The sequence below is a fragment of the Glycomyces arizonensis DSM 44726 genome, from assembly GCF_000482705.1.
GTDB lineage: Bacteria > Actinomycetota > Actinomycetes > Mycobacteriales > Micromonosporaceae > Glycomyces > Glycomyces arizonensis.
The window spans coordinates 1-57,671 of the sequence record NZ_AXWO01000030.1 but is presented as its reverse complement, the minus strand read 5'-3'; the positions used below and the strand labels follow the sequence as shown (position 1 = coordinate 57,671).

The window sequence follows — 57,671 nt, the reverse complement described above, 5'->3', positions numbered from 1 at the left end:
GAGTCCGGCGTGGCCTCCGCCAACAAGACGGTCGCTCTGCCGAACGCCGGGCACGCGGGCGCCTGGGAGCCGCTCCAGCGGCGGCTGTGGGAGGCCAGGCCGCGCGGCAACACCCCGCCCGCCCTGTTCGACGGCGACCACGTCCCAGCGCTCACCGAACTCGTGCCCGAGACCGAGACGGTCCTGCTCGGCCAGACCATCGACGTCGAGGCCCGGCCCGCCGCACTCGCCCTCCACCGCGCGCCCGGCCGCAACCTCGCCGTCCTCGGCACCCGCACCGCCGAGGCCGCCGACGTCCTCGCCGCCGCCGCGCTCACCGCCGCCAGAGCCCAGACCGTCGGCGTCGACCTGTGCTGCCTCGAACCCGACGCCGCCCCCGGCGCCCTCGCCCTCGCCGCCGCCTTGGAGACCGCGGGCGCCGAAGTGGCCTGGCACGACAGCCTCGCCGAGGCCTGCAAGGACTGGGAGAGGCGCGCCGACGGCGCCTTCCGGCTGACGCTGCTGTACGCCGTCGACGCCGGCTCGCCCCGCCTCGACGCCGCCGAGGCCGCCGCGTTCCGCTCGATGCTGTTGGACGGGCCCGAGCGCCACCTCCACACGCTCGGCTGGTGGCGGTCGGTCCCGCGCCTGCGCGAGGACCTCGGCGGCTTCGCGGCCCGCTTCGACGCCGTCGACGCCTGGCTCGCCCTCGACGTCCAGGGCCCCGAGCTCGCGCCGCTCTCACCGACCTCCGGCGGCCCCGCCTGGTACCCCAGGGAGCGCCGCGGCCTGTACTTCGACCGCGCCCGCCACCGCGCCCCGCACGTCGTCATCCCCTACCGCACCGCCGAAGGCCTGCCGAAACCGGAAGCCGTCCTCGACGGCCCGCTCACCTGAGAGGCGCCATGGACACCGCATACGCCGACGCCGTCGCCCGCTACCTCAGCGAACGCGACGAAGCCGAAGCCGAGACCCGCGCCGCCCGAGGCGCCTACGAGACCGAGACCGCCGCGCTGGCCGCCGCCGTCGACACCGCCCGGCACCGCCGGGACGAGGCCGACCGCGCCGCGGGCGAGGCCGCCGCCCTCGTCGAGGAGACCGACGAGACGGCCGCGGCGCTGTGGCGGACCCTCGGCGGCTTCGTCGGGCAGCGGCGCACCGGCCCAGAGCCCTACCGCGTCGCGGGCGAGGCGGCCGAAGCCGCCGCCGTCCGAGCCCGCCTGGAGCGCGCCGCGCGCCTGCTCGACCTCGCCCGGCAGGGTGAACTGCCCATCGACGCGCCCCGCCACACCGAGGCCACCGCCGTCGGCATCGGCGCCGCCGTCGCCGCGGCCGCCGTCGCGCTCGCCGCCTGGATCCTCACCGCCGACCCGGTCGGCGCGGCCACCGCCGTCCGCCGGGCCCTGGCCGCGGCGACCCTGTTCGCGGGCGTCGCCGCCGGGCCGGTCGTCCTCGGCTCCTGGCTGTCGTGGCAGTACCGGGTGCGCCCGCGCCCCACCCAGGTCATCGGCTGCGTCACCGCGGCCCTCGCCGCCACGTGCGCGCTCGCGGGGGTCATGCTCAGGGGGATGTGACAGGCGGGTTGCCGCCATGGGGTACACCTGATGCGTCACCGAAACGTGAGGAGACCGGTCCATGGCAGGCATCGACGACACCAGCTCGTGGCATTACGGACCCCTGCCGTCGACCGACGACGCCCCCGCCTGGATCTTCGGCATCGTCCCCGACGGCTGGATCGCCGGCATGCCCGAGGTGACCGTCGACCGCGACGAGATGATCATCATCTGCCCGCTCCCGGTCCCCGACCACCCCGGCGACGCCACCGAGTCCGACCGCGCCGCCACCGAGGAGGGCCGCATCTCCCGGTTCCGCGAGGCCACCCGCGACATGCGCGTCCAGATCGCCCAGCAGCTCCAGTACCGCTACCACCGCCAGGCCTCCTGGGGCGCCAGGTGCGGGGCGACCACGATGGTGTTCACCCACCAGTCCATCCCGGTCACCACCAGGCTCCGCCAGCCCGAGCGGCTCGTCCTCGACACGCTCGTCGGCTCCGGCGTGGCCGCCTCCCGCTCCGACGCGCTCGCCTGGTGCGTCCGGCTCGTCGAGCAGCACGCCGAGGACTGGCTCAAGGAGCTGCGCGAGGCCATGGTCAGCGTCGACGACCTGCGCCGCCGCGGCCCCGCCGTGTAAAGAGCCCCACTGTTCAGCGAGCGCTGTCGTTCAGCGAGCCCTGCCGTTCGAAGAGCCCTGCCGTTTGAAGAATCCTGCCCTCTAGCGCAGCGACAGCACCGCCGCCACGGCCGCCAGCGCGAACGCCGCCAGCACCGCCGAGGCGATCGCCCACGTCTTGACGCGCTGCGCCCTCGACGCGTCCTCGTGCTCCCTGCGGTGCGCCATCGCCGTCTCCGATGCTCGATCTGCGGTGGGTATGCGCTCGATGCTCGTACAGCTCGCCGCGCCGTGCCGGAAAACGACCGAATACCACCTTCAACAACATGTTCGACCGGTTGGCAGCGATGCGTTAACGCGCTCATTCGATGATCGAAAGCGCTCCGCTTCGTTGAGGCAGTGAACCTAATTCATGCATCGATGATCGGTCATGCTCACTGAAGTATGAAGTACAGGTAGATCTGCTCGTTTCGAGCTTGAATAAGCACGTTGTGGGAATCGTCATGAGAAATCGCTGCTCAAGTCGTCTTCATTCGCGCATTCAGGCCCGCCGGGGGGCCGGTGGTCCCGTAACGTCCAAAGCACCGGTCCCGGCCGGTGATCCCGCCCGAGACCACGACCGCGCCCTGAACCGAAGGAGCGACCATGAGCACAGTCTCAGACACAGCGGAACCTACGACGGGGCTGACGAACCCGCCGACCCGGCACGCGCGCCTGCTCGCGTGGGTGGCCGACGTCGCGGACCTCACCAGCCCCGACCAGATCGTGTGGTGCGACGGCTCCGACGCCGAATGGCACCGCCTGACCAGTGAACTCGTCGCGTTCGGCACGCTCGAACCCGTCCCGGCCAAACCGGACTCGTTCCTCGCCCGCACCGACCCCGACGACGTCGCGCGCGTCGAAGAGCGCACGTTCATCTGCTCGAACGACCCCGAGGACGCCGGTCCCACCAACAACTGGACCGCCCCGGACTACATGCGCGAGACCATGACCGAGCTGTACCGCGGCTCGATGCGCGGGCGCACCATGTACGTCGTCCCCTTCTGCATGGGCTCGCTGGAGGCCGACAAGCCCATGTTCGGCGTCGAACTCACCGACTCGGCCTACGTCGCCGTCAGCATGCACATCATGACCCGCATGGGCGCCCACGTCCTCGACGCCATGGGCGAGGACGCCGACTTCGTGCCCTGCCTCCACTCCGTCGGCAAGCCGCTCGAACCGGGCGAGACCGACGTGCCGTGGCCGTGCGACGAGACCAAGTACATCTCCCACTTCCCAGAGGACCGCGAGATCTGGTCCTACGGGTCCGGCTACGGCGGCAACTCGCTGCTGGGCAAGAAGTGCTACGCCCTGCGCATCGGCTCAGTGCTGGGCCGCGACGAGGGCTGGCTCGCCGAGCACATGCTCATCATGCGGCTGACCAGCCCCGAGGGCAAGGTCTACCACGTCACCGGCGCCTTCCCCTCCGCCTGCGGCAAGACCAACCTCGCCATGCTGGAGCCGACGATCCCCGGCTGGAAGGTCGAGACGCTCGGCGACGACATCGCCTGGCTCCGCTTCGGCGAGGACGGGCGCCTGTGGGCCTCCAACCCCGAGTACGGCTTCTTCGGGGTCGCCCCCGGCACCGACTACACCACCAACCCCAACGCGATGCGCACCATCGAGCGGGGCCACAGCCTGTTCACCAACGTCGCCCTCACCGACGACGGCGACGTCTGGTGGGAGGGCATGGGAGAGCCGCCCGAGCACGCCGTCGACTGGCACGGCCAGTCGTGGACGCCCGCGTCCGAAGGCCCCTCCAGCCACCCCAACAGCCGGTTCTGCACGCCGATCAAGCAGTGCCCGGTCCTGGCCAGGGAGTACGACGACCCGCGCGGCGTCCCGATCGACGCGATCCTGTTCGGCGGCCGCCGCGCCACCACCGTGCCGCTGGTGACGCAGGCCCGCGACTGGGTCCACGGCGTCTACATGGGCGCGACGCTCTCCTCGGAGACCACCGCCGCGGCCACCGGCCAGGTCGGGCTCGTGCGGCGCGACCCGATGGCGATGCTGCCGTTCATCGGCTACAACGCCGCCGACTACTTCGGGCACTGGATCGAGATGGGCAAGTCCGCCTCCGACGCCGCGCTCATGCCCGAGGTGTTCTACGTCAACTGGTTCCGCCGCGGCACCGACGGCCGCTTCCTGTGGCCCGGCTTCGGCGAGAACTCGCGCGTCCTCAAATGGGTCGTCGAGCGCCTCGAAGGCCGCGCCGACGCCGTCGAGACCCCGATCGGGCACTGCCCGACCCCGGAGTCGCTCGACGTCACCGGGCTCGAGATCGACCCGACCGACCTCAAGTCCGCGCTCGAGGTCGACCGCGACGAGTGGATCGCCGAGATCCCGCTCATCGAGGGCTGGTTCGCCCGCTTCGGCGACAAGCTCCCGACGATGCTGTGGAGCGAGCTCGACGCGCTCAAGAACCGCCTCGACCTGCGCTAGGGGCGTCCGGCGCACCAGTGTGGCCCGCGGGGCCGCCGTCACCGGACGTGGCGCGGTCCGCGGGCCATGACTTGGCGCCGCCAGGGCGCCGATGAGGCGGGCCTACAATTGTCGGTCGTGGCGATCGCAAACCTGCTTTACCGCATCTACGAGCGCCGGCTCGCGAACGAGCTGGCGGGCAGGCCGCTGCCCAGACACATCGGCGTCATGGTCGACGGCAACCGCCGATGGGCGCGCGACATGGGCCTGACCGACCCCAACGACGGCCACCGGGCCGGGGCCAAGCACATCGAGCGGTTCCTGTCCTGGTGCGAGGAGCTCGGCGTCGGGCACGTGACCATCTGGCTGCTGTCCACCGAGAACCTCTCGCGGCCGGCCGACCAGCTCGACCCGCTGCTCGACATCATCGGCGACCTCGCCGCGGAACTGGCCGAGCCCGCGCAGCGCTGGCAGCTGCGGATGGTCGGCGCGCTCGACCTGCTCCCGCCCGAGCACCAGGCGAGACTCAAGGACGCCCAGCAGCGCACCGCCGACAAGCGCGGCGTCCGCGTGAACCTCGCGGTCTGCTACGGCGGGCAGCGGGAGATCGCCGACGCGGTCCGCTCGCTCCTGCTCGAACACGCCGAGGCCGGGCTCAGCCTGGAGCAGGCCGCCGAGGCCGTCGACGCCGAGGCCATCGCCAGCCACCTCTACATGACCGGCCAACCAGACCCCGACCTGGTGATCCGCACGTCGGGGGAGCAGCGGCTGTCGGGATTCCTGCTGTGGCAGTCGGCGTACTCGGAGTTCTACTTCTGCGACTCGAACTGGCCGGACTTCCGCCGCGTCGACTTCCTGCGCGCCGTCCGCTCCTTCGCCACCCGCAGCCGCCGCTACGGCAAGTAGCGCCCGCTCAATACAAGCGGACCTCGATGGTCCTCGCTCCCCGCTTCATCTTGCCGTCGGTCGTCACCAGAGGGCAGTCGAGATACTCGGCCAACGCGACGTAGCTGGCGTCATACGCGGTGAAGTTGTCGCGCAGCGTCCAGGCTCGCGGGCCGGTGACCGAAGCCGGATAGCGAGTGAACTGCATGTCCGCCTTGATGATGAACGCCCCCTCGGCCCGACTCGGAATGATCTGCCGCCCGAGCACCATGCCCCGGAGCGCATGGGTGAACTCGTAGTCGAGGAGATGGGGGATGTGCAGGTCTTGGCCGACCAGTTCGTCAAGGAGCGCTTCGGATGCGGAATCGACCGTGAGCGCGTCGACCAAGGCTGAATTGTCGAGGACGATCACGATTCGCGCGCCTTGCGCACCGCTTCGATCACCTGCTCGTGAGTAGCGCCTCCTCCGAGTTCGCGAAGCGCCTTTATCCGCTCGAGAAGTTCGTCGGGAGAAGGCCGGGAAACCGCTTCGGTGAGGATTTCACCGGCATAGGTGGACAGGGACTGGCGGGCGCGCGCGGCGCGCGCCTTGAGTTCGGCGACGACTTCCTCGTCGAGATCGCGGACCTGCAGGTTCTTTGACATCGTGCTCTCCAATGGCATGCCCCGGACACTACCGATTCCGATGGTACATATGCGGGATATGCGACCGGCGTGTCGCGCGTGTCGTGCCGCCGAAGCGGCGGGAAAACCCGAGCGACACGCGCCGCGACACCCGAAATTCGCTCTTCAAGCCGGGATCCCGGGGATATGGCGCAGACGAAGCGATGATCACGATGCGGGTGTCCAGGGCGAACCGCGATGCGCTCGCCCGGTCGGCGGAGTCCGAGTACCGAGGGGCGACGCTCAACGAGGTGCTGGGCTCGCTGCTGTCCGAACACCGGCGCTGGCGGATGCGGCGAGCGGAGGCGCCTAGCGGATCGTGACGCCCGCTTCCTCGAGCTCGGCGAGGGCCGCGGTCCTCGTCTCCTCGGCCACGGCCGCCGTGTAGTCGAGCAGGACCGTCGTGGCGAAGCCCTCGCGGGCCGCGTCCAGGGCCGTGGCCCTCACGCAGTGGTCGGTGGCGATGCCGACGACGTCGACCGCGTCCACGCCGCGCTCGCGCAGCCACTCGGCCAGGCCCGTCTCGCCGCTGGAGCCCTCGAAGCCGGAGTAGGCCGCCTCGTAGGCGCCCTTGTCGAACACGGCCTCGGCCACCGAGTGGTCGAAGTCGGGGTGGAAGTGCGAGCCCGGCGTGCCGACCACGCAGTGCGGCGGCCACGAGTCGCGGAAGTCCGGCTCGGCCGAGAAGTGCAGGCCCGGGTCGATGTGCCAGTCGCGGGTGGCCACGACGTGGTCCCACCGGTCCCCTTCGGCGCCGATGAGGTCGGTGACGCCGCGCGCCACCGCGGCCCCGCCCGCGACGGCCAGCGAACCGCCCTCACAGAAGTCGTTCTGGACGTCCACGACGATCAATGCCCTGCTCATGTTTAAAGCCTAGCGAGCGGGGTAAGCGTGTGTCAGGGGTGGGACCTGAAAAGGGCCCGGGGAGTTCGCTCCCCGGGCCCTTTCCGCGTGCTTTTAATGCCCCTTGGTCTCCTTGACCAGGTGGCCCCACTTCTCGTCGAAGACGGGCCGCTCGGAGCGGATGCGCGGGATCCGGTCGAAGTTGCGCAGCGGCGGCGGGCAGCTCGTGGCCCACTCCAGCGAGGCGCCGTAGCCCCACGGGTCGTTCGTCTCGACCAGGCGGCCGGACTTCCAGGACTTGAACATGTTCCACACGAACGGCAGCGTCGACAGGCCCAGGATGAACGCGCCGATCGTCGAGACCATGTTCAGGGTCGTGAACCCGTCCGACTCCAGGTAGTCCGCGTACCGGCGCGGCATGCCCTCGTTGCCCAGCCAGTGCTGCACCAGGAACGTGGTGTGGAAGCCGATGAACGTCAGCCAGAAGTGGATCTTGGCGAGCCGCTCGTCGTACATGCGCCCGGCGACCTTCGGGAACCAGAAGTAGATCCCGGCGAAGACCGCGAACACGATCGTGCCGAACAGGACGTAGTGGAAGTGCGCCACCACGAAGTAGGAGTCCGAGACGTGGAAGTCGATCGGCGGGCTGGCCAGCAGGATGCCCGACAGGCCGCCCAGGAGGAACGTCACCAGGAACCCGATGCTGAACAGCATCGGCGCCTCGAAGGTCAGCTGCCCCTTCCACATGGTGCCGATCCAGTTGAAGAACTTGACGCCGGTGGGCACGGCGATCAGGAACGTCATCAGCGAGAAGAACGGCAGCATGACCGCGCCGGTGGCGTACATGTGGTGGGCCCACACCGCCATCGACAGGCCCGCGATCGCCAGCGTGGCCGCCACCAGCGTCTTGTAGCCGAAGATGGGCTTGCGGCTGAAGACCGGGAAGATCTCGGAGACGATGCCGAAGAACGGCAGCGCCACGATGTAGACCTCCGGGTGCCCGAAGAACCAGAACAGGTGCTGCCACAGGATCGCGCCGCCGGTCTCGACGTCGAACACGTGCGCGCCCAGCTGCCGGTCGGCGACCACGGCGAGGAGCGCGGCGGCCAGGATCGGGAACACCAGGAGCATGAGCAGGCTCGTGATGAGGATGTTCCAGGTGAAGATCGGCATCCGGAACATGACCATGCCCGGGGCCCGCATCGTCACGATCGTGGTCGTCATGTTGACCGCGCCGAGGATGGTGCCCAGACCCGAGATGGTCAGGCCGACGAACCACATGTCGGCGCCGATCCCGGGGGAGTTCACCGCGTTCGACAGCGGCTGGTAGGCGAACCAGCCGAAGGCCGCCGCGCCGCCGGGCGTGATGAAGCCGGCGACGGCGAGCGTGGAGCCGAACAGGTACAGCCAGTAGGCGTAGGCGTTCAGCCGCGGGAACGCGACGTCCGGCGCGCCGATCTGCAGCGGCACCAGGTAGTTGCCGAAGGCGAACACGATCGGCGTGGCGAACATGAGCAGCATGATCGTGCCGTGCATCGTGAACAGCTGGTTGTACTGCTCGGAGGAGACGATCTGCAGGCCGGGGCGGAACAGCTCGGCGCGGATCAGCAGGGCCAATACGCCGCCGATGCCGAAGAACGCCATCGACGTGATGAAGTACAGCAGGCCGATCTGCTTGGCGTCGGTGGTGCGCAGGGTCCGGGCGAGCCAGGAGCCCCTCGGTTCGCGGCGCACCGGCCAGGGGCGCGCGACGATAGGCGTTGGTTCGACCTTTGGCTCAACCGTGGTCACCTGTGGGCCTCCAGATTCTTTCCAGGTAGCGAACGCAGGATAACCCCCCGATCCGGCTCCGCTGCGGAGGGGGAAGAGCGAAGCGGCGTGGCAGGGCGTGCGCGTTCGGTGGTTATCGCAGGTCGATCGCCTCTCGCACCCCCGCACCGGAGGGCGGGCTCGCGTCGGACCGGGCCGGTCGGCACCGGTCCGTGAGCAATCTCCTACACGTCCGCGGGGACGGCGCCCCCGCCGGGCGTCAGCTGCGGGCGTCGGGCTCCAGCGCGGCGTAGACCCGCTTGACGAGCAGCGCGGTCTCGTAGCCGACCTGGCCGAGGTCGCACCCGGCGTTGGCGAGCACGGCCACCTGGGCGCGGTCGCCGACGGCCATGAGCAGCAGGACGCCCTCGTCCATGTCGATCACCGACTGGCGGATCCGGCCCGCGTTGAGGACCTTCGCCGCCCCCGTGGTCAGGCTGGCGAGCCCGGAGGTGATGGCGGCGAGCTGGTCGGCGCGGTCGGTGGACAGGCCCTGCGACGCCGCGAGGGCGAGCCCGTCGACGGAGACGGTCAGGGCTTCGGAGACGTCCGGCACCTTCTCCACGAAGGAGGTGAGGAGCCAGTCGAGTTCACCGACCGTGTTGTCCTTGGTATCCATCTCGCTGCTTTCTACTGAAATTATCGCTGTTCGTGTTCCGAGGCCGCCGCGATGCCGGAGGCGAATCCGGTCAGGCGGTCGCGGATCTCGGCAGGGTCGAGGTCGACGCCACCGGAACCGGGCTTGACACCCGGGACCGCTCCAGGCAGGAGCCGGGTCCCCGGCGCCCGCCGCGGCAGTTCCGTGCCGTTCGGACCTCCGGTGGTTTCGAGTGCTCTGTTCACCTTCCTGAAGGTAACATCCACCGACTCCGAACCGGGTCCCGCAGTGGGATCGGACCCGTCGGCCGAGCCGTGCGTCTGCCCAGCTACCGGCCGTGGTTCGGGCGTCACTCCCGCCTTGCGCGCCCGGGGCACGATCAGCTCGGCGGCGCCCTCGGCGGCCGCGTCCGAACCGGTGCCGGTCATCGGCAGGTTCGCGGCGTGCGCCGACAGGGCGATGCGGGCCGAGGAGTCGCCCGGGCCGAGCGGGTCCAGCCCGGAGGCGGACTCGGCGTGCGCCGAGGCGGGGATGCGGACCAGGGCGAGCGTGCCCTTGCCCATCGTGGAGTGCAGCTGGACGCTGACGGCGTGCTCGGCGGCGAGCCGCCCGACGACCAGGAGGCCCATGGTGGCCGTCAGCTCGGAGTTGAGCTGGGTCGGCTCGGCCAGGCGCCGGTTGATCGCCGACATCTGCTCGGGGTTGAGGCCGATGCCGTCGTCGGCGATGGAGATGACGATCTCCGAGCCCGACCGGCGGGAGGTGACCCGCACCTGCTGCGTGGGCGGGGAATAGGAGGCGGCGTTGTCGAGCAGCTCGGCGAGGATGCGGACGACGTCGCCCGCGGGCGTGGTCTCCAGCCGCGCCGACACCTGGTTCTCGACGATGACGCGCCCGGCGCCCTCGATCTCGGAGACCGCGTCGCGGATGATCGTCTCGATGCCGACCGGGTGGTTGTAGCGCCGCTGCGGATCGCCGCCGGCCAGCAGCAGCAGGTTCTCCTCGTTGCGCCGCATGCGGCTGAGCAGGTGGTAGACGCTGCGCCACTCGGCGGGGACCTCCCCGGGCGAGTCGTCCACCAGCGACTCCATGACCTGCTGCTGGCGGCGGATGAGGCTCTGGCCGCGCCGCGCGAGCGTCTTCATCATCGCCTCGACGTCGATGCGCAGCAGCGCCTGGTTCGCGGTCTGGCGCAGCGCCTGGTGGTGGGCGGCGCTGAACGCCTCGGCGAGACTGTCGAGCTCGTCGGAGTAGCGGGCGTCGGTGGCGATCACGGTCTGCCGCTTGGCGGCCTGGAGCAGCCGGTCCACCTCGTCGGCATTGGAGGCCTGGGAGACGGCGGCGACGGTCTTGGGCAGCGTGTCGTAGGCGGCGGTCAGCGTGGCCTCGCGGACGCCGTCGACGCGCAGGCTGATGCGGCGGGCGAGCATGGCCGCGGAGATGATCGCCGTCAGCGCCAGCACGATGATGAGCGCGAACGTGGTCAGCAGCGTCCGCGTCGAGGAGGAGCGCAGGTTCTCGACGTCGCGGATGAGGACCTCCAGGGCCGCGTCCTGCGTCCGGTGCAGCGCCTCGACGACCCCGCCCTGGGCGGCCGAGAACTCGGTGGCGCTCACCTCGGGGATGTCGCCGTTGAGGTAGATCGCGAAGGCCTCGCGGGCGAGCGCGGCGGCCTCGGAGCCCATCGCCTCCTCGTAGGCGTCGCTGACCTCGGGCGAGGCGCTCGTCTGGAAGTCGATGATCTGCCGGTCGTAGGAGCCCGAGAGCCTGGCGGCGTAGGCGAGGGCCTCGCGGTCGACCAGGACCGCGTCCTCGGCGGCCAGGAGCGTCAGGTCGGAGGTGACGCGGAACTGGATCTCGGCGGCGAGCCGCCCGGCCTGGAGCGCGGAGGCCAGCGAGTCGAGGTTGGCCGAGATCTCGGCGTCGTCGACCATCGCGGGCAGTCGGGACGCGAGGCTGACCAGGCTGTTGGCCATGCGCTGGTAGATGGTGAACGCCTCGGTGACCTCCGAGTCGGTGAAGGTCAGCTCGCCGGAGGCCAGGCCGTCCATGCCGGCGCGGGCCGTGTCCAGCTGCCCGACCTGGTCGAGCAGCCCGTCGAGCTTGTTCTTCAGGGTCGGGAACCGTTCGACCGCGACCTGCGCGGCGTCCTGGAGTTCGAGGACGGCCGCATCGGTCGTGGCCCGCAGCCGCTCGATGTCGATCTGGTCGGTCGAGCCGGTCAGGACCGCCTCCAGGACCGGGCCGCCCTCGTTCTGGTGGCCGTCGAGGACGTCGGCGACCGATTCGGCGAGGTCGGCGAGCACAGCGGCGTCGGTGGCGTCCTGGTACCCGCCCCACACGTGCACGGTGTGGAACAGCCCGAGCACCAGCATGCCCATCAGCGCGGCCGCGATCGGCAGCATGAGCTGCATCCGGATCGGGAGACGGCTGGTGCGTTGCCGGGCTTTACGGGACATCGGGGGAGTCCTTTCTGGGCGACGAACCGCACTGCGGTAAGGCTGTGACTATCTTCGCTTGTAGTGGCGGTACGGCGTCGGGCAGGGGTGGATCAGCCGACGAGGGGACGGCCTTCGGGGTAACGGTACAGCCGCTGCCGAGTGCGCATGGCGAGGGACGTCGCCAACAGCACCGGGCCGATCCTGCCGCCGTACATGAGGAGTATGAGCAGGTACAGCGACGGCTCGCTGAGCAGCGGCGTGACGCCGGTCGACTGGCCGACCGTCCCGGCCGCCGACGTCACCTCGTACATGATCTCCTCCAGCAGCAGCTGCGGCTCGAATATCTCCATGAGGACCACGGCCGCGGCGTTGAACGCGACGTAGACCAGCGCGACGGTGAGCGCCTGGCGGACCACCTGGGGGCTGAGCCGCTTGCGGAACGCCGTGACGTCCGGTTCGGCGCGGACCTCGGCCCAGATCACCCACAGCAGCACGAAGAACGTGGTGACCTTGATGCCGCCGGCGGTGCCCGCGGCGCCGCCGCCGATGAACATGAGCACCACCGACACCATCAGCGACTGCTCGTGCAGGGCGCCGACGTCGATGGAGTTGAGCCCGCTGGTGCGCAGCGCGGTGGAGTGGAACAGGGCGGGCAGCAGCTTGTCGTACCAGGCGAGCGGCCCGATGGTGCCGGGGTTGGACCACTCGAACACCAGGAAGACGATCCAGCCGCCGACGAACAGGATCGCCGTGCCGGTCAGGGTCATCTTGGTGTGCAGGCTCCACTTCCGCCGCCCCCAGCCGCGCCGGGTGAGCTCGAACAGGACCGGCATGCCGAGGCTGCCGATGATCGCGGCGGCCATGGACGGCCCGCAGATGAGCCAGTCGGTGCGAAAGCCCATGAGCGAGTCGCTGAACAGGCTGATCCCGGCGTTGTTGAAGGAGCTGACACCGTGGAACAGGCCCTGCCACAGCGCCGAGGCGCCGCCGAAGCCGTATCCGAAGTAGAACCGCGCGGCGAGCATGAGGCTGACCGCCGCCTCGACGACCGCGGCGATCGCGAACGTCTTGAGGATGATCGAGCGCAGGTCGCCGAGGTTGAGGGTGGGGTTGAGCTCGGCCTGCGTCACCAGCTTGCTGCGCAGGCCCAGCTTGTTGCTCACCAGCAGGCCGAGGAACGCGGTGCTGGTCATGATGCCGATGCCGCCGACCTGCATGGCGAACAGGAGCACCACCTGGCCGAAGCCGGTCCAGTAGGAGGGGATGTCGACCGTGCTCAGGCCGGTGACGGTGATCGCCGAGGTCGCGGTGAACAGCGCTTCGGTGAAGTTCGCGCGCCCCGCCCCCTGCCGCGCGATGGGCAGCATGAGCAGCACCGTGACCACGGCGATGAAGACCGCGAAGGCGAACGGGACCAGGCGGATCGGGTGCCGCGTGAACTTCTGGAAGCGGGTGAGCATGTCAGGTGGTGGAGGCGAACGCCTCGACCTTCTCGGTGCTGCCCGAGACGATGAGGGTGTCCCCGGCGAGGATGACGGTCTCGGGCGTGGCGTAGGTGAAGTCCTCGCCGGTCTTCTTGACGCCGACGACGGTCACGCCCCACTTCGAGCGGAGCTTCGACTGGCCCAGCGGCTTGTCGACCGCCTCGGCGGGCGCCCGGGTCTTGACGATCGCGAAGCCGTCGTCGAACTCGATGAAGTCCATCATCTTGCCGCTCACCAGGTGCGCGACCCGCTCGCCCATGGCGGCCTCGGGGTAGACGACGTGGTGGGCGCCGGTGCGGTGGAGGATCTGGCCGTGCTTGGCGTTGATGGCCTTGGCCCAGATCTCGCGGACCCCGGCCTCTTCGCAGGCCAGGACGGTCAGCACGCTCGCCTCGATGTCGGTGCCGATGGCGACCACGACGTGGTCGAACTCGCCCACGCCCAGCTGGGTGAGGACGGCCGAGTCGGTCGAGTCGGCCTGCACGACGTGGGTCAGGGAGTCCGAAGCGCGCTGGACGATGTCGGGGCGCTCGTCGACGGCGAGGACCTCATGGCCCAGGCGGGTGAGGGATTCGGCGACGGCGGTGCCGAAGCGGCCGAGGCCGATGACGGCCACGGCCTCCTCGGCGGCGTCGTCGCCCTTGCCGAACAGGTTCATGGGCGCGGGTCCTCGCGGTAGCGTGTTGACACGCTGTTAGATTCTGCCACTGACCGAGCGTGACGACGCTCCATACCCTGTCGCGCGGCACGTCGGGCCCCTGGAAGCGGGGCCTTCGCGGGCATTTGCGCGCAAATTCGCGGGGTCGGGCAGACCGCCCGCGCGGGGCGTCGCCCGCCGGAGGCGCCGACGAGGACGATCGTCTCTGAAGCCGCCTGCCCTCGGGGCGGGGCGCCGTCCGCGCCCAGGGCGTGACCACGGCGAACGGCGGCAGCACAAGAGGGGGCGGCCCTAAACCCCTCATGACCGCCCCCTCGAACACCCCTAACACTCTCCAAGGATGGAGGAGCTTCCGATTCTACTCTGCGAGCACGGCTCGGAGGAAGTCCTGTGTGCGCACTTCTTGGGGATCTGAGAATATCTTGTCCGGTGTGTCCTCTTCGACGATGACGCCCTGGTCGAACATCATGACGCGGTTGGAGACGTCCCGTGCGAAGCCCATCTCGTGGGTGACGATGAGCATCGTGATGTTGGTGGTGTCGGCGACGTCGCGCAGGACGCCGAGCACGTCGGCCACCAGCTCGGGGTCGAGCGCGCTGGTCACCTCGTCCAGCAGCAGGATGTCCGGGTCCATGGCCAGGGCGCGGGCGATCGCCACGCGCTGCTGCTGCCCGCCCGAGAGCTGGTTCGGGTAGTTGTCGACCTTGTCCGACAGCCCCACCAGGTCGAGCAGCTCGCGGGCCTTGGACTCGGCCTCCTCCTTCGAGCGCTTCAGCGTGTGGACCTGCGCCTCGGTGACGTTGCGCAGCACCTTCATGTTCGGGAACAGGTTGAACTGCTGGAAGACCATCCCGACCTTCTGGCGCCGCTGCCTGAGGTAGCGCTCGGAGGCCACGTGGAGCTTCCCGCCCTTCTCCATGTGGGAGTAGGGCTTGCCCTCGACCCAGATGACGCCGCCGTTGTCGTCGGGGTCCTTGACCGGGGTGACGAGCTCCAGGGTCATCAACAGGCGCAGGATCGTCGTCTTGCCCGAACCCGAGGGGCCGATGAGCGTCACGCGCTCCCCGGCTCCGATCTCGAAGCTCAGTCCCTTGAGCACATCGAGGTCCCCGAAGGACTTGTTGACCCTGTCGAAGCGAATGATGGGGTCGGTATCAGTAGTGGGACTTAGCAAGACGGTTCTCCAATCTCCGCGTCGCGACCGCCACCGGATAGGAGGCAGCCAGGAACAACAGGCCCGCAATGGTGTACCCCTCCAGCGCACCGGCGTAGTGCAGGCCTTGATACTTGTCCACCTGTGCGATCATTTCGAACACGCCGATGGCAAACAGTACAGGCACTTCCTTGAACATGGCGATGATCCAGTTGGCCACAGCCGCCGTTGACCGGCGCATCATCTGCGGCAGGATTACCACACCCCACGTCCTATAGGCAGGAAGACTCAGTGCGGTAGCGGCTTCCCACTGCCCTGGCGGGATCGCTTCGATCCCGGCCCGGTATGATTCGGAGGTATAGGAGGCGTAGTGGAGGCCGAGCACCACCGAGCCGACTGCGAATGCACTCCATTCGGGATTGATATAGAGGCTGGTCGTGTACCACACGAAAAGCGCCTGTACCAGCAGCGGCGTATTTCGGATGAACTGCATGAGACCGCTCAAGGGCCGCCGTACCCAGGCAGGGGCGGTCTGTTCGGCGATAGCGACTACCAGACCCAGTCCAATCGCGAGGATCCCTGCGACGAAGGTAACCTTCAGGACCGTCCAGAAACCCTCTAGAACCATCGGAAAGATTTCACTGGCGATCTCGTTGCTCCAGCCGTTCATTACTTAACACCCCCTCGCCGCTGGGTAGTCGAAGATTTCTCGACAACGCCTCCGAGTGCATCAGCATTCGGGTCCGCCTTGAGTTTGCGCGGCTTCGCAACCCCTACGCTTTGCTTCGCCTTGTTCTCCAACCACCGCATCCCGGTCCAGATCAGCCAAGCAAGCACGAAATAGATCACCAAAATGACGGTAAGGTGAGGCAGGGGACTCTGTCCTGGGCGCCCCCCAAGGGTGTCTGCCCAGAAAGTGATGTCGGCAATGCCGATCATTGAAACAAGCGCGCTAGCCTTGAGCAGCATGATCGCGAACGAACACAGTGATGGGATCATCTCAGGCCATGCCTGCGGCAAGACCACCAGACGCATCTTCTGGAAGGTCGTGAAGTTCAGCGCCGTGGCTGCCTCCAATTGGCCTTTGGGGACCGCCGCGATAGCACCACGTACCACCTCCGAAGAGTAGGCGCCGTAGTTGAGAGCCAAGGCGATGACTCCCACAAGGATTTGAAAGTTGAATTGGATGCCTAGAAGGATTGGCATCGCGTAGGCGAACCAGAAGAGCTGGACGACTACTGATGAGCCACGGATAAGCTCAACAAAGGCTCGCGCTGGTGTGCGTACTACTAGGTGTTTGGAACTAGTGGCGAGTCCTAGTGCGAAGGCGACAACCAGTGCCAGCGCCGAAGCCATCACTGTGACTTGGATGGTCACCAACAGCGGTTCGGCGTAGCCTGGGAGGGAGTCGATGACTGTTGACCAGTCCATGACGAATTCCGTTACTGGTAGTTGCCGCCGCAGAGTTCCTCAGCTGTAAGGTCCTCCGGCGGGAAGTGCAGGTCGATTGTGAATCCGAACTCTTCGACCAGACTCAACCAGAGTTCGGGGTCGTCGAGGACTTTTGCGAGTTCTTCATTGACTGCATCGCGGAAATCGGTGTCGGCGGGACTGAAGACTGCGGCGCCTGCACCGATGATCTCCTCGCCGTTCTCATCGACCGGATAGAAGCCGTCTGTGGTGGCCAGTTCATCATCGGCCTCCGCTTCAAGTTGGAGGTTCATTTGCGTGAGCGCGATCGCGTCGCAGCGACCAGCCTTGAGCTCAAGGATGAGCGCTGACAGATCCTCCTGAACATTGACCCGTTCCTCGGGCATGCCGATCGCTTCGACGTTAATATGCTCCGTGGTGCCGTTCATGACACCGATGACTGCGCTGTCGTGTTCGGCGACCGAGGTGATATCGCTCAGATCGAGCGGGTTCCCAGCTAGTACGAGAAGTGTGTCGGGCATCACATAATCGGGTTCGGCGAAAGCCACGCGTTCGCAGCGATCTGGGTTGATGAACATGCCGGCGATGACCATATCGTGATTGGTGCCGAGGCCAGGGATCAGGCTGCCCCACTCGGTTTGTTTCCACTCGATCTGGTCTGCCTTGATGCCAAGCTGCTCAAGGATATACGAGTGCATGGCCACCGACTGGCCAGTAGCATTCCCATCCTCGCCGGTATAGGCGTAGGGATTTTCATCGGCGTAGGCGATGCGAATGGTCCCGCCGCCCTGGGCATCCTCGAGGAGGCCGCCGTTTCCGTCATCTCCACCGCCGTCGTCGGTGCGAGAGCAGGCACTGAGAGTGACCGCAGTAACGCCGGCTGACGCAGCCAGCATGATCTGGCGGCGGTTGAGATTCAGTTTGTCTGACATGGTGCTCCCCCTCAGAAGCTGGCTTGTGTACGTTGGCGACTCTATCGGTCTACGGTAGGTTTGTCGACAATCAGATGATCGCCCTTAGGTAACAAAATTATAACTTCTCGCTGTTTTCTATGGCTAGAATACCTATAGAACTTGGGTTGTGACGAATTTATGCCATTCTCCGAATAATGTATAATGCGAGTTATTGTAAGAGTCGAACTGCTTCGGCACTGCCGAACCCAAGTCATTACTGAGTTTTATTAAACTTCGAAACTTGCGTAATGGCGAGTATAGTAGCAGGCCACGCATTTGCCATGGAAAGATAAAATTTGGTAACACAAATATGGATAGGCGGCGGTGCAGTGCACCGCCGCCTATCCATAACCAAAGCAACACAATGCTATCGCAGAATAAAGTTCTCAAGATCCATTCTACGGTAGCAAACTTTTCGTGCTACCTTCTAGTCTAACTTTGTACTCATGCATCAGCGAGAAGCATAATCGCGATCATATGACACGACAGTCGGAATCGCTGTATATTGTCACTGAGCCTAGATTGACTGTGAGGCTAGCGCAGAGAGAATCGTTGCTACCGCCAGAAAAGGAATCAGTGCCTATATAGCAGGAGCCGGTGCAAGCTTTCGATTTGACATCAAGCCAATCACCATCCTCATCAATAAGCACTATTTTCATATTGAACGCAGTAAGCGATCCGCTGTAAGAAGCAACGCCGAAATAGCTGTCTTGCCTGTCTACCTTATCAACGTATACGTTGAAGCAGTCCGGATGGGAATTTTCGTCGCCGAAACAATCCGCAGCTGCGTAAGCTGGCTGGGACATAAACGGCGTTAGCATGAACGATGTTACCGCGATAGCGAGGATTAGTGCTTTTGAGGCTGTCTTGATAGCGTGGATTTTCATTTTTCCTCCGACTCTGTCAGATTTACATGATGAAGAACGGGTTTGACGGATAAGGGCTCACGGTTACGAGGTATTGATACATCGCGCTTTGATCGTTATGGACCAATTAACTCGTAAGACCGTGGGCGAAAGATCTAATACTATTGGGACTTCTTTGAATAATTTATCAAAGCGTGTCCGTATCGGTGAATTCGCGACTAACTGGTGGGATTCGCGCGTCGACCTCCACTACGACTTTCCATTCTGCTTGGGAGGAGCCTGAGAAAAGCCCTGTGCTAGCTGCACAATAATTGTGAACAGGTGTACCACAGCTCTGGTATCCCCTATCAACTAGGATGCCATCTCTGTACAGTCTGACATTTATTTCAGTGGCGTCGAGCACCTTTTGATCGCACCTGATATACCCCATCCCATAGGTATTGGTGGTACCATCTTGTCGGTCGGCGACAGCCCTAACGAAGCAATCGGCGTCATCGAAGACATCCGCGCTTGCGGGCGAAGCCCAGAGGAGTGATCCGCATATAGCGGTGATCGCGAATATGGCAAATGAACGAGTCAGTCCCCATGCCTTTTTGGTTGGCTTAGATTGCGCCTTGTTCTGATTTTTGTGGTAAGTCGTCATATGCCTCCCTTAATCGCTACTTGTCTATGTATTTTTGACGTTATCGGTATAATCTCTGATTGTCAACAACATGACGATGTTTCGCAGATAACAAATATGTAACGAAAATGAAACTTCGGCTCGACTGTCAAGTGCAGGTGGCTGATGGCTGGAGCTAAGATGCTGATCAGTACGGACAGAAGGAGAGATGGCGGCGTGTCGGATCGCAGGAGTGGGTTGTCGAGCACCCGCCAGGTGGGACGTCTGGCGCCCGTGCGGCGCACCTCGACCGTGGATCTCATCGCCGACACGATCCGCAACGCGATCCTCGACGGCGCGCTCCCGCCCGGGGCGCCCCTCGGCGAGGCCGAACTCGCCTACCAGCTCGGCGTCAGCCGCGGCCCGCTGCGCGAGGCCATGCAGCGCCTCACCGCCGAGGGCCTGCTCGTCATCCCCAAGCGCCGCGGCCTGGCCGTGCGCATCATGACCGCCGACGACGTCCGCGACATCCACTGGCTGCGCTCGCGCATCGAGTCCGAGCTGGGACGCAGGCTGCTCGCGCAGCCGAGCGCCGACCGCAAGGCGGTCCTCAAGGAGCTCGGCGCCGAGGTCAAGCGGATGCAGCGCGCCCTGAAGAACGACGACGCCCGCGAACTCGGCGACGCCTACCTCGACTTCCACCGCATCCTGGCCGCCGCGTCCGGCTCGGCGCGCCTGGCGCGCATGGTCGGCACTCTGCTCATCGAGACGCGACTGTGCACCTTCTCGATGTACGAGAACTTCGAGGTCCACCGCGACCTCGCCGCCGAGCACGTCGCGCTGCTCGCCGCGCTGAACGAGGGCGACGCCGAGGGCTTCTGCGACCTGCTCGAGGCCCACCTCCACGAGGAGGTGCGGCGCCTCCTCGCCGAGCCCGCCGAGGCCAAAGAGGACGAGGACGACCGCCTGCTGGCCGAGACGCCCGACGTCCCGCAGCCGCTCGACCGCCTCGACCTGCCCGAAGGCGTCTGAGGCCTGTTCGAGAGCCCCGAGCGAGCGCTGCCCGGCCCTTTTGCGCGCTCGCGGTTCCTCCTCGCCCGCAATGGGAACACGAGTAGTCGACTTTCCGACACTCGGCGTTCCTTCTATGGATTGTCCGTTATCGAATTGGTATAAACAGGCTCCAGTCCCCGGACAAAATTCGAGACGGAGCCCAAAATGGCATATCCCCGGCGAATCTCCACAATGGTGGCCGCGATCGCCGCCGCGACGCTCACCGCCCTCGCCCTCATCCCCGCATCCGCCCAAGCCGAGACCGTGGAGTACGTCGCCCTCGGCGACTCGTACGCCTCCGGCGTCGGCACCCGCAGCTACATCGACGACGGCTCGGAGTGCAGCCGGAGCGAGTACGCCTACCCGAGCCTCCTCGCCGCCGACCTCGGCGCGGACCTCACCTTCGCCGCCTGCTCCGGCGCGACGACCGCCGACCTGACCGCGAACCAGCTCGGCGGCCTGTCGCCGGAGACCGACCTCGTCACCGTCACCATCGGCGGCAACGACACCGGCTGGGCCGCGGTCGTCCAGCAGTGCGCCTACCCCTACCCGTGGACCTGCGACGCGCAGATCGACGAGGCCGAGCGCTTCATCCAGGAGGACCTGCCCGACCGCCTCGATGACGCCTACGACGCCATCGCCGAGGCGGCGCCGAACGCCGAGGTCGTCGTCCTGGGCTACCCGCGCCTGTTCAACGGCGAGGCGTGCAACGTCATCGTCCGCATCAGCCCCGACGAGCAGGCGCAGCTCAACGATGCCGCCGACCTGCTGGCCGAGGCCGTCGGCAAGGCCGCCGGAGACCACGGCTTCGACTACGTCGACGTGCGCGACGCCTTCGACGGCCACGCGATCTGCGACGATGCCGAATGGCTCAACGGCCTCTCCTGGCCCATCGCCGAGTCCTTCCACCCCAACCGAGCGGGCCAGAGCGACGGCTACTTCGCCGAACTCGCGGCCGCCCTCTGAGCATCCATCCCCGAAGTCGGTGAGGGACACGGGCAGTGTTCCTCACCGGGGCGGTCATTCGATCCGCAGTTCGCGCTGGAGGTCGGAGGCGACGCCCAGCACGAAGGCCTCCAGTTCGGCCTGGATCTGGTCGTCGTACTCGGTGAGGGCGAGTCCCTGGGCCTCTTCCACAGTCGGGCACTCCGTATCCGGAGACCACTCGCATTCCGGCTGGGGATTGCGCGTGACCTTGCCGTCCTCGGTGGTGGGTATCCGCGCGCTGACAGTCACCATCAGGTTGTCGTCGATGGCGGTGAACCAGACACCCCGTAGCTCACCGTTCAAGTGCGACCATGAGATGAAGCGCGACTCATCCCAGCCTTCGATCGATCTGGTGTCGCGGAACTCGACTCCGTTGTAGTTGTCGAGCCAGTTGTCTTCGAGTGGTTGGGAGAGTTCGTTGAAGGGAGGAGTGCTCTCTCCGTCGCTAAGGAAGCCCTGCACCTGGTAATCGGCTTCATTCAGCCAGTAGCCGTTCGAGTCGATGGCTTCATCGATGTCGGTTATGTCTCCCTGGCAGAGAAAATTCCCATCTCCTCCAGATTCTTCAAGAACCGAGGGCCATTGCCCTGGCACCAGGTCATCGAAATCAAGGAGCCGTGTTCTGGTGCACAAGTCACTCCCAGTCTCGTAGGCGTAGGTGACGGCTTCCGTGGACGAACCGGGGCTTTCAGTGGGTGGTTCGGGTGATCCCTCACAGGCGGCTGTGGCCAACATAAGCGCGATGGGCAGAGCGAAGATCCGGACGGGTCTCATCTTCGGCTACCACCAGTCGCTGTTGTCATGATCGGTCAGCTGGAGGTCTGCCGTGGAGAGTTCCGACTTGGCCGATACGATCGCTCGGAGACCTTCCTCGATCGCTGCCTCGGCATCCGAGTTCTCGGTATCCGCAAGGTCGAAGTCCTGAGTCATATGTTCGATGATATTTATCGGCGCTTCGGCCTCTTGCTTGTAGGTCACTGAATCGGTGGCCGCTACATCCCACCCTTCGAGTGCGCTGACCAGGCTGAGTGCGCCGCTGAGGGTGAAGCCGGCGGTGAGGCCGGTGACAGTTCCAGCGATGGAGATGACCCGCCAGCCGTCCTTCGGTCTGGCCGGAACCTTCGCCTGGACCCTTTCGGCGCACTTGGCGGTGGCAGCACGGACGATGTTGATCGTGTTCAGCCTGGCGGCCTCGACTGTGGCCTTCTTGGCCACGGCGGTCCGCTGCAGGCCGATCGCGATATCGCGCTGGTACAGGTGGACGTAGCCAAGCGGGGTGAGGATGTTCTGGGTGAACGCGTCTCCAGCGGCGCCGTTCCAGTCCTCGGTCTTCTCCCGTATGTTCGCCAAGCGCGTCTCGATGTGGGTGTGTCCGCCGCCCTCTCCGGTAGCGGCACCGAGCGACTTGGCGAAGCCCTCGTATCCTTCGATCGCGGTGTCGATGCGGCTCATGCTCTCATCGGGATAGCAGCGCTTGGTGCGGCCCAGGATCACGTTGGCCTCCTGCGTCGCGAAGGTCTCGACCGAACTCTGGACCTCCTCGAAGTTGCACTCGCAGTCGATGCTCGTATCGGAGGCGGACCCGCCGCCGGTGATGTGCCGCCAGTACGCGCATTGGTCCCAGACCATCTGGGCGGGGCGGCTTCCGCCGTCCCTGATCGCGTGAACCTCGTAGAGGTAGGTCGGAACGCAGGCACCCGACGAGCTCCCGAACAGCTGCTGCCCCATCGCGACATTGTCGGCTGGAGGCGTGTTCTCCGCGCTGCGCTCACCGCCGTGGTAGACGTCAGTGTAAGGGTCGATCGCGGTGATCGCCGTGAACGTGTGGAGATGCCACAGTTCCAGCAGCGCCTCGGTGAAGTCCGCCTTCGCGGTTTCCAGTTCGGCGACATAGGCGGAGTCGTTGGGAAATCCGTTCTGATAAGGGGTGGCCAAAATCGATCCTCTTGGTTCAGTTGGCGAGATCGAGTTCGTTCTCGAGTCGCTGCGCTTCTTGGTAGTCGACCGGATTTACCTCGTCGGCGACCTCAGGTGTAGCGACCGGGTCGTCCGAGGTGTATGGGGTCTCCTCGTGTTCCGTCTGGAGGTCCCTGACCGCCTGCTCATCGTCTTCGAGGTACTTCTCGGCAGAGGTCGCCAGGTCCTCGGCGGCGGCGATGACGCGCTCGGTCACGGCGCGGCTGTCGGTGTTCAGATCCATGGCCAGATCGTTGAACAGCGTGTCGCTGGTCGTGGCGTCGCCTTCCGCGGAGCGGAAGTACGGGGGAAGACGGCAAGTGGAGTTGCTGTACTCCAGTGCGTCGCTCCAGAACTCGGCTATTCGCATCATGTCGACTTTTCCGGCGTCCCAGACGTCTTGGGGATCGACGCCGAAACCCGCGTAGTCGCTCATAGAGGCTCCTAAAAGTCGCGTTACGGGGAAAGGGTTCGCGAGGAAGCCTAACAGAGTTCTGCTACCGAATCGGTACGCACAGTTGTCCACCATGTAGGACGATCCCGTCTGGTTCGACGGTGCTTTCTGGGCAATGAGCGCGAAGGCCCCGCCGCGAACGCGGCGGGGCCCTGCTTGTATCGGTAGTCTCAGTACGCTTACTGGATCACTGCTCCGGCGTCGGGGTCGCAGATCAGCCAGACGCCGTCTTCTTTGACCATGTCGAGGCTCAGGGTCTTGTCCATGGGCTCGGTGTACTCCATAGCGGGGATCGAGAGCTCTCCGGTCATCGCCACGTCGACGACGGCGGTGTCGCCTTCCTCGCTCGACCCGGTGATCTCGTAGTCGACGGAGATCTCCACCTCCCCCATGGCCTCCATGTCCACGTCTTCCTGCGATTCCATGCCCTCCAGCGCCTCGTCGACCTGGCCCTGGGCGTCGGAGCACAAGTACGGCTTGACGTCCTCGGCCATGGCCGGGAGGTCGGAGAAGCCGCCGTCCTCGAGTGCGCCTATGACCGTCGACATGTAGCCGTCGACCACGTCCTCGGGGGAGTCCCCGGCCGACGGCGCGCCGCCCCCGCCGCCGCCCATCTGCCAGACGAGCAGGGCGATCACGGCGATGAGGACCACCGCGCCGCCCGCGATGCCGACGATGAGGCCGGTCTTCGACTTCTGCGGCGTCGGCGGGAGGCCTCCCGGCTGCCCGTACCCCGGCTGCTGGGCTCCGTATCCGGGCTGCTGCGGCTGCTGACCGTAACCCGGCTGCTGGCCGTATCCCGGCGGCGGCGTCGGCTGGCCGTATCCGGGCTGCTGCCCGTACCCCGGCTGCTGCCCATAACCGGGCTGCTGCGGCGAGTAGCCGCCGGGCTGCCCTTGGGGCGGTTGCTGGTTCGGGTCGAAGCCCGGCTGTTGCGGCGGGTAGGCCATGATGCTTCCTCAGGTCTCAGGGTGCTATCGCGCCAGGTTAACACGTACGCGCAAGGCGCAAGGGACCCAGCGGGACCGGGCTACTCGCCGCCCTCGGCGGCCGCCGAGGACTCCGAGCCCTCCGGCGTCTCCTCGCCCGATTCGAACTCCTGCTGCGACTCCCCGGTCGGGTCGAGCTCGCTGCGCGCCTCCACCGGGTCGAGGACCGCCCCGGCCTGGATCAGCGCGAGCACCGCGTCGGGGATGCCGACCGGTTCGACGCTCCCGTAGCCGAGCAGCTTCTTGGTGGTCCCGTACTCCACCCCGGAGTCCTTGAGCCCGTACTTGTAGCCCTGGCTGTGGACCAGGAACATCACGCTCTTCACGGTCTGGCCGGTCCGCAGCGGGCTCACCAGCGCCGCGCTCCCCGCGGGCAGCACGGTGTGCGCGATCGGGTTGCCGGTGCCGATGATGTTGCCCTCGCCGTCCATCTCGACCGACTCGGCGCCGTCGGTGACCATCTTCGGCGCGTTGTCGTAGACGCCGATCGTCATGTCGGTGTTCCCGTCCTCGACCCCCGCGGGGTCGAACGTGCTGCACACCGCGGGGCGCTCGCCCGAGAGAGTCCGGGGCTCCTCGGGGACGGTCTTCGGGAAGTCGCCGGTCTCGTACTCGCCCTGCGCGCCGTACTGGGTCAGCAGCGACGAGTTGATCTCGACCGTGTCGCCGTACCCGAGGTCGGGCTCCATCAGCGCCCGCATCACGTCGCTGATCGGGGCGAACACCGGGGCGTCCCCCTCTTTGATGATGGTGTAGAAGTCGGTGCCCTGCACGACCGTCTGGCCGTAGTCGAGCTCGATGCCGTCGACCACGATGCCCGAGGGGGTGCGGGGCTCCTTGAACTCCTCCCGGACCGTGTACTGGAGGTCCGGCCCCGCCGTGATGGTGTCGATGACCTCCTTCTTCACCGTGACCACGTCGTCCACGTCCATGCGCATCTTGTCGAAGAAGGCCTCGTCGGTGATCCGGTACTTGCGGTCGCCGGTCAGCAGGTACCGGGCGCCCTCGGGCGTCTCCGCCAGCAGCCAGTCCTCGCCGAGCGGCGCGGCGGGCGGCATGTCCTCGTCATCGGCCTGGGCGACGAGCACCTGCACCAGGTAGTGGTGGCCGCCCTCGGTCCTCGGCGAGGAGCACACGTTCCACAGCTCGCCCTGGAGCAGGTCGTCGGGCAGCGGCGGCGAGGGGGGCGCGCCCTCGATGCCGACGAGGAAGCCCTTCGGGAGGCCCGAGAGCGACTCCGGTTTCAGCTCCTGCACCGGCGGCTCGCCGTCGTAGGGCTGGAGCAGCAGCAGCGCCGAGGTGTAGTTGGCCACCGGCCACAGCTTCAGCGGGTCGTTCTCGGTCGGCTCGCCCCCGGACTTCGTCGTGTAGACGTAGATCGCGTTGGTGCCCTTCTCCAGGATGATGTGGTTCGCCATCGGCTCGTCGTTGCCCTTGTTGAACAGCGCGGCGATCGCGAAGCCGGCGAAGATGATCACCATGATCATCACCGAGGCGAAGATCGAGACGCCGATGCGGCGCAGTGGGCGCTCGACCGAGTCGGGGTTGGCCAGGACCAGCGCCTGGTTCATCCGCGAGGTGATGAAGCGGTGGGCGTCCACCTGCTCGCGGCGGGAACGCATCTGCGGCATCGAAGTCGGCCTCTCTCGGAATCGGCTCGGGGGACGGGGGGAAGGTCAGCCGCGCAGCGACAGCGCGAAGCTGTAGAGGTGGCAGATCCAGCCGGTCAGCGGCAGGATCGACACGATCAGCAGGGCCTCGCAGATGTCGAGCAGGCGCCCCCACGTCGGGGCGATCTTCTTGCCCGCCACGGCCAGGCCGTAGACCATCGCGATCACCGTCAGCAGCGCCAGCGCGCCGAGGATCGCGACGAGGCGCACCAGGGTGCTCCCGCCGATGAAGACCGCGGTGAGCACCACGGCCAGGGAGCCCATGCCCGCGGCGAGCATGACGATGCGCGCCGGGCGGTCCTCGATGGTGCGCGAGCGGCTGAGCAGGACCAGAGCGATGACGCTGGCCAGGATGATGCCCGGCATGGTGCCGGAGAAGGCCAGCGCGACCGCGGAGACCAAGCCGACCACGGCCGCGAAGGCGTACAGCGCCTCCAGGTAGTTCCCGGCGTGCTCGGAGAGCTTGAGGATCCGCTTGCCGTCGACGGCCTCGGCGTCGCCCTCCTTGAGCTCCTCGGTGGTGGCCGGGAGCTGCGGGGTGGGCACCATCGCCATCGTCAGCGACAGGCGCGGGGCCGAGGGCAGGATCGCCAGGGCCAGCGGCGCGGCGATCGCCGCGCCCGTGGCGGCGGTGGCCGGGTTCGCGGAGGTGTCGATGAGCATCATGAAGCCCACCGCGATGGCCAGCACGACCGCGCCGAGGATCGAGGTGATGAACACCGGCGCCGAGGCCATGTCGCCGACGGCGACCATGCTCAGCACGCTGAACAGCAGGATCGCCGAGGCGGCGATCATGACGTGCGGCGCGGCCAGTTCGGAGATCCCCTTGTCCCCGGCGGCGATGAGCAGGCCGCCGACCGCGGAGTAGCACACGGCGGTGACGCCGAAGTAGGTGGCGGCCCGCGAGTCGCCGACCGCGCGCGAGAGCAGCGCCGAGGCGCCGACGAGGACCGCCGCCACGCCCAGGGCCACGATGGCGCCGGGCAGCTGCGGCGGGCCGGTGAACAGGACCGCGATGGCCCCGGCGGCGAGCGCCGCGGTGCCGACCCCGACGGCGAACCGCTTGGTGGCCACGTGGTCCCAGCGGTTGCCGCGCTGCTCGGTGGCGGTGGCGACGGCGTCGATGACGTCGTCGAAGACGATCTCGGGCTTGGCGGCGTCGGCCGGGTTGAGGTACAGCATCTCGCCGTCGCTGATCGCCAGCTGCGAGCACGAGTGGCCCGTGTCGAGGGGCTCCTCGCCGAGCCGGGACAGGATCCAGCCGCCGTTGTCGCCGGCCTCGTCGATGTAGTACTCCCCGGCCTGGTGCAGGATCGTCGGCAGCAGGTCGGACAGGGGTACGTCTGAGGGCAGCGCGAGGTCGATCCTCGTGCGAGGACTGACGATCGTCACCCTGCTGAGGGTGGCCGACTTGGTGCTCGCCACACGAACCTCCGGGTCGCGTCGGAATGGGGGGACTCGTACAGGATAAATCCCGCATGCAATGGCGCACGGGCGCCCAGTGGCGATGCGGTCCTACCCTGAGAGTGCGATACTCGACAGAGCGCACTTATATCCTTTATACGGCAACATCGAGTTCACGGCTCGCCTGCGGTTCCACCGAAGCGCGCGGGGCGTGGGCAGGATGAGGCGTGAAGGCGCATCCCCCGGTGAGTACAAGGACCCATTGTGACGACCAAACTCTTCCGAAGGCCGCCGCGTAAACGCGGTCCACAGGCCCCGCGAGGCGACATCCTGCTCGAGTCGCCGCCGGACATGCCCGACCCGCAGCCCAAGTCGATCGGCCAGTACCTCATGGTCCTGCCGATGCTGGCCGGCGCGGGCGCCATGACGCTGATGATGATGCGCCGCGGCACCGGAGGCGACGGCGGCATCGACCCGCTCATGATGGCCATGGGCGCCATGATGGGCATCTCGATGATCGGCATGATGGCCACCAACATCTCCTCGAACCGCGGCCAGAAGAAGGCCGAGTTCAACGCCGACCGCCGCGACTACATGCGCTACCTCAACCAGGTCCGGCGCCGCGCCAGGAAGGGCGCCGAGCGGCAGTGGCGGGCGGCGCGCTGGCGCCACCCCGACCCGCGCGCCCTGTGGTCGCTGGTCGGCTCGCGCCGGATGTGGGAGCGCCGCCCGAAGGACGACGACGCCCTGGAAGTCAGAGTGGGCGTCGGCAAGCAGCGCATGACGATGAAGCTGGTGCCCCCCGAGACGAAACCGGTCGAGGACCTCGAACCGATGACGTCGATGGCGCTCAGGCGCTTCGTGGCCGCGCACTCCAACGTCATCGACGTCCCGCGCTCGATGAAGTACACCGAGGCCGGGCGCATGGTCCTGCGCGGCGAGCGGGCGCTGGTCATGGACAACCTGCGCGCCCAGCTCTGCCAGCTCGCGGTCCTGCACTCGCCGGACGACGTCCTGTTCGCCGTCGTCGCCGACCACGAGCGGATGCCCGAGTGGCACTGGATGAAGTGGCTGCCGCACCTCCAGCACCCCAGCGACGAGGACGGCGCCGGACCGGTGCGCATGTTCTACAACTCCACCGGCCAGCTCGAGACCGCGCTGCGCGACCAGCTGGCCAGCCGCGCGGGCTGGTCGCCGGGGGCCACCTCCGGCGAGGGCGAGCGGCACCTGGTGATCATCCTCGACGGCGGGGAGGTCGACCCGACCGGGATCATCGCCGCCGGGGGCATGGCCGGGGTGACGGTCTTCGACTTCTCCGGCTACCTGCCGCGCAAGCCCGGCCCCGACGTCAAGCTGTTCGACATCGCCGCCGACGAGATCCGCACCGACCAGTCCGGGCGCCGCCGCGTCCTGGGCAGGCCCGACCGCCTCTCGTACAACCAGGCCGAGGGCATCGCCCGCAGCCTGTCCCCGTGGCGGCTGACGCTCAAGGGCGCGGGCGGCTCCACCGAGTCCGGCGACGAGGACGCCTCGCCGATGGCGAACCCGTCGAGCCTGCCGGAGATGCTGGGCTTCAACGACTCCGCCGCGCTCGACCCGGCCGTGCACTGGCGCGAGAAGCCGATCAAGGACTACCTGAAGGTCCCGATCGGCCCGGGCCCGGACGGCGCGATCGTCGACATCGACTTCAAGGAGTCCGCCGTCGGCGGCATGGGCCCGCACGGCCTGCTCATCGGCGCCACCGGCTCCGGCAAGTCCGAGGTGCTGCGCACCATCGTCGGCTCCCTGATCGCCACGCACTCCTCCGAGGAGCTCAACTTCATCCTCGTCGACTTCAAGGGCGGCGCGACGTTCGCGTCCCTGGACGAGCTGCCGCACGTCTCGGCGGTCATCACGAACCTCGCCGACGAGATCGAGCTGGTCGACCGCATGGCCGACGCCCTCGAAGGCGAGCTGGTGCGCCGCCAGGAGGAGCTGCGCCGGGCCGGGAACTTCACCAACCGGTGGGAGTACGAGAAGGCCCGCGCCGCGGGCCAGCCGCTCGACCCGATGCCGACGCTGCTCATCATCGCCGACGAGTTCTCCGAGATGCTCGTGGCCAAGCCCGAGTTCATCAACCTGTTCCTCCAGATCGGGCGCATCGGCCGCTCCATCGGCGTGCACATGCTGCTGGCCTCCCAGCGCCTCGAAGAGGGCAAGCTCAAGGGCCTGGACACCTTCCTGTCCTACCGGGTGGCGCTGCGGACGTTCTCGGCGCAGGAGTCGCGCACGGTCATCGGCTCCGGGGCGGCCTACGAACTGCCGCAGCAGCCGGGCCACGGCTACCTCCAGGTCGGCACGCAGGACCTGGTGCGCTTCCGCGCCGCCTATGTCGGCGGGGCCTACAAGCCGCCGAAGAAGATCGCCTCCCGCGCCGAGCGCATCGCCGCCGTCCAGCACAAGGTGCAGCGGTTCCTGCCCGGCCACGTCGAGCTGCCGCCCGAACCGGAGGTCGAGGAGGAGCCCGAGGAGGAGATCGCGCAGGCCGAGGGCGAGGACGAGAACGAGAAGCTCTCGGACCTGGAGGTCATGGTCAACAACTGCATCGGGATGGGCCGCCCGGCCCACCAGGTGTGGCTGCCGCCGCTGGCCGAGCCGCCGACGCTCGACCAGCTGCTCCCGCCGCTCGAGGTCGACCCGGTCCGGGGCCTGACGCCGAAGGGCTTCGCGCTCAACGGGAAGCTCAACGCCGTTCTCGGCGAGGAGGACCGGCCGTTCGAGCAGCGGCGCAGCCCGTTCATCGTCGACCTCTCCGGCGCGCAGGGCACCGTGGCGATCGCCGGTGGGGCGCAGTCGGGCAAGTCGACGATGCTGCGGACGCTGATCGGCTCGCTCGCCTTGACGCACACGCCGCGGGAAGTGCAGTTCTACTGCCTGGACTTCGGCGGCGGCACGCTGCGGGGCATCGAGGACCTGCCGCACGTGGCGGGCGTCTTCGGCCGCCAGGAGCAGGAGGGCGTGCGGCGCACGATCCAGGAGGTCATGACCATCCTGGACGAGCGCGAGGCGTTCTTCACCGCCAACAAGATCGACGGCATGGGCTCCTACCGGCGCATGAAGGCCGACGGCCGGTTCGCCGAGGACCCGTACGGCGACGTCTTCCTGGTCATCGACAACTGGATGACGCTGCGGGAGGACTACGAGCCGTTCGTGGACCAGATCAAGGCGATCGGCAACCGGGGCCTGGCCTTCGGCGTCCACGTCATGGTCACGGCCACCCGCTGGGGCGACATCCGCATGAACATGCGCGACATGTTCGGCCTGAAGCTGGAGCTGAAGCTCTCGGACAACATGGAGTCCGAGATCGACCGGAAGGCGGCGGCGAACGTGCCGAAGAACCGCCCCGGCCGCGGCCTGTCGCTGCAGAAGCTGCACTTCCTCGCGGGCGTGCCGCGCGTCGACGGCATCCGGGACGGCGACGACCTCGCCCCGGGCGTGGAGGACTTCGTCAAGCGGGTCAAGCAGGCGTGGCGCGGCGCGCCGTGCCCGCCGGTGCGGCTGCTGCCGCGCGAGCTCACCGTGGACGCGTTCCTTCAGGCGGTGGACCGCTCGAAGCCGGGCATCCCGATCGGCCTCAACGAGGCCGGCCTCAAGCCCGTCTATCTCGACTTCAACCAGGAGCCGCACATGCTGATCCTGGGCGACTCCGAGAGCGGCAAGACGAACCTGCTGCGGCACATCGCCCGCCAGATCCAGGCGACGTACACCCCGCAGGAGGCCAAGGTCATCATGGCCGACTACCGGCGCGGCATGCTCGAGGAGATCTCGAAGCCGACGCTGCTGGACTACGCCATGTCGGGCAAGCAGTTCGAGTCCTCGTGCAAGAACCTCAAGGGCCCGATCGAGAAGCGCCTGCCCGGCGACGACGTCTCGCCCGCCGCGCTGCGCGACCGCTCGTGGTGGACCGGCCCGGACCTGTACCTCATCGTCGACGACTACGAGATGGTCGCCACCAGGACGAACCCGATGTCGATCCTGGCCGAGCTCATCCCGCAGGGCCGCGACATCGGCTTCCACATGATCCTCGCCCGCCGCTGCTCCGGCGCCGGGCGTTCGATGATGGACCCGATCATGGGGCAGATCAAGCAGCTCGAATCGCCCGGCCTGCTCATGAGCGGCCGCAAGGAGGAGGGCGCGATCTTCGGCAAGCTCCGCCCGAGCCCGCAGCCGCCCGGCCGCGGCACCCTGGTGCGCCGCAAGGACGGCGAGCAGCTGATCCAGACCACGCTGCTCCCGCCGAACGGCCAGGGCTGACGGAACGGCGAGGGGCCGCGGGCGCGTACGCGCCCGCGGCCCCCTTTCGTTGCCCGAGGTGACGCAGCGGACGGCCGCGGCCCCGCCGTACCGCGCCGCCGGTGCATTCCCGGTATGCTCGGCCCGGATGCGGGAACGTCTCGCATCATTCCTGTTGGCAAGGGCCCGAATGCGATTCGTCCGTCGTGCGGGCGGCCCCCGTCCCCGGCCGCCCTGGCAAGTGCAGACACTGCGGCTCGTCCTGCTCGCGCAGACCGCCCTCACCGCGTACCTGTGGGTGTGGGTGTGGCGCGGCCTCCAGAGCTTCGCCTGGATGAACGGCGGGGTCGAGACCGACCTGCTCGACCGGAGCCTGTCGTACCTGATCGTCCTGGTGCCCTCGATCCCGGTGAACCTCCTCGCCGTCGTGTGGCTCGCCCGCGGCGGCCACCGCGCCCGCCTGTACCTCGCCTGCGCGGGCGTGCTCGTCGCCGTCCAGCAGATCCTGCTGCTCACCCCGCTCGACCCCGGCGGGTCCATCGCCGCGGGCCTTGAATTCTTCGTCGCCGTCGGCCCGCCCGCCTTCGCCGGGCTCGCCCTCGCCATGACCCCCCGCGCCAAGCGCTGGCTCCGCGAGGACCGGCCGCGGACCGCGCGCCGCGTCGCCAGTGTCGAGGGCCTCGCCTGGGGCCTGGCCGCGGTGCTCGCCGTCGGCGTCGCCGCCTCGATGGACCGCTGGGTCACCGCCTCCACCGAGACCGGACCACCAGTGGGCGAATACGACGAATCGGACGTATGGGCACGCATGGAGGCGGCCGTGACGGCCACCCTCACGAGCGCCGACACCTTCCCCGGCTTCGACGCCCGCACCGTCCAGGTCACCTCCTGCGGCTACCGCACCGACGCCGGGCTCAGCACCTTCCGCTACCGCATCGCCTACGAGCTCGCCGCCTTCGCGGGCCCGACCGGCGAGGCGGCCTACGCCGCCGCCGTCCGCTCCGCCTGGAGCACCGACGGCTACCGGCTGGTCTACGACGGCACGACCGCGGGCGGCGCCGCCTCGATCAGCGCCGAACGCCAGGACGAGCTGCGCCTCCACCTCGTCCTCGGCGAGAGCGCCGAACTCGAGGTCGACAGCGGCTGCCTCGAACGCGTCGACCCCCGCGTCCACTGCCTGGCGCCCCAGGGCGGCGTCGCGCCCGAGAACGACACCGTGGTGGGCCTCGCCTGCCCGAAACTCGACTGAGTTTCACGAGGGCTTCCCAGCGCCGTGCCGAGGTGACAGCATGGGGTTATGACCGGGCGACGGGAGCGGCGGCGCGTCGAGAGGATCGGACACCGTGCCGCTGCCAGGCGTGCGAGCGGCCAGATCGAGGAACTCCTGGCGATGATGCGGCCGCACATGGCCGCCATCGGCGACGACCTCGCCACCGTCACCGACCCCTTCGAGGCCGAACTCGCCGGGGGCGCCATCCTCGGCCTGCTCGCCGGGCTCGAACTGCTCGACTCGGGCGAGGCGGCCGTCCGCCTCGTCGAAGACGTCGCGAACCAGGGCGACACCAGCGCCCGCGCCCTCCTGGCCTTCATGGGCCTGGGCCCCGACCGCACCCTCGCCGACCTGGCCAGGCAGGCCGACGCCGCGCTCGGCGAGGCCGGGGTGGCCGACCCGGTGTGGGTGCCGGCGCTTTCCCAACCGGTCGAGCCGACCCGCTTCACCAGGATCACCGTCCCCGGCGACCGCGTGGAGGCGTGGCTGCTGGCGCTGTTCCGCCGCTCAGAGGAGGAGCACGGCTTCCTCGTCGGCGTCGACTACACCGACTGCGGCGCGATCACGATGCTCGACCCCGTCCCGCCCGACCACGTGGGCGAACTCGTCCGGCGCATCGAAGCGGGCGACCTCATCGACGACGTGACGACCGTGGCCGAGGACCTCGACCGCGAGCAGGCGCGGATCTTCCTCGACGGCGCGATCGGCACCACCCTCGACCACTGGGCCGAGGATGACGACACACCCGGCGACGACCTCGAAGAAGACCTCATGCCGGGCCGGATCATCCTGTTGGGCCGAAGGCTCAACGAGGCGGGCCTGGTGGGCGACCCGCCCGAACACGGCGGCCACGTCCCCGCGCGCCACCAGACCGGCCCGCCGCCCCCGGCCGCCCGCGAAAGCGACGCCCGGATCCTGCGGCTGCACGTCGCGCTGGAACGCACCGACCCGCCGATCTGGCGCCGCCTCGAAGTCCCCGCCGACACCTCGCTGGCCGAGCTGCACACGGTCCTCCAGACCGCCTTCGCCTGGACCGGCTCGCACTCCCACTGCTTCGTGGCCGAGTCCGGCGAATTCAGCGCGAACGCCGAACTCGACTGCCAGAACGAGGCCGAAGCCGCGTTGGAGCAGGTCCTGTCCGCGCCGGGCGACGAGATGACGTACCTGTACGACTTCACCGACAACTGGGACCACACGGTGACCGTCGAAGCCGTGGGAGAACCGGACGCGGGCGCGGCCTACCCCCGCTGCACCGCGGGGGAGGAGGCGGCACCGCCGGAGGACGCGGGCGGCGTCGAATCCTGGCAGCGGCTCAAGGCGGCCCTGGCCGACCCCGGGCACCCTGACCACCGCCAACTCATCGGCGAACACGACCCCGAAGCGTTGAAGCCTTTCGACCCGGTAGACGTCAACGCCCGCCTCCACATCGACGCGATGCCCGAGTGAGCGCGCCGAGGACCCCGCTCATTCGGTCCAACGGCGGGCCGGACGGCACACGAGCAGCACGACGATCACGACCGCGCACGGCACGCCCAGCGCCAGTGACACGATGCCGACACCGGCCATGACCGGCCAGAACCCGATCACGAACCCCGCTACGAGCCCGTAGTAGCCCACCGCGCAGATCCGCGCCCATCTCTGGCCGTGCACGAGGCCGTAGACGATGAAGATGTTGAGCACGACCCCGGCGAAGGCGTCGCCGGTGAACACATCGGTGACGGCGCCGAAACCGTCGCAGTCCATGTTGCGGGCGCCGCAGCCGTCGTCGAGAAGAAGCTGCAACGCCAGGAAACCGGTGCAGTAGACCGCCATCAAGACGGCGGCGGCGACCACGGACCCCGGCGGCCTGCGGGACGGGCGGTCGTCAGCCATCCGAAGCCCCGCAGCAGTCCACTCGGCATTCACGGATCCGACCGCGCGGCAGGGGAGTCGGCGGGATGCGCACTCGTCTCCGATCTGTCGTGTCCGGACCGGCAATCAACGTATCAGTGCAGGTGTGCCGCTCGGGTACACGATTGGGGCGATCCATCGGACGCAGCCGGACCGTCGCGAAACGCCCGATCCGTCCATATCGATGATATGAGACCGAGCGCGAATCGCCTACGGGACTGGGTGCCGCTCCGAGTTCGTGTGCGGCATACCAGGACCGGCCGAGAGATCGTTCGGGCCGTCCCCGTCCGCACGACAGATGGTCCCGATTGGACGGGCTTTACTACACTATGACTCAAACCACCCCCGATGGCTTGTCGACCCCCACCCCCGACAGGATTGCCGAGGTCCACGAGATGACCGACTACATCGCCGATACCAGTTTCTCCACGACGCTGCGTGCGGCGCTCGACCAGTTCCAGAAGGCCCTCGCCAAACGCTGGCGCAAAGAAGTGGCCGAGAAGATCGAACAGGACGAGTTCGACTTCCCCACGCAGTTCCGCCGCGAGGTCGCGCCCAGCGCGGCCGGGTCGCCGTGGGAGTACTGGCAGCTGCCCGCACGCCACCACATCGTCGAAGGGTGCTCCTATATCGAATGGGCGAAGGGCGAACAGGACGGGAGCATCGGCTCGGTCAGCTGCGAGGGCGCCACGGGAACCACGGAGAACGTGGAACTGGTCGACACGGCCAGCGGACAGACCGTGGTCATACCGCCGAACATCGAATGCGGCATGGGCGCGGTCCTCGGCCAGATCGACGACTGGGCCTTCGGCGAGTGCGAGCACATCTTCTACCAGCTGCCGCTGTTCGACGCCCACGACCAAGGCGGCCTGAACGAGGCATACAACTCACTCCTCGACATCGGAGGGGCACTCGGGCTTGAGAAGGGCTCGGGCTCGGACTCCGATCACACGTTCACCGCCGTGGGCGACCGGGACATGGCCCAGAAGGCCGACGCCCTCGCCGGCGCGAACGGCATGGGCCAGGACTGGTGGACGGGCTGGACCGGCCTGTCCGCGGATCGCGCCAAGTCGGGTTTCTTCGCGTCCGTGGTGCCCACCATCAACAACCAGTCCTCGATCCTCGGCTGCCTCGCGAACCTCTACGCGGTGCGGTCGGCCATCATCGAGATGGGGCGCAATAACCCGCTCCATGCGATCCAGGCGGCCACCAAGGCGGTGGACGCCGAGGTGAAGGTGACGCACGACAACGTGGCCGAGTGGAAGATCCTGCAGGGAATCGGGAGCGCCATCGCCATTTCCGGCGGCTGGACGGTCGTCGGCGGAGCGGTGGGCGCGAGCATCGCGTTGATCGGGTTCGCGGGAGAGAACCTGCTGGGGAAGACCACGACCGTGGAGTATGCCCAGGAACTCTCCGAGATCGTCGGCGGGCTCAACGACAAGGTGGAGCAGACCAACAACGACCTGGCCGACAGGGAAGCGGAGTACGCGGTGGAGGTCAACGAGCTTCGCACCGAGATCCACGGCGTCCACAGCTTCAATCTCGAACTCTACGACCTGACCGAGAACTCCCCCGAGGGCGACGCCCGCGGAGAAGACGGCTACACCGCGACGGTGGAGAACATCCTCAAGATCGCCCAGGCGTGCTATGAGTGCGGGGAGATCTATGAGGAGCTGCTGCCCAGAATCGGCCGCGTGCCCGCCGCCGATGCCAGCCTGTCCGACAAGGACGGCGAGGCCACCAGCGCCGACACCAATCTGATCGAGGCCCGCGATGAGCTCATCGAGTTCGTCAAGACCGCCTGCGGGCGCCTGTATCTAGCCGGAGACCAGGTGACCGAGGCCGCCGACGCCTATGCCGTGGCGGACGACGGGTCGCAGGATGCATTCGATCGGATCATGGACGACTGGGAGGACGAGAGCTTCCAGAAGTACGACGTCGACGCCAAGGGCTACGCGGGCGACACCGAGCGGAACACATACGATCCTCACGAGGGCCACCCGGCGCTCGGGGGATCCGAGGCGGGACACGGCCAGGAGACCGATTACGAGACGGAGCTGAGTTGATGAGGCGGACCGGTCGTATGAGGCGGCAAGGTGGCCGACCGCCGACACTGCTCATCGGCGCTCTACTGCTGACCGTCGCGGGATGCGGCGGCTCGGATGAGCCCGAGGGGTCCGAGCCGTCTGAGGAGCCGACCACGTCGGCCTCTGCCGCACCCGACGGCGAATACGTCATCGACCCGGACGAGGGTTTCTGCGCGAGCTGGCTCGCCGAGCTTCAGCCGGTCAATGCCGACCGGATCGAATACGAGGTCGACGAGCAGCACCCTGGTGAAGCGGTGGGCTTCGACTCCGGAGGCCACTGCGACGTGGACCCGACAGGCGTGCCCGAAGCAGCGCAAGAGGGGCTCGACATGGTCACGCTCCGTCTGGAGTTCGCCGACACCACCGGCTACCCCGACGACTGGCAGTACTCCGGTGCGGTGGTCGAGCAGCCGCTGGAAGAGACCGACTGGGCTGCGTTCCTCACCAACGAGTACGACGAACCGCTGCGCGGTGAGCTCGCTTGCTGGGAAATATCCGACTGTGAACCGAGCGGCGAGGCCGACGACGGGCGGCTGTTCCGCTACGAGTTCGAGGCCCTCCATCGCAACCTGCACTTCTCGGCGCAGATCACCTATATGACGCCCGGGAACGGCGACCAGACCGAACTCGACCCCCGGACACACGCGCTCGACCTCTTCGGCGCTTACGCCGAAGCGGCGAGCGTGACGTTCGGAGGCGGCTGACGGGCCTGGCCGAGTCCGGCAGCTTCTCACCGAAGCGCGTGATTCAAGGCCCGAGGCTGCTACCACGGGCTGACAACAAGCTGGGATTCGCGAGTGGGAGGCTGGTCCGGTATCTTGTGGGACAGAGCGGACAGCGCAGTATCGGTTCACCTACGGAAGGGGCCATACCTATGGCGACACCTCTCGACCCAGCACCCCCGAAACGCAGATACCGCCGTACCGATTTCTCAAGCCGCGCAAGGGCGGCCGTCGGTGCCGGAATAGGCACGCTCGCACTGGCCGCCGCCATCGTCGCCGCGCCGGGAACCGCGCTGGCCCAGGACGACCAGCTCACGAGTGACAACGCCTGGGTCACCGACCAGATCAAAGCCCCCGGAGCGTGGGAAACCACCAAGGGCGAGGGCGTCACGGTCGCCGTCATCGACACCGGCATGTCTGAACACCCGTTCTTCGAAGGCAAGAGCGTTGAGCGTGGGTACTCGGTCTTCTCTGAAGAGGAAGACGCCTGGAACGATGAGGACGGACACGGTACTGCTGTTGCCGCCATGGTGTTGTCAGTAGCGCCAGAAGCCACGATCCTGCCAGTGCGAGACGGTACCGGTGCAGACCCCGCATCGGATGGGCTCACTGGTGGTGCCGGTGGAGAAAACGAGGTTGAAGCCATTCGATGGGCTGTTGACAATGGCGCAGATGTCTTGGCAATGCCATGGGTGGTCATCGGCAGTGAACCTCGTGAAGAGTTTCTAGAGGTAATCCAATACGCCATCGACAAAGGCGTGGTGGTGGTCGCAGGTACCGGTAACGATCCTGATCTTGAGCCGATTCCTTACCCCGCTTCAATCCCTGGTGTTGTCGCTGTCGCCGGTACCGATGAAAGTGGGGGCCCTTGGTCGGGGAGCACCACCGGACCGGAAGTCGTCGTAGCCGCTCCGTCTTCCGCAATGACCGTCCCAGTAGCGCAGGAAGAGGAGCTTGGCTGGGGCGATGACACCGACCAGGAGCTTTACCACGCACGCGAAGGTACGTCCCTCGGTACCGGAATCGTAGGCGGAGCCGTGGCGCTGGTATTGGCTGGGAACCCTGAGCTGGACGGCAACAATGCCATTCAACGCTTGATCCAGACCGCTGGAGACGGCAGCGGCAGCAACCGCACCGATGCGCTCGGATATGGCCTTATCGACGTCGACCAGGCTGTCAACGCCGAAGACATCGAGACAGTCGAGGAGAACCCGCTGGGTTACCCGATGGGGGAGCCCGGGACCAGCGGAGAGGGAACCGACGAAGAGGCTTCCGGGGGCGCTGAAGGCGGATCCGAAGAGCCCGCCGAAGCCGCTCCTTCGGCTTCGGCCGCTGAGAAGTCCGGCACCGGGCTTTCCACGATCATCATTGTCGCTGCTGCGGTTGTCCTGGTCGGAGCCGCGATCGCGGTATGGCTGGTGCTTCGAGGCCGCAGCCGGAAGCAAGCGGTCGAGTCCGGCCAGCCCGGTGGTTTCGGTGGCGAGCAGCCTCCGGTCCAAGGCGGCTACCCGCAGACCGGCCCGAATCCGCCGCAGTACGGGCCGCCTCCCGGCGGAGGACAGAACTTCAGTCCTCCTCCATCAACCGGCGGACCGCAGCAGTACAGCCCGCCGATGAACAGGGGCGAGTCGAGTCCTCCGTGGGGACCGGGCGGCGATCCCAACCAAGGACGCTGATCGCGACGCTTCAGACAGCGACAGCACCGTCTGAAGCGTTCTGCACGATCCGCGATACCGGACAACGAGTGAGGGGCGAGCGGCCTAGGCCGCTCGCCCCTCACTCGTGCTGTTCGCCGGCTGTCAGTCGTCGACTTCGTCATCTGGAGTGCGGTTGCGACTCCAGTTCATGTCGTCTTCCCTCAGCCAGGTCTCGCGCGTGTACTCTTCTTCCTCGTCATCGTCGTTGTACCCGGACCGGGTACCGCCACGCGGACCCATGCCACGGTTCATGCCGCGACCGGACGAGTTGGAGCCCATGCCTCGGCCGCCTCCACTGCCGCGACCGCTTCCGGACCCACTGCGCGTGCTCGACGAGCCGGACGACTTGGTGGCTCCGTTACGCGCGGGGCTGTTGCCCGCGCCGGTTCCGCGGCCGGGCGCCGAACCCGCACCGCTGCCCTTCGCGGGCCCGAACAGGCCGGCACCGGTGCCGCCGGTGAGGCTGCCGCCCATGCCGCCACCGCCGACAGTGGAGGGCGTGTAGCCGCCGCCTCCAGCGATGGTGGGTATGGTTCCGTGGGCCAGACCACCGGAGACGTCGGAGTCGAGGTCGCCGTAGGAACCCGGTTCCCAAGGGTCGACCGGGTCGAGGTCGTCCTGGCTGTCATCGGGGATGCCGTCCCCGTTGAGGTCTGTTGTGGTCGAGTTCGGATCCGAGCCCGGAGCCATGGGGTTCGCGCCCGCCTGGTTCAACCCGTCGTTGCCGAACACGCCGCCGGTGGGCGGCTGATAGGTGGAGTTACCGGGCATGTCGCTGGGCGGCGCTGCCGGGGGTTTATCGATCCTGTTCGTGTGGGTGGCGTACAGATCGCCGAGGTCGGCCACAATGTGTGCCATCGAGTCGTGGCGATCGGACTTGTACTGCTCGTACTCGTTCCGGTACTGCTCCTGCTTCTCCAGGTAGTCAGGGTCCGTTGGCTTGACGTTCTTGATTTCTTCCAGCCAGTCCTCGTACTCAAGCTCGCTGGCGGGGGAGAGATCTTGGTCCTGAGCTTTGCCCTGTGCGTCCCTCAGGTCCTGCGCCATCTGCGGAACCGTGTTCTCGGCCGCATCCATCATCTCTTCTTCGGTCGTCTTGCTGTACTCGTAGACGAGACGCATGCGGCGCTGGAACTCTTCAGAAGCGGGGCCTTGCCAGTAATCGACCGTCTCAAGCATGCTGGCGTCGAGCTGGTCCCGAGCGGATTCGAGGCCACCCTTGGCAGTGCTCCAGACGCTGCCCGCCTGCTCGACACTCCACGGGTCGCCTTGAGTGATCAACATCTCCCAGAGCTGCGTGTGAGTGTAGTTATTGCGGTAGTAGTCGAAGCCTTTGCCATTAGCCATAACCGGACTCCTTCCTTGGGGTTCAGGCTGAGTTGGATCATGAAGCCGGTTTAGACCGGGGGGTTGGAGTCGTTTTCGGCTTCGTTGACGTCGGACTCGGTGATGCCGTCGCTGTTCGAGAACTCCGAGCCGACCTGATCCACGGTGGCCGATACGTTGCCGTCCTCGTCGAGGTAGGTCTGCATGATGTCCCGGCTGACCTGCTCACCGGTCGCGTAGCCGTGGTTGATGCGCTCGACCTGGTCGGCCTTGCCCTTGTAGTAGACCTCGCGGTATGCCTTCTGGAGTTCCAGAGCGTCGTCGAAGCCGCCGAGCTTGAGGTTCAGGGCGTCCACCTGCTGGAACTGGATGTCGGGCATCATCGCGAACGTTATGGAGCGGATCCGCGTCAGGTCGCCGTTGGTCACGAGCTCCCTGGTGTCGGTGAGCTCGGTCTGGATGCCCGAGAGCTTGGTGCTCAGATTGCTGACCGCATCCTCGTCGACCAGGATGAGCTTGCCCTCCACCGAGGAGTACAGGGAGTAGCCGTCGGCGGAGTTGTCCTGGACGACGTAGATCCGTTCTCCGTTGTCGCCTTCGATGAATGCTGTCATCGGGTTTCACCTCAAGGAAGTTCGGTCAGGGGGTATCGCTGGTCGGGCCGGGCGACTCTGTTGGCGGGCACGGCCCCGCGCCTTGTGCTGAGTCCAGCATACCGAGCCGGTGCAACCAGTCCTGACCTGGATTGGACGGTTTGGCACGAAAGGGGGAGGTTGAAGCACAAGGGACGGAAGGCGGCGCGACACGCCGAGAACGCATGAAGGTTGACACGCTTGCAATCATGAGTCAACATGCGAGGAGTATGTCAACCAGTTCCGTGAGTGACGGAAAGCTGAAGCTTCAAACAAGAGTCGGTTACACCCACTGCTCACAGACCGGACAACCGAATATGGAACCATGTAAACGCCACCCGGCGGCCTCTGTCGCCAAACTGATTCCGCCGGGTGGCACCCAATCAAGAGAGGAAACCTCCCTTGACCTCTACGACCATACGCTATCCCGTGCTGCCTGAAAACCACCACGAGTTTGCGCGCGTCTACCCTCCGGGCTTCGGTCCAGGCGAGCCGTACTACGAGCCTGACCACCTCCGACACCGTCCGGGCGACACCTTCGAGATCGGCGGTAGGCCGCACGATCCGCAGGATCCCGGCGCGTACGGCACCCCAGGCTGGTACCAGGACCGGCGCACCGGTCGGCACCGCCGCAACGAACTGCCCGACCCGCTTCCGCCCGAAGCGGAGAAGCCCCGTCCCGGACGTCACCGCCGCTTCTGGGTCGGGCCCGATGCCGAAGCCGCGGACCGGTACGCGGACGACTTCGAGCTGTCCTTCGGGTTCACCGCGCTCCAGGAGGACGCCTGGGAGCGCTGGCTGATCGACTCCGAGCCGCTCGCGGCCGCGCACACCACCCGCAGCGCGGCCGTCGACCGCGAAAGCAGGACCGCCGCCTTCGTCGTCCGCCTCGTCCAGTGGATCGTCGCGGTCTTCGCGCCGTCTGCCGATGAAGAGGAGGAACAGCACCGCAAACCGTCTCCATCCGCCCCGCCGCTCCCCGCACCGAGGACCGGCAACGGCTACATCTCCACCTTCGAGCTGAACTTCGACGCCCAGCACCCGGCGACCGGAGGTGGCGTCCTGTGAGCTTCCCGCCCCACCGCGCCAGCATCGCCTACCTCGCCGGACTCGTCCGCGACGTCCCGCTGATGGTCGACCACGCCTCCGAGCTCGGCGAGCCGATCGAGGGTGACCTGCCGGTCCTGGCCACCCGCATCGTCGACGACCGCCAGATTCAGTTCGCGCTCATCCCGAACCGCCCGAGATTTCGCCTGACGTTCACCGACCGCCACCCGGCGCTCCTCGGCCACGTCACATGCCTCGACAATCCGGAACCGCTCCTCTACATCGCCGACCGCAACCACTGGGACTGGTCGAGGGAGGAGGGAGTGGCCTCCACCATCCGTGACATAGCCCGCTTCACCTGGCACCACCGGGGTCGCCTCCTCGAAGAACACGCCAGAGCCGAGTGACGACCAACGGTGGCGGCGCAACCCGCACCCGCGCCGCCACCGCCCGTCCGGCGTCATCCCCCGGCGGGCGTGTACTCGAGCTGCTGGCGGATCTCCTCGGCGGTCTCGTTCAAGATGCTGATCAGGTACTCCGGGTCCGGTGAGGCGTCATAGAGCTCGTCGGTGACCTGTAGCCAGAATTCGATGAGGAGGTTCTCGTCCTCATACCAGGCGAAGATGACCTCGCCCGCGCCTTTGGGGTCCCATGAGAGACCGAGCTGATCCGCTTGGAACGCCGCGTAGGTGATCGAGTCGAATTCGGTCTGCCCGGTCTGCTTGGACTCGCCCTTGCTGATAAGCCCTTGCTCGACTGAGGTAAGTTCCGTCCCTGGATCTACCGCATTGCCTCCTGGATATACGACTCTCGGTGAGAGCCATGGAGCAGCCTCTTCCGGTAGATCGAGGCCGTACGACCCATGTTCGAGGAAGGCGCTGAAGTTCAGGTGAGCGGTCAGCACCTCATCAGCCGTGTAATAGGAGCGTGCTCCGCATTGCAGAGACGGAGGGTCCTGCGAGGTCATGAGGATCCCATCCAGGTCTTCCTGGGAGGCCCACGGCTCGATCACTCCGAACTCGTCTTCGAGCGCCTGATATTGGAGGTCGTTGCAGAAGTCCGTCAGACCTGAGTAGGCAGGTTCGGGTTCATTCTCTTCATCTGAGTCGCAGGAGCCCAGCACGAGCATCCCGGTCAGCCCGAGGGCTACGGTCGCGGCGAATCTTCGATTGCTCATGGCTTTGAACATGTCAGAGACGAATCCCCTCGACTCCGTTCGGATTGGGCACTACCTGGCTCGATGTTGAGGGATCTCCGGAGTTCAACTTGCCGTCGAACTCTTGGAAGAACTCCATCAGTCCGTTTGCAAGCTTCTCTCGGTCCTGCCGCACGACCTCCTCGACCTGGTCGAAGGCATCGAACATCTCCGTTTTCAGGCTGTCGGGATCGTTGCTGGACATGTGCGGCTCGTTCTCGGCGGGATCCAGCTGGAACAATCCGGCGATGGCACCGAACGAAGAGGCACCCCATGCGATGTTGGCGAATGTGGTCGCCCCTGTGGTCCCCGCCAGTGCTGGAGCAGAGGCCGCGATCGCGATGACCGTCAGCCAGCCGAGCACAGCCTTGAACTCGCCCGAGCGGTCCGTCCCGTTGGCGAGGGCCGCTCCGGCCGTCTGGATCATGTTGTCCATGTGGTTGCGGATCTTGAGCATGATCGAGTAGTCCATGTAGGCCGAGTTCGCCAGCGCGTAGGCCATGGCCGCCTGGTTCAGCGTGGAGTCACTGAGGTGGTCGGAGTAGTTGTCGCGGATCGCGGCGCCCGCGTCGTCCTGCCACTCTTCGCAGCGGTCGGTGACGATGTGCATCTTCACGTTGTCATAGGCGCTCACGTAGTCGCCGCCGAGTTCGTGCAGGTCGACCGAGAGGTCCAGCAGCTCCTCCTCGTTCTTGTCCAGGATCAGGTCGATGCGTTCGCCGACCTGGTCGATCCAGTCCGAGGCCGAGGTCGAGCACCAGCTGAGCAGCTCCTGGTCCTCGGCCTCGGTCATGTTGGTCCGGAAGGGCAGGATGAGCTCCTCCTTGGCCACCGTGGGGTTGCCGCCGGGGTACTTCTCGTCGAAGAAGTCCTGGTACCGCACCGAGATGTACCGATCTCTGACCAGCTCATGCAGCTCTGCGAGCATCGACTTCAGCTCCCCTCGGTCCGGTGGGGGAGTCTCGATCATGCTCTCGAAGTCCTTGAATGTCGCCATCGTCGATCACCGCCTTCCTAGTCCGCCTCGACGCCGTAGGTCTGCTCAGCCCATTCGTTCATCTCCGAGCCTCGGTCGGCACCGGCCGGTTTGATCTCGTAATCCTGGTAGTCGACCGGTTGCACGGGTTCCTCGGACAGCGCCGCCTCGTAGTTCGAGCCGGTGTGGGAATCGGATTCGAAGAGGTTGTTGTCCCACTCGCTGTCGGCGTAGTCGTACTCTCCCGCGTCCACGTCTTCGAAGTGGTCTGCGGTGCTGTCGGTGATCTCCTCCTCGGAGATGCTGAACTCCGCGGCGCTCTCCTCGTCCGCCTGCTGGTAGTCGTAGCCGGCCTCGGCCACGGCGCGGCCGACCGCGCGGTGGCTGTCGGCGGTCTCCTCGGTGACGGCGTAGAGGAAGCGGTGGCAAGTGATGATCGCCTCGCCGAGCGCGTTGCCCGCTCCCGATTCCTGGTCGGGGATCAGGCCTGTGCCGGCGGTCTGCCCGATGGCTCCGAGGCGGTTGGACATCTCGTCGTAGAAGTCGGCGATGTACGGCAAGGTGATCTCGCCGATCATGGTGAGCGCGCTGGGGTCTACTTCTGTTCCCAAGGGTGGGGCTCCTCTTGGTGGGGATGGGTTTGCCGGGTTTGTAACTCTCGGTCATGTTACAAGGCCGCTGCGCTCAGTGCTGTCCACAGGTCCGAAATGGTCACTGAGCGTGCGGAGGGTCTCGTCGCCGGGAATCGGCCAGGTCAGTGCGCCTGGGCCCAGGCCGAGGGCGGTTCGTCACGGCTTGTGGGTCTTGGCACGATGTGGGGATACACGGTCCCGGTCACCGCTTGTAAACTAAGAGACGCACCGCCAGCCCGGTGAGTTTGCACGGACGGGTTATGGTGACTGCGGAATCGATTGAAAACTCACTGGGATACCCCTGACGGCTCTAGATCCCTAGCGCCGCAGCCCCCGGTTCAACCACATGGAGGTGAGACGATGGCCGGCTCTGTCGCGATGGATGAAGAAACAGTCCGTCAAGCTGCTATCGACACCCTGAATGCCAAGGAGTCTGTCGACGGGAACCTCGACAGCCTCAAGAACCTCTGCTCGGACTTGGCCGCGTCGTGGACCGGTCAGGGCGCCGGCGCGTTCCAGCGGGTCATGGAGAACTGGGACGTCCAGGCGGCCAAGCTGCTCGACGCGCTCCAGGACATCGCCGACCAGCTCGACTCGAGCGCCCAGGCGACCTCCGACCAGGACGAGGCCTCCGGCTCGGACTTCAGCGCCTTCGAGGGCGAACTCTAGACAACCCCCGCACCAAGGAAAGAGGTGAACCGTTATGGGTGGACGTATTGCCCTCAGTTATGAGGAGCTCGAATCGGCTACCGCTCAGATCCAGTCGCAGTCTGGCGAGATGGAAGGCACGCTCGCCGACCTTCGTACCCAGCTCGACGCGATGGACTGGGAAGGTGACGACAAGGTCGCCTACGAAGAGGCGAAGGTCCAGTGGGACAACGCCTTCGCGAAGATCAACGAGATCCTCCAGGGCGTCGGCACCGCCGTCAACAACGCCAAGGAGCGTTACATGGAGACCGAGGCCGCCAACGCTTCTCGTTTCGGCTAGAGGCTTCCTCGTCAGAGCGAAAAAGAAACCCGGGCCGATCGCGGGATCGCCCGGGTTTCTCGCTGCCTGCGCTCCCGATTCGTCAGGTCGTGTCCGCCTCGGTCTTCACCGGGAGTCTGTCGCTCTTGCGGGTCCCCGGCCTCCAGCCGCGTCGGCGTCCGCTCGGGACGATCTTCTTCAGGACCAGCACCAGCGTGATCAGCACGGCCGCGGCGCCCAGGCTCGCCCAGGCGAGGGTCTTCTCGTCGGCCAGCGGGTCGTAGCCCACCTCCATCGCCTCGATCTGCCGCGGCTCGAACGGCGGCAGCGTGGCCTCTTCGTCGCCCTCGGCGCTCTCCGACGCGGTGAGCGCCTTCGGGATGTTCAGCAGCCCGTGGCCCTGGAACTCGTTGAAGCCGTCGGCGTCGGCCGGATGCGTGGCGGTCTCGAAGAGGCGGTCGGTGATCCACTGGGGCGTGGCCAGGTCGCCGTACTTGCCGATGAGCAGCGCCACCGCCCCGGCGACGTGCGGCGCGGCGAAGCTCGTGCCCGAGACGTTCGGGACGTATCCTTCGCCGCTGTTGTCCGGGACGGAGATGCCCTCGCCCGGGGCGATCAGGTCCAGGTTGTCGCCGTAGTTCTCCTCGGCGTACAGCGCGCCGTTGATGTCGCTGGCGCCGACCGCGAGGACCTTCGGGTAGTTCGCCGGGTAGTACGTCTCCTCATCGCTGGCGATGTCGTTCTTCTCGTCGTCCATGTACTTCTTCTCGTTGCCCGTAGCGGCCACGATGAGGACGCCCTCGTTCCAGGCGTGCTCGACGGCGGCCTCAAGCTCATCACTCTTGAGCACCGCGATCGAGATGTTGATGACGTCGGCCCCCGCCTCGACCGCGGCTTCGATCGTCGCCGCGATCTGTATGGAGATCTCAATGTTGTTGCCGCCCTCCTCCCCGGTGGGGAAGAGGCGGAACGGGATGATCTGGGCGTCGGGGGCGACGCCCATGAACCCCACGTCGTCGTGGCCGCCGGCGATGATGCCCGCGACGGCGGTGCCGTGCCCGGCGGCGTCGCACCGCCCGTCGGTCTCGGGATCGTAGGGGTCGGCGCCTGGCAGGACGTTGCTGTCGAACGTGGGATGGCCGTCCTCGACGCCCGAGTCGATCACCGCCACCTTCACCGGTGTCCCGTCCGCCCTCAAGCCCGTGTTGTGCTCGTGCGCCTGTTCGAGCCCGGAGGCGGTCACGTGCCACGGCGTGCCGTTCATCTGCTCGCCGGGGTCGCTGGCCGGGGTCTCGCACGTGACCGGATCCAGGTTGGCGCCGACCCCCTCCGCCCATTCGCGGAGGCTCTCCGCCGAGGCCGGCATCGCGGTCAGGAGCACCGTGCAGGTCGCCGTCAGCGCGGCGACCGCGGTATAGAGAGGAAGACGCGGGAGGAATCGCACCCGCACAGTCTAGACCCGGGCCGCCAACGAGCAGGTTCACCCGCACCACGCCTCGGGCGGTCACCGCGGGGTGGACTCGTCCGCTTACGATGGATACGGACCACTCAGCTTCACGAGGAGACGTCGCAAAATGACGATGTTGCAGGGGCAGCAGCAAGCTCGCGGCACCGCGTCTGTGCAGGCGCAGCAGGACGGACCGGCTCCCGGCGAGACGGTCGTGTTCACGACGCGCTCCTCGGGCAGGCTCGGCCCGCTCACGGTGGCGCAGCTCATCGCGATCGAGATCGCCTTGACGGTCGCCCTGGCCTGCCTGGCCTTCCCGCTCCCGGTGCAGGCCGCGGGCGGCGCCTTCGCGCTGCTCGTCCTGGTCGTCGTGTTCTGGCGCAAGGGCGACTACTGGTGGTACCAGACCGTGCCGCTGCGCTCCAGGCTCCGGCGCCGCGTCCGCGAGCTCGACCCCGAGCAGCTCACCGAGGTCCTCCACCGCGTCGCCCCCGACCTGGGCATCACCGGCGTCGAGGACCGCGACGAGAACGTCGGCATCGGCCACGACAACGGCGGCTGGTTCTCCGCCATCGAGATCGGCAGCACCGACGGCGTCACCAAGGCCATCCCGCTGGAGCGCCTGGAGCGGCTCTTCGACGAGACGTCGGTGCCGGTCACCGCCGTCCAGCTCGTCGGCCACACCACCCCGGTCGGCCTGGCCGCCTACGACGGCAGCGCGGCCTCCCGCTCCTACCGCGAACTGCTCGGCGACTACCCGGCCGTCGTCCACCACAAGGCGTGGCTGGCCGTCCGGCTCGGCGCCCGCGACGCCCGCGAGGCCACCGCCGAACGCGGCGGCGAGGTCGACGGCGTGTACAAGGCGCTGGCCTCCACGGCTCAGCGTGTGAGCAAACTGCTCGGCAACGTCGGCGTCCCCAACCGGATCCTCGACGCCGAGGGCGTGCGCGAGGCCGTCCAGCAGTCGCTCGGCGTCGCCTTCGCGCCCGTGCCCGGCGAGCGCACCGCCGAGGACTGGGACCACTGGTACGCCGACGGCCTGCGCCATGTCGCCTACCGGATCACCAAGTGGCCCAGCGACGCCAGCGCGCTGCACCGCACCGTCGACTCGCTCTCGGGCGTCCCGGCGGCGTTCGTGACCGTCTCCATCGTGGTCACGGCGGGCACCTCGGGGAAGGTCAACCCCGACGGCCGCGTCACCGGCCGCCAGCTCGCCGTCGACGCCGTGGTCCGCCTCGCGCTCGACCAGGCGTCGTGGGAGTCGGCGCAGAACCAGATGCTCAATGTCGCCGACCAGCTCGGCGTCCGACTGCAGCGGCTCGACGGCGAACACGGCCCGGCCGCGTACGCGTCCGCCCCGACCGGAGGAGGTCCCCGATGAGCGACCGCAACGGCAACGTCTACGGCGGCGGCAGCTACCAGGGCGGCACCTATCAGGGGGGCTCCTACGGGAGCGGCCGCCACCACAGCGACGACGAGGACGAGGAGCGGGGCGAGCCGCAGTCCCCGCCCGCGGTCGACGACGAGAACGGCGGCACCGTCAAGGTCGCCCGCCGCGGCGCCCCCAGCGCCGGCGGACCGAGCACCGGGGTTCCGAGCGCAAGGGGACCGGCCGCCTCGCCCCCGCGGACGCCCGCCGCCTCCCCGCCGCAGCAGACGCCGCGCCCGCCCGCGCCCGCCGCGCCGCGCACCTACGGCGGCGGCCAGACCCCGCCGCCTCCGTCCTCCCCTGGACGCCAAGGGCAGCCGCCCGCGTCACCGGGACGCGGCGGCGCCGCGCCGCAGCCGCCCCGCCAGCCTCCGGCCGCGCCGCCCCGGGCGCCGCAGCCCCCGCGGTCCCAGCAGCCGCAGACCGCGCAGCCGCAGGCGCCGCAGCCCCCCACGACCCAGCCTCCGACGGCGCAGCCTCCGGCCGCCCGGCCCCCGGCCGGGCCGCCCACGGGCCAGCGCCCCGCCGTCGCGCCGCAGTCGGCGCCGCCCTCGCCGCCGCCGTCGGTCTCGCAACCGCCGATGCCGCCGTCCTCGGCGCCGGTCTCGGCCGCGCCCGTCTCCGGCCCCTCGGTCTCGGCCCCGCAGGTCTCCCAGATCTCCCCGGTGTCGGCCCAGCCGGTCTCCGGCCAGCCCGCGGCCCGCCCGGTCTCCGGGCAGCCGTTCTCGAGCCAGCCCGCCTCGGCCCAGCCGTACTCGGGCATGCCCTACTCCGGCGCCGCCCCCCTCAGCGGCGGCCCGGTCAGCGCCATGCCCACCTCGGCGGGCCTGTTCGGCGTCTCCCAGGTCTCGGCCGGCCCCACCGAGGGCACCGTCTACGGCCTGCCGGTCACCGACCGCGCCGTCGAGACCGCCTCGGACGCGGGCCGGGCCATCGAGCCGCTGCGCTCCACGCCGCAGATCCCCACCGCCCGGGCCCTGGAGCTCATGACCTCGGCCAGCCCGCCCGCCGGGCTCGTCATCGGCCGCGACGCCGAGCAGGTCCCGGTCGTCGCGCCGTTCTTCCGGCCCGAGGAGACCCGCATCAACCTCATCGGCGGCGTCTACCTCGCGCGGCTGCTGGTCTTCCGCGCCCTCGCGCTCGGCACGCGCGTCGCGGTGTGCACCACGCGCCCGCAGGAGTGGAACGGCCTGGGCGAGTCGGCCACGAACCGCAACGACCGCCTCGCCGTCCTCCACGGCGACCAGCCGGTCACCGTCGAGGCCAGCCAGCACTCACCGGCGCTGTACGTCTACGACGTCGGTGAGCGCGGCTCGCAGACCAAGTCGATCCTCGGGCCCTGGCGCACCCAGCTGACGGTGCTGCCGCGCCTGACCAACTACGCCGACAACCTCACCTCCGAGGCCCACATGACCGTCCTTCAGCGGCTCACCGCCGAGGAGGCCCAGATCGCGCGGTCGAGCATCCGCGTCAACCAGGAAGTCCTGCAATGGCTCCAGATGCTGCACGACGACATGATCGCCATGCTCCGCAAGGGCCAGAAGGAGAAGTACCTGTGGTGCGCCCCGACCTCCATCGAGGCGCAGATGTTCGGCGCGCCCATGCGCACGTACTGAGCTGACGCGAAAGGCGGGCAGAGACCTCTCTGCCCGCCTTCGTCATGCCCGCGTCAGGACGCGTCCCGCCACGCGGCCAGGTACGAGTCCGCCAGCTGGACGGTCAGGTCCGTCAGGCCCTGCTGGTCCAGCCCGGAGTCGACCAGGGCCAGGCGCACGATCAGGTAGACGTTGCCGTCCTGGACGTGCAGCTGGTAGTTCGAGGTGCCGCCGTCGTCGGGGATGGCCACCACCGCGGCGGCCTGCGCGCCGATCTCCGGCGCCGGGTCCACCTGCGTCCACGATCCGGTGATCCCGCCCGTGCTCATCTCGAAGCTCACCGACGCCCGCGCGTCCGAGTCGTACGAGACGGCCTCGAACTCCAGCAGCGCCACGGCGCTGTCGACGGCCCCGTACGTGAGCGTGCACGACTGCTCCCAGCCGCTGTTCTTCTGCTCGGCCGCGGCGGTCGCCTCCGCCTCCACGTCGCCGGTGTACTGCTCGAGCGGCGCGGCGTCGGCCAGCGAGCACGGGTCCTCGCTCTTGCCGTAGGTCAGGCCCGACTCGGCCTCCTGCGTCTGCTCCCCGGTGGAGTCGTCGCGGCTGAACCACCACCAGCCGGCCCCGCCCAGCAGGCCCAGCACGACGATCGCCGCGATGATCTTCGGGATCGGGCTCGTCTTGCGGGCCCGGCTGCGCTTCTTCTGGAAGTCCGAGCGCTTGCGGGGCTCCTTGGGGACGTACCCGAGCTTGCCGATCGCGGTCGTGCCCTCCTCGTCGCCCCACGAGCCGGTCGGCGCGTCGGCGAACGCGGCCTCCTCGAACGGCTCGGGCGCGCGCGTCTGCTCGGCCGCAGCGGCCTGCGGCGGACGCGGGGAGCCGTACTCGGACGGCTCTTGGCGCTGGTAGGGCTGCGCCGGGCGCGGCGGCGACGACTGTGCTTGCGGTGACTGCGGCTGCGGTGAGTGCGGCGGCTGTGCTTGCGGCGCTTGGGCGCGGCCGCCGGTCTGCGGCGAGGTGTACGGCGACTGCTGCGGGCGGGCCTGGCCGCGACCGGCCTGCGGGCCTCCCGCCTGCGGACCCCCGCCGGCCTGCGGCCTGCCGCCCGCCGCGGGCATCTGGCGGCCCTGGCCCGATGCGGGCCTGCCCGCCTGCGGGCGCTGCCCGTCCCGGTCCGGACCGGGCACCTGACCGCGACCACCCTGCGCCCCGCGCGGAGCGCCCGCCTGCGGCTCCCACTGGTGTGAACCGCGCCGCGGGCCCTCGTCCGGCGACTGGTCATAAGCGGGGCCAAAGGGTGGTGTGGCGCTCACGATATCCTCCGCGATCGATTTTCGGCGTGTCAGCTTGACGCCAAGGCGGTCAGGGCCAGCTTAGAGGGGTGTCGGTCATTTCCCGTCCCGGGGGAGCGCGTCGATGAGCGCCCCGGCCAGATCCACCGCCAGCTGCCGCTGGTCCCCGCCCTCGGGCGGCACGCCCGTGAAGAAGGAGTTGACGCTCACCGTCACGTTGGCCTCCTGGGCGTGCAGGCGCAGCTCGGCCTCCTCGCCGCCCTCGACGACGGCCACCGAGGCCTCCTCGCCGACCCCGCTCACCGACGACGTCGCGTGCCCCTCGTCGGCCTCCAGTTCGAGCACGCCCGCGTGGGCGGCCCGCGCGTCGTCGGCCGACTCGTAGACCTGCACCGTCGCCAGGAACGTGACCAGCCGGTACGCGTCGCTGCCGGTGTGCTCGGCCGAATAGGTGCAGTCGAAGGTGCGCACCTCGTTCTCGGTGCGCTCGGAGGACTCCCGCACCTGCTCCACGTCCGCCCAAGGCGCCAGGAGCTCGGGGTCGACGAACCGTTCGCACAGGTCGCCGATCGCCTCGGCGTCCACGTCCGGCTCGGCGTCGCCCAGACCGCTCATCCAGAACAGCAGCGTCCCGCCGCCCGCCAGGAGCACGACGACCGCCGCGAGGACGCCCCCCGCGCTGGCGAGCTGCCGGAACCGGTCGGCGCCGCGATGCCGCCCCTGGTAGGTGTCGGGCTTGCCGTCACCTACGGGCTCGTCGGACTCCTCGGAGTCGATGACCTGCACTGCGATGTCCGTGACCTCCGCGTCGGTTGCACGCCGCGGGCCGGGATGGGGCCCGCGCGCCGAATGCGGCCAGCTTATCGAGTACATCGGACGCGGACCAGGTCCCCGTCGTGCCAACCGCGGGATTCACCCTCACTGAACGTGAGCGCCCTCACTGAGAGGCGGGGCACCGGCTTGCCGTCCGACTCGGCGAATGACGCAGAGTGTGCGATACTCGACCTTGTCGTACCGCACATATAGACGACGGTGCGACGCAGTGGTCCTGTCCGCACTGCTCACGGTGGCGGACGCGACGGCACTCGGCCGGGGCAGAGGTGTTTTCCCGGCGCGAGTTGAGGCTTTCGGTGCGGTCCGAACGGCACGGGGCGCTGAGTCGGTGAACGACTCGCAGGCGCCGCCGAGGTGGGAGGACCGCACTACTGATGCCGCGCCCGTGCGGCAGCGGACGCACACCGCGTCATGCGCCCGGGCAGCGGCTGGAATGGAGATTTATTCGCATGCGCGAGAACGAGCCGCGCGAGCAGGTGCCCGCGGCTGCGGTCACCTTCATGGCGCCGCAGAAACCCAAGAACCCAGAACCCGCGGAACCCGCGCCCGCACCCGAGCGCACCCGTCCCTCCGCGGCCCCCCAGGCGGCGGCGGTGTTCGCACCCCCGCCCAAGGTCGAGAAGACCGAGCGCCGCGCCGAACGCGAGAGCGACGAGCTGGACGAGCCCAAGCGGTCGCAGAAGAAGACGGCCCAGAAGAAGACAGAGTCCAAGAAGGCCGAGCCCAAGAAGGGCCAGCAGAAGCAGGGCGCCTCGAAGTCCAAGGCCCAGCAGCGCAAAGAGCCCGAACCCCCCGAAGACGAGGAGATCGTCGACGACTACGACGACGACTTCGACGACGACGAGAGCGCCGAAGAGCGCCGCCGCCGTCGCGGACGGCGCGGGCGCCGTGGCCGCGGACGCGGCAAGGGCGGCGACAGCGCCTCCGACGACGACACCGACGAGGACGACGACGACGAAGGCGACACCTCGGCCGACGCCGACGACGAGTCCGGCGGATCCGACGGCCCCGAGATCACCCGCCGCAGGCGCCGCCGCCGCAAGCGGGCCGGCGCCGAAGACTCCGACCGCGGCAAGCGCGACGACTCGGACGCCGAAGTCGTCGTCAAGGTCCGCACTCCGAAGAAGACCTCCAACGACGACGTCCGCGGCGTCTCCGGCTCCACCCGCCTCGAAGCGAAGCGCCAGCGCCGCCGGGACGGCCGCAAAGGCGGACGCAACCGCGTCCAGGTCGTCAGCGAGGCCGAGTTCCTCGCCCGCCGCGAAGCGGTCGAACGCCAGATGGTCGTCAGGGTCCGGGGCGGCCGCGCCCAGGCCGCCGTCCTCGAAGACGACATCCTCGCCGAGCACTACGTCTCCAAATCCGGCTCCCAAGGCCTGGTCGGCAACGTCTACCTCGGCAAGGTCCAGAACGTCCTCCCGTCGATGGAGGCCGCCTTCGTCGACATCGGCCGCGGCCGCAACGCCGTCCTCTACGCCGGCGAGGTCAACTGGGACGCCACCGGCCTGGCCGGGAAGGCCCGCTCCATCGAGCAGGCCCTGCGCCCCGGCGACTCCGTGCTCGTCCAGGTCACCAAGGACCCCGTCGGCCACAAGGGCGCGCGCCTGACCAGCCACATCGCGTTGTCGGGCCGCCACCTGGTCTACGTCCCCGGCGGCAACGCCTCCGGCATCTCCCGCAAGCTCCCCGACCGCGAGCGCACCCGACTGCGCGCGGCGCTGAAGAAGCTCGTGCCCGAGGGCGCGGGCGTCATCGTCCGCACCGCCGCCGAGGGAGCGGGCCCCGAGGACCTGGCCCGCGACATCTCCCGCCTCCAGATCGAGTGGGAGGAGATCCAGGCCAAGGCCAAGAAGGGCAACGCCCCGACCGTGCTCCACTCCGAGCCCGACGTGCTCATCCGAGTGGTCCGCGACGTCTTCAACGAGGACTTCAAGGAACTCCTCGTCGAAGGCGAGGACGCCTACGACGAGATCCACAAGTACCTCGAAGGGGTCTCGCCCGAGCTGCTGCCGCGCCTGAAGCGCCACACCGGCACCAAGGACGTCTTCGCCGAGAAGCGCGTCGACGAGCAGCTGCTCAAGGCCCTCGACCGCAAGGTCTACCTGCCGTCGGGCGGCTCGCTGGTCATCGACAAGACCGAGGCCATGACCGTCATCGACGTCAACACCGGCCGCTTCACCGGCGAGGGCGGGAACCTCGAGGAGACCGTCACCCGCAACAACCTCGAAGCTGCCGAGGAGATCGTGCGCCAGCTGCGGCTGCGCGACGTCGGCGGCATCGTCGTCATCGACTTCATCGACATGGTGCTCGAGTCGAACCGCGACCTCGTGCTGCGCCGCCTCACCGAATGCCTGGGCCGCGACCGCACCAAGCACCAGGTCACCGAGGTGACCTCCCTGGGGCTGGTGCAGATGACGCGCAAGCGCGTCGGCCAGGGCCTCATCGAGGCGTTCTCCGAGCCGTGCGACCACTGCAAGGGCCGCGGCGTCATCGTCCACACCGACGAGATCCTCGGCACCTCCAAGAAGCGCGGCGGCTCCTCGAACGGCAACGGCAACGGCAACGGTGGCGGCGGCAAGAAGAAGCGCGAGCGCACCAAGTCGGGCAAGCAGTCCGGCCAGAAGAACGAGCAAGGCGAGCCCAAGTCGGCAGCCGAGCAGACTGCGAAGATCGCGGCATCGAGCACCGAGCACGACGGCGAGGCCGGGAACGACGCGGATTGATCCGGGACGACGCCGCGGACTGTGACGTCCGCGGCGTCGATCTGGTCCCAATGCCGAAACCGGCCCGTACATGACGTACGCTAGTGAGCGGCCTGCAGAGCCTTCAGCTTTTTCCTCCCCGTTCCGGCGGGGAAGTCCGCGCCCCGCGCAAGCGGGGGACGTGAAAGTTCGGATTTCGGCGCACAGCCCCGCGGGGCGGATGCGTCGAAGACCAGAAGGTCGAGCGCATACGCCCACTCTCCGAAGCGGGCCTGGAGCTCGATCGGCGGGCCTGCCGCGGCGACGCGGCAGAGGTGGACGACACCGCAATTGTTTGACAGACACCGTTCCCCTGCGGGGAACTAATTCCCCGCACCGGGGAGGACCCAAGGAGACCAGCGTCGACATGTACGCAATCGTCAAGACTGGCGGAAAGCAGTACAAGGTCGCCGAGGGCGACGTCCTCGAAGTCGAGAAGCTTCAGGGTGAGCCCGGCGACACGCTTACGCTGCCTGCGGTGATGCTCGTCGACGAAGGCACTGTGGTCACCGACGCCTCCGGCGTCACGGTGAGCGGTGAACTTCTCGAGCACACCAAGGGCCCGAAGATCAAGATCCACAAGTACAAGAACAAGACCGGTTACCACAAGCGCCAGGGGCACCGCCAGCCGCTGACCCGCGTCAAGGTCACCGGGATCGAGAAGTAAGGGGTTGACCGATGGCACACAAGAAGGGTGCATCCAGCTCCCGTAACGGGCGCGACTCCAATTCCAAGCGCCTCGGTGTGAAGCGCTTCGGGGGTCAGCACGTCAACGCCGGTGAGATCCTCATCCGGCAGCGCGGCACCAAGTACCACCCGGGCGACCTGGTGGGCCGCGGCGGCGACGACACGCTGTTCGCGCTCGCCGAGGGCAGCGTGCTGTTCTCCAGCAAGCGGGGCCGCAAGCTCGTGAACATCGTCCCGAGCGAGTAGTCAGAGCCCACGCGCAGAACTTGAGGAACCGGGGACCGCCTTTCGGCGGTCCCCGGTTTCGCGTATGCACCGGCAAGAACACACTGGCAAGCCCACCGCACCGCCCATACCCAGCGCCCGCCTGCCCGCCCCTTCTTGCCTCGTCTCCTGCCGCCTCCACACCATCGTTTTCGCCCCCGCAACTACCGCGCCCTCGTATCCGCCAGGCACGCGCGCCGCGACCTCTTCGGGGCTGTAGGAGAAGACGACCGTCCCCGTATCGGCCGAGCGCGCTCGCCCACGCTGGCGCCGTCCACTGCTCACCGATTGCGAACGCAATCGGTGACGCCTCAATGGCAGATCGCCAATTTGTAATCGAATCCCTACCCATAAAGCTGATTCCCGTCCGTTCGAGTGAATGGCATAGAGCACACCGACTTCGGAACCGCTCCGCCTTGAAGAACGACCGCCGAACCCATGCGGCCCACACGCCGATTCGCCGAGGCGGCTTGAGGGCCGGCCGGCTCCACTCCATTCGGAGCTTGGCGGCCACCGCGATTGTCGTCCCTGTTCAGAGCGGCACCCGAATCCAAGGGGACCCCCCGATTCAGGCCCCGTTAAGCCCGTGTATATTTGTCTCTGCCCGCGGGGGAACGGAACAGCCGAACAAGGCCGGTCCGGAAGCCGCCGGAGACCAGCGACAAACTCTCAGGAGTATTGGCGCGGTCCGGAAGCTGATTCGCGGGTATCTCAGAGACTCATAGAGGCTCGATCGCGTGTGACGCAGGTTAATCAGCCTGGGACTTGCACGAGGATCAACAGCTGCTAGAGTTGAGAGGTTGCTCCGGCTGAGGCCAAATCACGAAAGTGTAAGGCTTGGTTGTGGCGTGTTGTTTGAGAACTCAACAGGGTGTTTGGATGGTCAGCGTGCGGGCTGGCTGGATTGCTTGGTCTAGGTGCTGGGTGGTTTGGTTGGTACTGTTTTTGACTGTCTTTTCCTTGGGGCTGCTGGTCTGCTGAGATCGGTGGTTCCGGATAATCGGTCAGGGCATGCTTCGACACATACTTGTTTCAAGTTTTGGTTGGAGAGTTTGATCCTGGCTCAGGACGAACGCTGGCGGCGTGCTTCACACATGCAAGTCGAACGGAAAGGCTCCTTCGGGAGTGCTCGAGTGGCGAACGGGTGAGTAACACGTGGGTAACCT

50 protein-coding genes and 1 rRNA gene (1 of these 51 running past the window's edge) are annotated in these 57,671 nt (G+C 67.6%); 23 read left to right on the top strand and 28 right to left on the bottom strand.

Features of this window, described 5'->3' with window-relative positions; all coding sequences use genetic code 11:
- The 3 genes from H613_RS0118000 to abmR form a co-directional block, all read left to right on the top strand.
- Positions 1-876, top strand: partial view of an FtsK/SpoIIIE domain-containing protein gene (locus tag H613_RS0118000; protein ID WP_026924888.1) — the final stretch only. 1,758 nt of this gene lie to the left of the window's left edge; 876 of the gene's 2,634 nt are visible here — the last part of the coding sequence; its start codon lies beyond the left edge, outside the window; it ends in the stop codon at positions 874-876.
- 8 nt (positions 877-884) lie between these two features.
- On the top strand, positions 885-1,553 hold the full coding sequence (locus tag H613_RS32445) for a hypothetical protein (protein WP_026924887.1): 669 nt from the start codon (positions 885-887) through the stop codon (positions 1,551-1,553).
- A 61-nt stretch (positions 1,554-1,614) separates the two neighbouring features.
- On the top strand, positions 1,615-2,169 hold the full coding sequence (gene abmR / locus H613_RS0117990; RefSeq protein WP_051393523.1) for an ATP-binding transcription factor AbmR: 555 nt from the start codon (positions 1,615-1,617) through the stop codon (positions 2,167-2,169).
- Positions 2,170-2,250: 81 nt separating this feature from the next.
- On the opposite strand, the gene H613_RS32440 is transcribed toward abmR, so the two are convergent.
- Positions 2,251-2,376 carry a hypothetical protein gene (locus tag H613_RS32440; RefSeq protein ID WP_281171203.1) on the bottom strand — a complete coding sequence of 42 codons (126 nt, stop codon included), beginning with the start codon at positions 2,374-2,376 and terminating at the stop codon, positions 2,251-2,253.
- A gap of 417 nt (positions 2,377-2,793) precedes the next feature.
- Between H613_RS32440 and H613_RS0117980 the strand changes: the two genes are divergently transcribed.
- Positions 2,794-4,629, top strand: a complete 1,836-nt coding sequence (locus tag H613_RS0117980; protein ID WP_051393522.1) for a phosphoenolpyruvate carboxykinase (GTP) — start codon at positions 2,794-2,796, stop codon at positions 4,627-4,629.
- Positions 4,630-4,746: 117 nt separating this feature from the next.
- The gene (locus tag H613_RS0117975) at positions 4,747-5,514 is read left to right on the top strand and encodes an isoprenyl transferase (RefSeq protein ID WP_026924884.1); all 768 of its coding nucleotides are present in this window, start codon (positions 4,747-4,749) and stop codon (positions 5,512-5,514) included.
- 7 nt (positions 5,515-5,521) lie between these two features.
- On the opposite strand, the gene H613_RS0117970 is transcribed toward H613_RS0117975, so the two are convergent.
- The 12 genes from H613_RS0117970 to H613_RS0117910 form a co-directional block, all read right to left on the bottom strand.
- A complete protein-coding gene (locus H613_RS0117970) occupies positions 5,522-5,905 on the bottom strand; it encodes a type II toxin-antitoxin system VapC family toxin (RefSeq protein ID WP_026924883.1) in 384 nt (127 codons plus the stop codon).
- Complete coding sequence (locus tag H613_RS27490; RefSeq protein WP_035738493.1) at positions 5,902-6,138, bottom strand: FitA-like ribbon-helix-helix domain-containing protein; 237 nt, start codon at positions 6,136-6,138, stop codon at positions 5,902-5,904. The genes H613_RS0117970 and H613_RS27490 overlap by 4 nt, the downstream gene beginning before the upstream one ends.
- Positions 6,139-6,465: 327 nt before the next feature.
- Positions 6,466-7,020, bottom strand: a complete 555-nt coding sequence (locus tag H613_RS0117955) for an isochorismatase family protein (protein WP_026924882.1) — start codon at positions 7,018-7,020, stop codon at positions 6,466-6,468.
- A gap of 93 nt (positions 7,021-7,113) precedes the next feature.
- Entirely contained in the window at positions 7,114-8,790 is a 1,677-nt protein-coding gene (gene ctaD / locus H613_RS27485; RefSeq protein WP_051393521.1) for an aa3-type cytochrome oxidase subunit I, read from the bottom strand.
- Between the two features lie 238 nt (positions 8,791-9,028).
- Positions 9,029-9,427: a roadblock/LC7 domain-containing protein gene (locus tag H613_RS0117945; protein ID WP_026924881.1), complete on the bottom strand. Its 399-nt coding sequence runs from the start codon at positions 9,425-9,427 to the stop codon at positions 9,029-9,031.
- A gap of 20 nt (positions 9,428-9,447) precedes the next feature.
- The gene (locus H613_RS0117940; RefSeq protein WP_156926112.1) at positions 9,448-11,865 is read right to left on the bottom strand and encodes a sensor histidine kinase; all 2,418 of its coding nucleotides are present in this window, start codon (positions 11,863-11,865) and stop codon (positions 9,448-9,450) included.
- Between the two features lie 92 nt (positions 11,866-11,957).
- Positions 11,958-13,307, bottom strand: coding sequence for a TrkH family potassium uptake protein (locus H613_RS0117935; protein WP_026924879.1), 1,350 nt, complete (start codon positions 13,305-13,307; stop codon positions 11,958-11,960).
- A 1-nt stretch (position 13,308) separates the two neighbouring features.
- Positions 13,309-13,989 (bottom strand): potassium channel family protein, encoded by a 681-nt coding sequence (locus H613_RS0117930; protein WP_035738491.1) that lies wholly within the window; start codon positions 13,987-13,989, stop codon positions 13,309-13,311.
- Between the two features lie 358 nt (positions 13,990-14,347).
- The gene (ehuA, locus tag H613_RS0117925; RefSeq protein WP_026924877.1) at positions 14,348-15,133 is read right to left on the bottom strand and encodes an ectoine/hydroxyectoine ABC transporter ATP-binding protein EhuA; all 786 of its coding nucleotides are present in this window, start codon (positions 15,131-15,133) and stop codon (positions 14,348-14,350) included.
- Positions 15,134-15,143: 10 nt separating this feature from the next.
- Positions 15,144-15,812, bottom strand: coding sequence for an amino acid ABC transporter permease (locus H613_RS0117920; RefSeq protein WP_026924895.1), 669 nt, complete (start codon positions 15,810-15,812; stop codon positions 15,144-15,146).
- On the bottom strand, positions 15,812-16,573 hold the full coding sequence (gene ehuC / locus H613_RS27480; protein WP_051393520.1) for an ectoine/hydroxyectoine ABC transporter permease subunit EhuC: 762 nt from the start codon (positions 16,571-16,573) through the stop codon (positions 15,812-15,814). Before ehuC ends, H613_RS0117920 begins: the two co-directional genes overlap by 1 nt.
- 11 nt (positions 16,574-16,584) lie before the next feature.
- The gene (locus H613_RS0117910; RefSeq protein ID WP_051393519.1) at positions 16,585-17,505 is read right to left on the bottom strand and encodes a transporter substrate-binding domain-containing protein; all 921 of its coding nucleotides are present in this window, start codon (positions 17,503-17,505) and stop codon (positions 16,585-16,587) included.
- A gap of 1,746 nt (positions 17,506-19,251) precedes the next feature.
- Between H613_RS0117910 and H613_RS27475 the strand changes: the two genes are divergently transcribed.
- Both H613_RS27475 and H613_RS0117900 read left to right on the top strand, forming a co-directional pair.
- A complete protein-coding gene (locus tag H613_RS27475; protein ID WP_051393518.1) occupies positions 19,252-20,025 on the top strand; it encodes a GntR family transcriptional regulator in 774 nt (257 codons plus the stop codon).
- A gap of 186 nt (positions 20,026-20,211) precedes the next feature.
- Complete coding sequence (locus tag H613_RS0117900) at positions 20,212-21,012, top strand: SGNH/GDSL hydrolase family protein (protein ID WP_026924875.1); 801 nt, start codon at positions 20,212-20,214, stop codon at positions 21,010-21,012.
- 54 nt (positions 21,013-21,066) lie between these two features.
- Here the strand turns inward: H613_RS0117900 and H613_RS0117895 are convergent, their stop codons facing one another.
- From H613_RS0117895 to eccD, 6 genes are all read right to left on the bottom strand, one after another.
- A complete protein-coding gene (locus H613_RS0117895) occupies positions 21,067-21,666 on the bottom strand; it encodes a hypothetical protein (RefSeq protein ID WP_156926111.1) in 600 nt (199 codons plus the stop codon).
- A 147-nt stretch (positions 21,667-21,813) separates the two neighbouring features.
- Entirely contained in the window at positions 21,814-22,968 is a 1,155-nt protein-coding gene (locus H613_RS0117890; RefSeq protein ID WP_026924873.1) for a hypothetical protein, read from the bottom strand.
- Between the two features lie 16 nt (positions 22,969-22,984).
- Positions 22,985-23,425, bottom strand: coding sequence for a hypothetical protein (locus tag H613_RS0117885; protein ID WP_026924872.1), 441 nt, complete (start codon positions 23,423-23,425; stop codon positions 22,985-22,987).
- A gap of 197 nt (positions 23,426-23,622) precedes the next feature.
- On the bottom strand, positions 23,623-24,393 hold the full coding sequence (locus H613_RS31795; protein WP_051393517.1) for a nuclear transport factor 2 family protein: 771 nt from the start codon (positions 24,391-24,393) through the stop codon (positions 23,623-23,625).
- A gap of 80 nt (positions 24,394-24,473) precedes the next feature.
- Complete coding sequence (eccB, locus tag H613_RS0117875) at positions 24,474-26,054, bottom strand: type VII secretion protein EccB (protein WP_026924871.1); 1,581 nt, start codon at positions 26,052-26,054, stop codon at positions 24,474-24,476.
- A gap of 54 nt (positions 26,055-26,108) precedes the next feature.
- Positions 26,109-27,527 (bottom strand): type VII secretion integral membrane protein EccD, encoded by a 1,419-nt coding sequence (eccD, locus tag H613_RS0117870; protein ID WP_026924870.1) that lies wholly within the window; start codon positions 27,525-27,527, stop codon positions 26,109-26,111.
- Positions 27,528-27,770: 243 nt separating this feature from the next.
- On the opposite strand from eccD, the gene H613_RS0117865 reads away from it, so the two are divergent.
- From H613_RS0117865 to H613_RS29455, 3 genes are all read left to right on the top strand, one after another.
- Complete coding sequence (locus tag H613_RS0117865; protein ID WP_026924869.1) at positions 27,771-31,799, top strand: type VII secretion protein EccC; 4,029 nt, start codon at positions 27,771-27,773, stop codon at positions 31,797-31,799.
- 220 nt (positions 31,800-32,019) lie between these two features.
- Positions 32,020-33,024 carry a hypothetical protein gene (locus tag H613_RS0117860; RefSeq protein ID WP_026924868.1) on the top strand — a complete coding sequence of 335 codons (1,005 nt, stop codon included), beginning with the start codon at positions 32,020-32,022 and terminating at the stop codon, positions 33,022-33,024.
- A 48-nt stretch (positions 33,025-33,072) separates the two neighbouring features.
- On the top strand, positions 33,073-34,491 hold the full coding sequence (locus H613_RS29455; protein ID WP_084546738.1) for a plasmid pRiA4b ORF-3 family protein: 1,419 nt from the start codon (positions 33,073-33,075) through the stop codon (positions 34,489-34,491).
- An 18-nt stretch (positions 34,492-34,509) separates the two neighbouring features.
- Here H613_RS29455 and H613_RS0117850 read toward each other — a convergent pair whose 3' ends face one another.
- The gene (locus H613_RS0117850) at positions 34,510-34,917 is read right to left on the bottom strand and encodes a hypothetical protein (protein ID WP_156926110.1); all 408 of its coding nucleotides are present in this window, start codon (positions 34,915-34,917) and stop codon (positions 34,510-34,512) included.
- A 371-nt stretch (positions 34,918-35,288) separates the two neighbouring features.
- Here H613_RS0117850 and H613_RS0117845 point away from each other — a divergent pair, with 371 nt between their 5' ends.
- From H613_RS0117845 to H613_RS30275, 3 genes are all read left to right on the top strand, one after another.
- A complete protein-coding gene (locus H613_RS0117845) occupies positions 35,289-37,001 on the top strand; it encodes a hypothetical protein (RefSeq protein ID WP_211234873.1) in 1,713 nt (570 codons plus the stop codon).
- Positions 37,002-37,018: 17 nt separating this feature from the next.
- The gene (locus H613_RS0117840) at positions 37,019-37,726 is read left to right on the top strand and encodes a hypothetical protein (RefSeq protein WP_026924865.1); all 708 of its coding nucleotides are present in this window, start codon (positions 37,019-37,021) and stop codon (positions 37,724-37,726) included.
- Between the two features lie 170 nt (positions 37,727-37,896).
- Positions 37,897-39,420, top strand: coding sequence for a S8 family serine peptidase (locus H613_RS30275; RefSeq protein WP_084546737.1), 1,524 nt, complete (start codon positions 37,897-37,899; stop codon positions 39,418-39,420).
- 123 nt (positions 39,421-39,543) lie between these two features.
- Here H613_RS30275 and H613_RS29450 read toward each other — a convergent pair whose 3' ends face one another.
- Positions 39,544-40,788 carry a WXG100 family type VII secretion target gene (locus H613_RS29450; RefSeq protein ID WP_051393515.1) on the bottom strand — a complete coding sequence of 415 codons (1,245 nt, stop codon included), beginning with the start codon at positions 40,786-40,788 and terminating at the stop codon, positions 39,544-39,546.
- A gap of 50 nt (positions 40,789-40,838) precedes the next feature.
- A complete protein-coding gene (locus H613_RS0117810) occupies positions 40,839-41,381 on the bottom strand; it encodes a hypothetical protein (protein ID WP_026924862.1) in 543 nt (180 codons plus the stop codon).
- 420 nt (positions 41,382-41,801) lie between these two features.
- Here H613_RS0117810 and H613_RS0117805 point away from each other — a divergent pair, with 420 nt between their 5' ends.
- Together H613_RS0117805 and H613_RS0117800 are read left to right on the top strand one after the other, a co-directional pair.
- Positions 41,802-42,467, top strand: coding sequence for a hypothetical protein (locus H613_RS0117805; protein WP_156926109.1), 666 nt, complete (start codon positions 41,802-41,804; stop codon positions 42,465-42,467).
- Complete coding sequence (locus H613_RS0117800; RefSeq protein ID WP_026924860.1) at positions 42,464-42,853, top strand: hypothetical protein; 390 nt, start codon at positions 42,464-42,466, stop codon at positions 42,851-42,853. Before H613_RS0117805 ends, H613_RS0117800 begins: the two co-directional genes overlap by 4 nt.
- 53 nt (positions 42,854-42,906) lie before the next feature.
- Here H613_RS0117800 and H613_RS0117795 read toward each other — a convergent pair whose 3' ends face one another.
- Genes H613_RS0117795 through H613_RS0117785 form a run of 3 tightly spaced genes read right to left on the bottom strand, consistent with a single transcriptional unit; the run spans position 42,907 to position 45,228 of the window.
- Positions 42,907-43,623 (bottom strand): hypothetical protein, encoded by a 717-nt coding sequence (locus H613_RS0117795; protein ID WP_156926108.1) that lies wholly within the window; start codon positions 43,621-43,623, stop codon positions 42,907-42,909.
- 13 nt (positions 43,624-43,636) lie between these two features.
- Positions 43,637-44,638 (bottom strand): hypothetical protein, encoded by a 1,002-nt coding sequence (locus H613_RS0117790; RefSeq protein WP_026924858.1) that lies wholly within the window; start codon positions 44,636-44,638, stop codon positions 43,637-43,639.
- Between the two features lie 17 nt (positions 44,639-44,655).
- Complete coding sequence (locus tag H613_RS0117785; protein ID WP_156926107.1) at positions 44,656-45,228, bottom strand: hypothetical protein; 573 nt, start codon at positions 45,226-45,228, stop codon at positions 44,656-44,658.
- A 399-nt stretch (positions 45,229-45,627) separates the two neighbouring features.
- On the opposite strand from H613_RS0117785, the gene H613_RS27460 reads away from it, so the two are divergent.
- Entirely contained in the window at positions 45,628-45,918 is a 291-nt protein-coding gene (locus H613_RS27460) for a WXG100 family type VII secretion target (protein WP_169732019.1), read from the top strand.
- A gap of 34 nt (positions 45,919-45,952) precedes the next feature.
- On the top strand, positions 45,953-46,237 hold the full coding sequence (locus tag H613_RS0117775; RefSeq protein ID WP_026924856.1) for a WXG100 family type VII secretion target: 285 nt from the start codon (positions 45,953-45,955) through the stop codon (positions 46,235-46,237).
- Positions 46,238-46,319: 82 nt separating this feature from the next.
- Here the strand turns inward: H613_RS0117775 and H613_RS27455 are convergent, their stop codons facing one another.
- Positions 46,320-47,660: a S8 family peptidase gene (locus tag H613_RS27455; protein WP_156926106.1), complete on the bottom strand. Its 1,341-nt coding sequence runs from the start codon at positions 47,658-47,660 to the stop codon at positions 46,320-46,322.
- Between the two features lie 130 nt (positions 47,661-47,790).
- On the opposite strand from H613_RS27455, the gene eccE reads away from it, so the two are divergent.
- Positions 47,791-49,044 (top strand): type VII secretion protein EccE, encoded by a 1,254-nt coding sequence (gene eccE, locus H613_RS0117765; protein ID WP_026924855.1) that lies wholly within the window; start codon positions 47,791-47,793, stop codon positions 49,042-49,044.
- A complete protein-coding gene (locus tag H613_RS29445; protein ID WP_051393511.1) occupies positions 49,041-50,708 on the top strand; it encodes a hypothetical protein in 1,668 nt (555 codons plus the stop codon). Before eccE ends, H613_RS29445 begins: the two co-directional genes overlap by 4 nt.
- A 53-nt stretch (positions 50,709-50,761) precedes the next feature.
- On the opposite strand, the gene H613_RS0117755 is transcribed toward H613_RS29445, so the two are convergent.
- Both H613_RS0117755 and H613_RS0117750 read right to left on the bottom strand, forming a co-directional pair.
- Positions 50,762-51,874 carry a hypothetical protein gene (locus H613_RS0117755; protein ID WP_156926105.1) on the bottom strand — a complete coding sequence of 371 codons (1,113 nt, stop codon included), beginning with the start codon at positions 51,872-51,874 and terminating at the stop codon, positions 50,762-50,764.
- 201 nt (positions 51,875-52,075) lie between these two features.
- Positions 52,076-52,765: a hypothetical protein gene (locus tag H613_RS0117750; protein WP_026924853.1), complete on the bottom strand. Its 690-nt coding sequence runs from the start codon at positions 52,763-52,765 to the stop codon at positions 52,076-52,078.
- Positions 52,766-53,313: 548 nt separating this feature from the next.
- On the opposite strand from H613_RS0117750, the gene H613_RS27445 reads away from it, so the two are divergent.
- From H613_RS27445 to H613_RS0117730, 4 genes are all read left to right on the top strand, one after another.
- Entirely contained in the window at positions 53,314-55,536 is a 2,223-nt protein-coding gene (locus tag H613_RS27445) for an Rne/Rng family ribonuclease (protein ID WP_211234875.1), read from the top strand.
- A 385-nt stretch (positions 55,537-55,921) separates the two neighbouring features.
- A complete protein-coding gene (rplU, locus tag H613_RS0117740) occupies positions 55,922-56,221 on the top strand; it encodes a 50S ribosomal protein L21 (protein WP_026924852.1) in 300 nt (99 codons plus the stop codon).
- 11 nt (positions 56,222-56,232) lie between these two features.
- On the top strand, positions 56,233-56,487 hold the full coding sequence (gene rpmA, locus H613_RS0117735) for a 50S ribosomal protein L27 (protein WP_026924851.1): 255 nt from the start codon (positions 56,233-56,235) through the stop codon (positions 56,485-56,487).
- Positions 56,488-57,545: 1,058 nt separating this feature from the next.
- Positions 57,546-57,671: ribosomal RNA gene (locus H613_RS0117730) — 16S ribosomal RNA — on the top strand; the annotation flags it as partial.

Bases quoted from the DNA above. Each gene is read 5' to 3' on its own strand.
- H613_RS0117930 (WP_035738491.1), bottom strand. From the start codon at position 13,989: ATGAACCTGTTCGGCAAGGGCGACGACGCCGCCGAGGAGGCCGTGGCC.
- H613_RS0117850 (WP_156926110.1), bottom strand. From the start codon at position 34,917: ATGGCTGACGACCGCCCGTCCCGCAGGCCGCCGGGGTCCGTGGTCGCC.
- abmR (WP_051393523.1), top strand. From the start codon at position 1,615: ATGGCAGGCATCGACGACACCAGCTCGTGGCATTACGGACCCCTGCCG.
- H613_RS0117935 (WP_026924879.1), bottom strand. From the start codon at position 13,307: ATGCTCACCCGCTTCCAGAAGTTCACGCGGCACCCGATCCGCCTGGTC.
- rpmA (WP_026924851.1), top strand. From the start codon at position 56,233: ATGGCACACAAGAAGGGTGCATCCAGCTCCCGTAACGGGCGCGACTCC.
- H613_RS0117955 (WP_026924882.1), bottom strand. From the start codon at position 7,020: ATGAGCAGGGCATTGATCGTCGTGGACGTCCAGAACGACTTCTGTGAG.
- H613_RS27490 (WP_035738493.1), bottom strand. From the start codon at position 6,138: ATGTCAAAGAACCTGCAGGTCCGCGATCTCGACGAGGAAGTCGTCGCC.
- H613_RS0117900 (WP_026924875.1), top strand. From the start codon at position 20,212: ATGGCATATCCCCGGCGAATCTCCACAATGGTGGCCGCGATCGCCGCC.
- eccE (WP_026924855.1), top strand. From the start codon at position 47,791: ATGACGATGTTGCAGGGGCAGCAGCAAGCTCGCGGCACCGCGTCTGTG.
- H613_RS29445 (WP_051393511.1), top strand. From the start codon at position 49,041: ATGAGCGACCGCAACGGCAACGTCTACGGCGGCGGCAGCTACCAGGGC.
- H613_RS0117810 (WP_026924862.1), bottom strand. From the start codon at position 41,381: ATGACAGCATTCATCGAAGGCGACAACGGAGAACGGATCTACGTCGTC.
- H613_RS0117840 (WP_026924865.1), top strand. From the start codon at position 37,019: ATGAGGCGGCAAGGTGGCCGACCGCCGACACTGCTCATCGGCGCTCTA.
- H613_RS29450 (WP_051393515.1), bottom strand. From the start codon at position 40,788: ATGGCTAATGGCAAAGGCTTCGACTACTACCGCAATAACTACACTCAC.
- H613_RS27460 (WP_169732019.1), top strand. From the start codon at position 45,628: ATGGATGAAGAAACAGTCCGTCAAGCTGCTATCGACACCCTGAATGCC.
- H613_RS0117920 (WP_026924895.1), bottom strand. From the start codon at position 15,812: ATGAACGGCTGGAGCAACGAGATCGCCAGTGAAATCTTTCCGATGGTT.
- eccB (WP_026924871.1), bottom strand. From the start codon at position 26,054: ATGCGTTCCCGCCGCGAGCAGGTGGACGCCCACCGCTTCATCACCTCG.
- H613_RS0117885 (WP_026924872.1), bottom strand. From the start codon at position 23,425: ATGAGCGACTACGCGGGTTTCGGCGTCGATCCCCAAGACGTCTGGGAC.
- H613_RS32440 (WP_281171203.1), bottom strand. From the start codon at position 2,376: ATGGCGCACCGCAGGGAGCACGAGGACGCGTCGAGGGCGCAGCGCGTC.
- H613_RS29455 (WP_084546738.1), top strand. From the start codon at position 33,073: ATGACCGGGCGACGGGAGCGGCGGCGCGTCGAGAGGATCGGACACCGT.
- ehuC (WP_051393520.1), bottom strand. From the start codon at position 16,573: ATGGACTGGTCAACAGTCATCGACTCCCTCCCAGGCTACGCCGAACCG.
- H613_RS0117945 (WP_026924881.1), bottom strand. From the start codon at position 9,427: ATGGATACCAAGGACAACACGGTCGGTGAACTCGACTGGCTCCTCACC.
- H613_RS32445 (WP_026924887.1), top strand. From the start codon at position 885: ATGGACACCGCATACGCCGACGCCGTCGCCCGCTACCTCAGCGAACGC.
- H613_RS0117940 (WP_156926112.1), bottom strand. From the start codon at position 11,865: ATGTCCCGTAAAGCCCGGCAACGCACCAGCCGTCTCCCGATCCGGATG.
- H613_RS0117795 (WP_156926108.1), bottom strand. From the start codon at position 43,623: ATGAGCAATCGAAGATTCGCCGCGACCGTAGCCCTCGGGCTGACCGGG.
- H613_RS0117910 (WP_051393519.1), bottom strand. From the start codon at position 17,505: ATGTCAGACAAACTGAATCTCAACCGCCGCCAGATCATGCTGGCTGCG.
- H613_RS0117790 (WP_026924858.1), bottom strand. From the start codon at position 44,638: ATGGCGACATTCAAGGACTTCGAGAGCATGATCGAGACTCCCCCACCG.
- rplU (WP_026924852.1), top strand. From the start codon at position 55,922: ATGTACGCAATCGTCAAGACTGGCGGAAAGCAGTACAAGGTCGCCGAG.
- H613_RS0117980 (WP_051393522.1), top strand. From the start codon at position 2,794: ATGAGCACAGTCTCAGACACAGCGGAACCTACGACGGGGCTGACGAAC.
- H613_RS31795 (WP_051393517.1), bottom strand. From the start codon at position 24,393: ATGGCCTACCCGCCGCAACAGCCGGGCTTCGACCCGAACCAGCAACCG.
- H613_RS0117775 (WP_026924856.1), top strand. From the start codon at position 45,953: ATGGGTGGACGTATTGCCCTCAGTTATGAGGAGCTCGAATCGGCTACC.
- H613_RS30275 (WP_084546737.1), top strand. From the start codon at position 37,897: ATGGCGACACCTCTCGACCCAGCACCCCCGAAACGCAGATACCGCCGT.
- H613_RS27445 (WP_211234875.1), top strand. From the start codon at position 53,314: ATGGCGCCGCAGAAACCCAAGAACCCAGAACCCGCGGAACCCGCGCCC.